Below are 57671 nucleotides of genomic sequence, written 5' to 3'. Positions count from 1 at the left end.
GCGCCTCTTCCACGAGGCCCAGGAGGCGAGCCGCGTGAAGGACGAGTTCCTCGGCGTCGTCTCGCACGAGCTGCGCACGCCGCTCAACGCCATCCTCGGCTGGGCGCGCATGCTCCGCACCGGCGCCGTCCGCGAGGGCAACCAGCCGCGCGCGCTCGAGTCGATCGAGCGCAACGCCGTGCATCAAGCGAAGCTCATCGACGACCTGCTCGACGCCTCGCGCATCACGGCCGGAAAGCTCCGCCTCGACCCGTCGATCCTGGAGCTCGCCCCCGTCGTCGAGGCCGCGGTCCACTCCGTCACGCCGGGCGCGACGAACCGCGAGATCACGCTGCATACGGCCTTCGATCCGGGCAGCGTCCCGGTCTTCGGCGACCCGAGCCGCCTCCAGCAGGTCGTGTGGAACCTGCTCTCGAACGCGATCAAGTTCACCCCCAAGGGCGGGCGTATCGACGTGCGGCTCGCGCGCGCGGGCGACGAGGCCGTGCTCGTGGTCCAGGACAGCGGCCGCGGCATTCGCGCCGAGCTCTTGCCGCACATCTTCGAGCGCTTCCGCCAGGGTGACGGCACGCTCACGCGCGCCTCGGGTGGCCTCGGGCTTGGCCTCTCGATCGTGCGTCACCTCGTCGAGGCGCACGGCGGCACGGTGCGCGCCGAGAGCGACGGCCCGGACACGGGCGCGAAGTTCACGGTCAAGCTCCCGATCGCCAAGCCGCGCCCGCTTGCCGTGCAGGGCCCGCCGGCCGACGAACGCCGCGCCGAGAAGCGCGCGCTCGCGGGTCTGTCGATCCTGGTCGTCGACGACGAACCCGACGCGCGGGAGATCCTCTCCGAGATCCTCGACATCGCGGGCGCGACCGTGAAGACCGCGGCCGACGCGGCCGAGGCCCTGCGCATCCTGTCCGACTTCGTGCCGGACGTGCTGGTCTCGGACCTCGCGATGCCGGGCGACGACGGCCTCTCGCTCATCCGCAAGATCCGAAGCCGCACGCCGGATCGGATCGCGACGGTGCCGGCCATCGCGCTCACGGCGTACACGCGGCCCGAGGATCGCGTGCGCGCGCTGAACGCGGGGTTCCAGATGCACGTGCCGAAGCCAGTGGATCCGACGGAGCTCGTGGTGACGATCGCGAGTTTGCGGACGCTCTTGGCCTGAGGGGGCGGGGCGAGCGCCGCTTCAGGACGGCCCGACCCCTCGCCTCCACGGACGGGGTCAAGCGGGGGCTCCAGTCCGCCTTTGGCGCTTCGCCGACGACCCCCCCGGCCGCTCCCACCTCCCGTCGGCGCTCCGCCGAAGGGCCCCCGGACCGCTCCAACCCCCTCTTGGCGCTTCGCCAAGCGTCACCCGGACCGCCCGGACCTCGCTTCGGCGCTTCATCGCTCCATTTTCGGAGCGATTGCTCACATTCTAGGCGATCGAGCCTCAGGGCCTCGGCGGCGGGCAGGTTTCCAGGATGGCCCGCCCTCACAGCGGCGGGCACCTCTCCAAGCAGGACCTGAGCCAGCTTCCACACGTGTTCTCATCGTACACTTCGAGGCACTCAACATACTCCGTCTCGCACTGGGTCGTGCAGTCGTCCTCCGCGGCAGGGGCCGCGGCAAAGGCGAAGAGAAGCGCGGAAAACAACGCGGTTTTCATGGGGACCACCTCCTCGCTTCGTTCGACCGCAACGGTCGTACCGCGCGTAGCCGGTGTCCGCGGTGCAAGCGTTGCTCGCTCGCGAGTCACCGCCGTGCACGCGTGCCGATGGGAAGGGATGACCTGGAGGGGGACGTGCGACGGGGGCTCAGGGCTTGCCCGCCTGCTCCTGCACGAACTTCGCGAGCAGCGCCCGATCCTTCTCGGACAGCTTCTCCTTGAAGCCAGCATGTGCCCTTCGAGCTTCGGATCCATCGCGCCCTTCGGGTAGGTCGCGCCGCTGCCCGGATCATCGATCTGCGCGAGGATCCACGGCACCGAGGCCCAACCGCGCAGCTCCGGCGCGAGCGAGTCCTCGTCGTCCGTCTTGCCGTCGAGCCTGTGGCAGCTCTCGTGGGGGTGTCGGCCTTCATATCGCTCCATTTTCGGAGCGATTGTTCACATTCTAGGCGATCGAGCCTCAGGGCCTCGGCGGCGGGCAGGTTTCCAGGATGGCCCGCCCTCACCGCGGCGGGCAATTCTCCAAGCAGAAGCTGTACTGGTATTTACACATCAAAAAATCCACCGGGTCGCGGGCCGATCCCCGGCACTCGGCAAACTTCGTCTCGCACTGGGTCGTGCAGCTCGGCGGCGGCTCGTCCTCCGCGGCAGGGGCCGCGGCAAAGGCGAAGAGAAGCGCGGAAAACAACGCGGTTTTCATGGGGACCACCTCCTCGCTTCGTTCGACCGCAACGGTCGTACCGCGCGTGGCCGGTGTCCGCGGTGCAAGCGTTGCTCGCTCGCGAGTCACCGCCGTGCACGCGTGCCGATGGGAAGGGATGACCTGGAGGGGGACATGCGACGGGGCCTCCCTTGCGAGGCCCTTCGGCGGGCTCAGGGCTTGCCCACTCATGGCGTACACGCGGCCCGCAGCACTCGCCCCGCGGTCGCGGCGTAGTTTCTCGCGTTTCACCTGTAAGGTTTTCCGTGGAACATGGGCCCCCCGCGCGATGTGCTAGACAGAGCCCCTCGTCGGATCCGGGGTGAAACCCCGGCGCTACGCACCGGAACACCCTCTCAGGGCTGCCAGCAATCCGCAGGGACCTTGCAGACGTCGGTCGCGCTATCGCAGCTCGCGTGCGCGCGCTCGAACTGCGCCGCTACCTCGGGGTCGTCGGTCTGCGCTCGGCAATCCGAGGGGCGCGGCTCGTCGGCCATGCAGAGCGTGACCACGTCCCCAGGATCGCTGATCTCTCCCTTCCGCTCGACGTTCTGGCACAGGCCGCCGGAGCACACGTACTCGACGTCCGAAAATTGCGGGCACTCGTCGTCCGCGTCGCACGCGACGAACCTGCACATCGACGGATCCGTGAACCACGCGCCGCTGTCCAACCCGACGGCCGAGCAGATCTCGATGAACCTATGCCAGAAATGCGAATAAAAAACCCTGCCGGGGCTCCCGCTGCCGCTGTTGCACGGCACCGGCGGCGGCGCATCGAGGGGCTTTATCGCGCAGCCCTCGTTGTAAGCGCACGTCAACGAGAACGTCGCGCCTGTCGTGTCCCGCAAAACCTCGGGGATGGAGTTCCCGCAGGAGATGTTCAGCGCGGCGGAGAGAGCGACCAGCAGCCACACCCCCCTGGTCAGACCGTATCGAGTCTTGCGCATCGACATGTTGCTGCTCATACGGCACGCGGCCGGATGCTGGGTCAAGTGTGAGCACGAATCCGCCCGCCGCTTGCCGCCTACGCTCCCGCGGTCGCCTCGACGCCCCGTTGGGGCTCGCCTCTCGCGCCCCGCAAGCCTCGCGGCCCTGACTCCCCGTTCCGGTCATTGAGGCTTTCCGATCGCCAGCCCGCAACTCGCACGCTCCACCTGCGATTCTTGGTTTCTACGCGTGCAGGATGAACCATCTCGCGCAGTCGGCGCTCCAATGGGTCGCGCAGCCGCCCAGACGTGGATCCACGCGCGCGCCGACGAACCCCTCGCCGGCCGAGTGTACCAACGGCCCGCGCTCCGACGCCCTCTCCCCTGCCGAGGCAATCACCCACCCACCCTCCGAAGCCCCCATCGGCTCCCCAGGCGCCCACCCGCCCACGCGCCGACATGCCTCTCGCCTGCCGAGGTGCCCGCCCGCCCGCCCTCCGCCTCCTCCTCGGCTCCCGGGTCCCCCACCTGCCCGCCCTCCGACGCCCCTCTCCCCTGCCGAGTTCGTGCTCCCCCTACGCTATCTCACTCTCCAGCCTTTTTCGTATGCCACGATGCCGATGTTCTGGACGGACATTCCCCCCCGTCCCGGGAGGAGACCTCATGGCCGACGATTACATCGACTACATGGAGTGCGCTGAGTATGCCGATCACCTCTACACCGAGGGCCAGAAGCTCGTCGGCGCCTCGCCGCTGGTGGATGTCTCGGCCCTCCTCTCTTACGTGAAAGGCGCAGCGGACGCCGTCAGCGCCGAGCTCTCGAAACAGACGCTCACCACGAGCGCCGCGCGTGGCGGCCGCGCGGACGTCGAGGCGCAGGCAGAAGCCGGGCGCAAGGAGGTCACGCGGTTCTTCAAATACCTCGGCACGCTCGCCGACGACGTCCCCCATGACAAACAGGCCTTCTTCCCGGGAGGCAAACAAGGCGACGTCAAAAAGCTGAAGCCCGCCGACGTGCAAAAGAAGCTCGCGAAGGTGCTCGCCGGCTTCGATGCGAACGCGAACGCGCTTCTCCCGGAAGCGGCCAAGTGGAAGGCACGGCTCGTGAAGGCCGAGGCGGATCTCGGCGCGGCGATCGGGCAAAAGACCTCGACGGTCGGGACGAAGATCATCCACACCGCGGAGCTCGTCGCCGCAAGGCAGGCCTTCCTCAAGGCGTACACGAACGTCGCCAAGCCCCTCGTCCGTGGCCTCCTGGCGAAGCTCGGGCGCGAGGACGAGTTCTCGGTTTACTTCAAGGACACGACGGTGGTGGAGCGGAGGCCCCGGAAGAAGGGAGCCGACGAAACCGTGGCCCCCTCCTGATTCGACTTGACATGAGCGCGGTGGTGTAAAACCGCCGCCACCTTCCCTACTTGCCCGCCTGTTCCTGCACGAACTTCGCGAGCAGCGCCCGGTCCTTCTCGGAGAGCTTCTCCTTGAACGCCGGCATGTGGCCTTCGAGCTTCGGATCCATCGCGCCCTTCGGGTAGGTCGCGCCGCTGCCCGGATCATCGATCTGCGCGAGGATCCACGGCACCGAGGCCCAGCCGCGCAGCTCCGGCGCGAGCGAGTCCTCGTCGTCGGTCTTGCCGTCGAACCTATGGCAGCTCGTGCATCGTTGCCCCACGAGCTTCTCGCCCGGCATGCCCTCGCCCTTCTTCCCTTGCGCTTGCGCCGCGAGGAAGTCCGCGATCGCGTCGAGGTCCGCCGGGTTCATCGCCGTGAACGCCTTCGCCGCCTCCGGATCCGCGGGCGGCTTCGTCATGCTCGGCATCTCGCCCTTGAACGCGGTCTTGCCGAACATCATGTCGTGATCCGGCTCCTCCATCACGCGCTTCGCCCACGCCTTCGTGCCGAAGCCCGAAAGGTCCGGCGCCGTGTCCTTGTCCTTCGGCGGCCCCAGATCGCCCATGCGATGGCAGCTCGCGCAGTGCTGCTCGAACAGCGCCACGCGCCGCGTCTCCGGATGGTTGCGCAGCATCGCGAGCGCGCCCTCCGGCGGCACGCCTTCTTCCGCCAGCTTGCGCGCCTTGTCGCCTTGCGCCCCGGCCTTCACCACGGCCTTCGCGAACTCCGCGTCGGCGGCGTCCGTGCGGATCGACGCGAACGTCAAGACGCCGAGCGCGGCCCCGAACAGACCCACCGGCACGAGCAGCGGCAGCCGCTTCATCACGCCGCGATCGGCCTTCTTGTCGATCAGCGGCAGGACGAACAGATAGCCCGCGACGAGCCCCGGGATCACCACCGTCGCGATCAGCTCGAGCTTGCCCGGGAAGGGCTTTCGCATCTCGTAGAGCGCGAGGAAGTACCACTCGGGCCGCGCCGGATAATCGCTCGTCGGATCCGCCGGCGCGTCGAGCGGCGCGCCGTGCCGCAGATACGTGAGCGCCCCGATCACGCCGAGCACCAGGACCGCCACGATCACGTCGCGCGCCGCCTGCGTCGGGAAGTACCGATCCGACTTCACCGCGTCCGCGGGCGTCGCGAGCGCCGGCCCGTGCTTGCGCGAGAGCCAGAAGTGCGTCGCCGCGATCGAGCCGAGCAGGAACGGCAAGACCACCGTGTGCAGCGTGAACAGACGCGACAGCGTCATGTGCCCCGGCGTGCCTCCGCCGAGGAGGAGCTGCTGGAGCACGCCGCCGACCACGGGCACCGTCCCGATGATCCCCGTCTCGACCCGGAGGCCCCAGAAGCCACGTTGATCCCAGCGCAAGGGATTGCCCGTCAGCGCCGCGACCACGACGAGCCCCACCATCGCGAGCGCGAGCCAGTACGTGATCTCGCGCGGCTTGCGATACGCCCCGCGCACGATCGCGTAGCCCACGTGGATCACCGCGAGCACGATCGCCGCCTGCGCGCCGAACTGGTGCAGCCCGCGCACGACCCAGCCCGCCGGCACCTTCTGCTGCAGGTACGCGACGCTCGCCCACGCCGTCGTCGCGCTCGGCGAATACACGGTCATGAGCAAGATGCCCGTCACCGCTTCGAGCAGGAGCACGATCCCGAGCGCCGCGCCCCACGCGTACGCGAAGCGCGCTCCGCCGGGGACGGTCGCTTCCACGAGCTTCCGGGTGAGCGCCCGGTAGCCCGTCCGTTCGTCGAGCCAATCGCCGAGCTTCACCCGACCTCCTTACGCTCCGCGATCCCCTGGCGGAAGAGCTTGAAGTCCACCTCGACGTGACCGTCCACCACGCGCACGGCGAGCGGATCCATCCCGCGCGGGCTCGGCCCTGCCTCCGCCGCGCCCACGAGCGAGAACCTCGACGTGTGGCACGGGCACGAAAAACTCTTCTTGTCGCCGTTCAGATCGATCGAGCAGCCGAGGTGCGGACAAACCGCGCTGAGCGCCGACACCGCATCGCCCTTCTTCGTCAGCCAGATCGAGCCGAGCTGTTGATCCTTCGTCACGGTGTACGCGTCACGCTCGTCGCCGACGACCACGACGCGCCGCGGCTCGCCCTCGGTCAGATCGGCGAGGCGACAAACGCGCAGAAAGCGCGCCGCGCCCACGCCGCCTTCGGACGACGGGGCCAGCATGGTCACGGCCGGAACGACGATCGCGCCCGCGTACGCCGCGCCGCCCAGCGCGACGAGTACCTTCAACGCGCCGCGACGACCGCCGTCCACGCGCGAAGGTTCCTCGGGACGCTCGGCCCGCGGCGGCTCGACGCCGAGGTCGTTTTGCATTGGCTCCGCCATCTCGTAGGCTCTCCCTCCGCCGCGACCGCGCGCGGCGGCTTGAGGATACCCGAGGGGGAGGTCACTTGACGCAGAACAGGAGCACGTCCCGCGTCGTCTTGCGCAGGCTTTTGCCCCTCGCCCTGCCCATCCTCACGTCCACGGCGTGCCGGACCACGCCCCCCAAAACCCCGACGTGTAACCCTCAAGACCTCTCCGGCTGCATCATCGAAGAGGTCGACGTCCTCGGCAACGACGAGATCCCCGACGCCGCGATCAAGGACAGCATCGCCACCGCGGAGAGCGCGCACCCCCTGGGCGGCGTCCTTCAAGGCATCCCGATCGCCGGCTTGAGCGACGTCCTCGCCGTCGAGTACGAGCGCTTCGACAGGTTCGTCCTCGAACGCGACCTCACCCGCATCGAGCGCTACTACCGCACCCGCGGGTTTTACGAGGCGCACGTCGAGGCCGGCCGGGTCATGCGCCGCAAGTCCGACGGCAAGATCCGCATCGAGATCGTCGTTCACGAGGGCAAACCCGTGAACATCCGGAAGGTCGATCTCGCCTGGGTCGACTGGCGCATGCCCGACGCCGCCGACGTCACGCGCCCCGTCACCGAAGCGAAAAACGAGCTCCCCCTCGGCAAACGTTTCGAGGAGAACAGCTACGAGGCCACGAAAAAGGCCATCACCCGCGTGCTCACCGACCGCGGCTTTCCCTACGCGAACGTCCGGGGCGACGCCAAGGTCGACCTCGTCGCCCACACCGCCGACGTCACGTACCACATCGAGCTCGGCCCCCGCGCCACGTTCGGCGACATCCGCATCGAGGGCCTCGGCGAGCTCCCCGAAAAACCGATCCGCGCCGCCCTCGGCTTCCACAAAGGCGAGCGCTTCTCCACCAAGACCCTCGCCTCCGCCGAACGCGCCCTCGCCGACTTCGGCATCTTCGGCGCCATCGACGTCCGCCCCGAGCTCCCGCCGCCCGACAAACCGCGCACGAGCGTCGTACCCATCACGATCGTCGTTCAGCCCGCCGCGCTCCGCGCCGTCAAGCTCGGCTTCGGCGCCGAGGCCGGCGGGCGCGTCGAGGCGCACGGCGTGGCGAGCTGGGAAGACAGAAACTTCCTCGGCGGCTTGCGCCGCTTCGCCATCGAGGCGCGCCCCGGCCTCGTGTTCTACCCGAACGCCCTCTACAACCTGTTCCTCGCGCGCCCGAGCTACATCCTCCCCGAGATCCGCCTGCGCTTCGAGCTCCGGCAGCCCGGCGTGTTCGAGCCGCGCACGCAGGCCGTCCTCCGCGGCGCGGGCAACGTCTACCGCCCGCTCAACATCATCACGGCGCCCGCCCCGGGCACACCCGAGGCCAAGGAGCCGGCCCTCGGCTACCGCGAAGCCGCCGTCACCCTCGGCCTCGAGCGTCGCTTCTCCGACTTCACCCACTACCTCGGGCAGTTCATCCACGTGCAGTACGACGACCCGTTCCTGTACTGGCACGACGCCGCGCCCGAGGGTTTTACCCGGCTCCTGTTCACGTACCTGGAGACCGTCGGCACGCTCGATTTCCGTCAAAACGACCGCGGCGAGACCGACCGCGTCGCCCCGCGTCGCGGCGTCTACCTGAACCTCAACGCCCAGCTCGCGGGGTATTTCCTGCCCGGCGCCGCCGACGACGTCCGCCTGCGGCCCGAGTTCCGGGCCTACGTGCCCGTCGCCAAGCGCGTCACGCTCGCCTTCCGCCTGGCCGGCGGCTTCCTCATCCCGCGCTCGGACGACTTCAAGCAGACCCTCGAGATCCTCGAACCCAAAGCCCGCGAGCGGAAACGCCCCGACGAGGACGACGACGGCATCGTCGACGGCACGAACGTCTCGCTCGACGACCTCCGCCGCTCCCTGCAGCTCCTGCAATTCCGCGGCTTCTACAGCGGCGGCCCCAACTCGAACCGGGGCTACATCTACAACGGCGTCGGCATGCACGCGAGCGTGCCCCTCCGCGACACCGCGCGCGGAGCCGTGCCGCCGTGGGCGCCGACGGGCGGCCTCACACTCTGGGAGTCCGCGCTCGAGGTGCGCCTCTCCTTCACCGACAACCTCGGCGCGATCCTCTTCCTCGACGCGAGCGACGTCCGTCCGGGCCTCGGGGAGCTCGCGCTCACCCGCCCGCACCTGTCCGCAGGCCTCGGCCTCCGGTACGCGACCCCGGTCGGCCCGGTCCGCGTGGACGTCGGCTACCGCGTCCCGTGCGCCCAGCAGATCGGTATCTGCGACGAGGCCAAGCTCGCCTACGACGTCGGTTTGTTCGGATATACGGGCGGATTCCCGATCGTGACGACGATCGCGATCGGCGAAGCTTTCTGACGGAAGCTGGGTCTCATCGCGAGGCGTCGCGCCGGGGCGCTGCCCCGGACCCCGCGGGGGCTATTCGCCCCTCGACCCGAACCAGGGCAAGCCCTGGACTCGGGGTGGAAGAACTGCGCGATGCGCAGTTCTTCCAACAGGCCGGTGGGACCGCCCCGCCCGTCGAGACGTCAGCGCGGCTGTCTTGGTTGGCGAGAGCGTCGCCCGTCTCGACCGGGCGTTTGCGATGAACTGCGCACCGCGCAGTTCATCGTCCTGGGTCCAGCCCCTGGCTGGTCCGGGTGCAGGGGCGGACAGCCCCTGCTGGGGCCTGGGGCAACGCCCCAGCGCAGCGGCGTGTTGGGGGGGAGGGTTTATCCCTCTTCTTCTTCGACGCTCCACGTGGCGAGCGCCGTGATCCCGATGGCCGTCGCGCATTGCGCGCAGAGCGGCGGCTCTTCGTAGCGGACCTCGTCTCCGCGGGTCCACACGTACAGCCCTCGACCGGCCGGCTCTCCTTCGATGAGCTCGGAGCAGGCGTCGCACCGGAGCTCGTCCGCGTCCTCCGGCGTCACGCGCGCTTTGAGCGCCACGTCGGCCAGCGAATCGATGGCCATGGAAAAAACCATGTTTCGCGGTTGCTCCATTTGCCTCCCTCGGTCCGGCGACCGCCCGAATCTAGCTCAGGCTCTCGTCGGACGCACGTGCTCCGGAACGAGGGGGGGTGGACCAGGCGATTCCTGGTGGGAATTGAGGGAATCGCAGAACTTGCGTGATCAGGCCTCGGCCTGTGCTTCCGTCTCGGGCGCAGCCTTCTTCGACTTTTCCTTCTTCGGCGCGCCTTCGAGGCAGCTCTCCAGCAGGATTTCCGAGACGTCGAGCTGACGCACGCTTTCTTCCTTCCCGTGCGCCTTGAGCCCGTCGGTGATCATCGTCTGGCAGAACGGGCACGCGGTCGCGATCGTCTTCGCCTCCGTCTGCAGGAGCTGGAGCGTGCGCTTCACGTTCACGCGATCCTTGTTTTGCTCCTCCATCCAGAACTGCGCGCCGCCGGCGCCGCAGCACAGGCCCTTGTTGCGGTTCCAGCCCTCCGCCTCGACGAGCTCCACGCCGGGGATGCTCTTCAGGATGTCGCGCGGCTGCTCGTACACGTCGTTGTAGCGGCCGAGGTAGCAGGAGTCGTGGAAGACGACCTTGCCCTTCACCGGGTTCTTCGGCGAGAGCTTCCGCTCCGCCACGAGCCCGAGCAGGAAGTCCGTGTGATGCACGACTTCGAACTTCGCGCCGAAGTCCGGGTATTCGTTCAGGATCGTGTTGAAGCAGTGCGGGCAGGCCGTGATGATCTTCTTCACGCCGCCCTGGTCCTTGTAGCCCTTCAGCGTGGCCACGTTCTGCTCGGCCAGCATCGCGAACAGGTACTCGTTGCCCGCGCGCCGCGCCGGATCGCCCGTGCAGGTCTCCTCCTGCCCGAGGATCGCGAAGTCCACGCCCGCCGCCTTGAGCAGCCGCGCCGTCGCCCGCGCGATCTTCTTCGCCCGGTCGTCATAGCTCGCCGCGCAGCCGACCCAGTAGAGGACCTCGGCCTTCGGATTGTCGGACATCATCGGCACGTCGAGCCCCTCGGCCCAGTTCGCGCGATCCATGCGGGCGAGGTTCCAGGGGTTGCCGTTCACCTCCATCGCCTGGAACGGACCGTTGAGCTGCGCCGGGAACTCGCCCTTCACGAGCACGAGGTGCCGCCGCATCTCCACGATCTTGTCGACGTAGCTGATCATCACGGGACACTGCTCCTCGCAGGCCCGGCACGTCGTGCAGGCCCAGAGCACGTCCGGGTGGATCACGTTCGCCACGAGATCCTTGCTCGCGTCGCCGGCCGCGCCGTTCGCCTGCGCCTGCGCGCCTTCCGGCTCGGAGCGGTAGGGGCCGACCTCGCCGTTGTCGTCGGTCGTCGCCTCGGGCCGCGGCAGCGCGGAGCCCACGCGATCGGCCTCGTGCTTCAGCGCGATGAGCTCGCTGTCGTGGTCGTACAGGTGGTCGCGCAGGTTGAGCGTGAGCTGCTTCGGCGAGAGCAGCTTGCCGGTCTTGTGGGCGGGGCAGTTGTCGGAGCAGCGCCCGCACTCCGTGCACGTGTAGAAGTCGAGGATCGCCTTCCAGGTGAAGTCCTGGATCTTGTTCACGCCGACGGGCTCGGCCTTCGCGGGCTCCTCGGCCATCTTCATGACCATCTCGCCGATCGCCTCCGCGCTCGGCGCCATGAGCGGCAGGCGCCCACGCGGCTCGACGCTGCGGAAGAAGACGTTGAAGACGGCCGTGATGACGTGGAAATGCTTCGAGTACGGAAGGATGTTCAAGAAGATCAGGACGAGCGACGCGTGCGTCCAGAACCCGATCTTGGCGATCACGAGCAGGGTGTCGCGCGGCACGCCGGCGAGCAGGGTCGCGAACAGCGAGCCGGCCGGCGAGGGGAACGGCGCCCACGCGAGCGGCTGCGTCGGCGCGGGCCCGAGCGGGGCCACGACCTTGCGGACGGCTTCGCAGTATTCGGGCTCGAGGTTTCTGCCCGTACAGCCCGCGAGGCCCTTGTGGTGCAGGACCATGCTGGCGCCGTCGTAGAGCATGTCCGCCAGCATCATCGTCATGATGATGCCGAGGATCAGGATCGCCTCGCCCGACTTGGTCATGCGGGGGTCGACCTTGATCACGCGGAAGTACAGGAAGACGAGCGCGCCGACGATGACGAGCGACGCGATGACGTCCTTCAGGAACTCGTAGGCGTGTCCGAGGGGCAGGCCGAGGAAGCCCTCGGGCCCCAGGATGAAGAGGTTGAACGACGGGTCGAAGCCACGCCCCCAGAGGATGATCGACCGGGCCAGGAGCACCACGAAGCCCAGGAAGATGAGCATGTGGGCCGCACCGGCGAGCCGGTAGTAATGCATCTTCTTCTGGGCGAGCGCGTAGATCGCCGTGCCTTTCACGCGCTCGGGGACGTCGTCGAAACGATCCTCCGGCCGCCCGACCTGGAGCAGCGACCACCGCCGGCCTGCGCTGTACGCGAAGGCCCCGGCCAGGCCGAAGATCATGAGAAACATCAGGAGCGGATTCATGGCGCGCGTTCTCCCAGGGAAACGGACCCTGTTGTAGGTGGCCAAATGGCCGCGCGTCAACCCGAGCGATGCCGCGCGTCAAACGAAATGCGGCGCGTGATCGCGCGCCCGCATCAAAGTGTGAACTCGAACGACTTCTCTTCCGTGCCCGCGCCCGGCGCGAGCTCGACGACCATGCTGAACGGCCGCTGCCCCACGCGCGCGCCGAGGCGCACCCGCACCGGCGCGGCCGCGCCGTTGAGCTTGTCGAGGCGGATCACCACGCGATACCGCCCGCGCTTCGGCTCTCCCTCGGACAGGTAGACGTTCTCCACGTTCTGGCCCTGGCACTCGTTCTCGGACTGCGGGCAATCGCGGTCCTTCACGAGGCCCGTCGAGGTCGGCTCCCCGACCCGCGCGAGCTCGCCGCCGACATCGTAGACGTTGAGGTCCACGTCCGCCTCGACGGCCTCCCACGCGATCGCGAACTGCAAGATCCCCGTGTGCAGCCCGCAGCCCTCGTCGATGACGCCGTTGCAGTTGTCGTCGCGGGCGTCGAAGCACGTCTCGATGCCCGTCGGCACGCACGCGGTCTCGAGGACCACGCCCTCGCTCGCCTTCACGTCGACGACCTTGAGCGCGTCCTTCGGCGGCGGCGGGGGCACCTCGATGCACGCCGGCGCCGCGAACAGAAGCGCGAGCGCGGCGAGGCCATGCCGGACGGTCAGAACGTGCCTGCGCATGAGACGCCGAAACCGCCGAGCGGACCGCAGGCGAACGAGCGGATGCCCGCGCCTTTTTGAGCTGTGGGCGGAGCTTCATCCTTGGGCTTCGCGGGCTCTTCCGGCACCGCGAAGATCGTCAGCACGATGCCTCCGGCGCCGAGCACGAGCGCGCTGATGCCGAGGCCCACGCTGAGATCACGCATCGTGTTCGCATCGCGCCCGTCCGCCGCGATGAGATCACGATCGAGCTGACAGAACGAGACGTCCCCGCGGCTGCAGTTCGTCCCGTACATCCGCTCGTGGATCTGGATGTCGCGCGCGACGTTGTTGCGCAGGTGGATCGACGCGAGGCTCGCGCCGAGCGTACCGAGCCCGAGCCCCGCGCCCACGCCCGTCGCCACAAGCCCGATCAGGCGTTGCTGCGGGATCCAGTTCTTCCGCGCGGGCGGAGGCGGCGGCGGAGGAGGTGGCGGCGGCGGCGCCTCTTTTTTGAGCTCCTTCGGATCGATCGAGAGCTCGAGGGGTTTGCCGCCTTCGAGCTCGATCTCCTGCACCTCGTCCTCGTGATCCGGCGCGCTCACGACGATCTTGTGCTTGCCGGGCGAGAGCCACACAGGCTTTGCGAGCGGCAGATTCGCGGCCGGCTGATCGTCGACCACGAGCTTCGCGCCGGGCACCTTCGACGTCACGTTGAGCACGCCGATGTGCGCCATCGCCTTCGCGAGCTGCTCCTTGACGTCGGTCTTGTCCTCGTCGGACAGGGGCGCGACGTCCGAGACGAGCGCGGCTTCCATGGCCTCGGCCGCGGGCATCCATTTCTCGAGCGCGAGCAGCGAGTAGCCGATCATGCGGACGATCTGCGCGCTCGGATAAAGCGCCTTCGCCTGCTCGAAGAGGTTCAGCGCCTTGTCGAACTGGCCCGCGCGATACGCGGCGAGCCCCTCCGACGCGGCCTGGCGCGCGAGCTGGATCTGGGCCTGCGACGTCTGCGCATCGGCCGCCCGCGAGAGCGAGGGCGCGGCGAGACCAACGAAGGCGACGAAGGCAAAGGCGAGTGAACGCCGGCAGAGCTCGTTCATCAGAACTTGATGTTACCGACCTTCGGCGCGACGGTACTAGAAGCCTTCGGTTTTACGGTGCCCGTCTTCGTCGTCGCCGTGGTGGCGGCCACCGCGCCGGCCGTGGACTTGGTCGTCGCCGTCGTCGTGGGCGCGGCCGTGGCCGCGGCCGAGGGTTCGGCCGTGGTCGCGGGTTCGATCTCCAGATCGTCGGGCTCGGCCGTCGGCGCAGGCTCGGCCGTTGGCGCGGCTGTGGCCGCTGGCTCGGTCGTGGGCGTGGGCGTGGGCGCGGGAGGCGGCGCGACCGGCGGCGGCGCGGGTTCAGCCGTTGGTGCCGCGGTCTGCGCCGCGGTCGCCTGCACGGCGGGAGCCGGGTTCTGCGCGCCTTTGCCGTTCAGCAAGAGGAAGAGCCCAACCGCGCCTGCGACGCCGAACGCGAGGAAGGCGCCCGCGACGATGGCGCCGAGCTTCGGCTTCGCGACCGGCGTCGCGGGGGCCTGCGTCGAGTAGAGCGGCGCGCCCGTCGTCCCCGGCGGGATCGTCATGCGCGGGATCGGCGCGCCCGACTGCGACATGCCCATCGCCGCGAGCTGCGCGGCCGTGGCGCCCGCGTGCGAGATCGCCGCGGGGTTCACGCCGGGCGGCAGCGGCATGCCCGCTTGCGAGAGACCGGCGGCCGGAATGCTCGTCCCCGGGATGGGCATGCCCGGCGGGATCGAGCCTCCCGCCACGCTCATGCCGTACATCGGCACGCCTTGCAGCGCTTGACGCACCTGCGCCGAGGCGGAGAGGTCCGCCGGGTTCGGCATGTCGAGGTTCGTCGGCTGCGCCGCGTAGTTCACCTGCAGCGCTTGCGCGAGCGCCAGGATCTGCTCGGTCGCGTTCGAATACCGCTGCTCGGCCTCACGCGCGCAGGCTCGGGAAAACCACGCGTCGAAGCGTGGCCCGAGGTGCGGCGACATCGTGCTCGGCGGGACCATCGGCTCGTAAAGGATCTGCCCGATGAGCGCGGCCATGCCCTCGGCGGACCAGTAGTTTTTCCCGGTGAGCAGGCGATACGCGATGAGCCCGAGCGCCCAGAGATCCGCGGCGGGGCCGACCTTCGAGGCGTGCCCGCGGGCCTGCTCGGGCGACATGTACCAGGGCGTGCCGAAGATCGCGCCGTCCTGCGTGAGCTCTTTCGCGTCGCTCTGATCGACGAGCTTCGCGATGCCGAAGTCGAGGATCTTCACGAGCGGCGTGCCGTCCTCGCGTTGCGTGACGATGAGGTTCGCCGGCTTGAGATCGCGGTGCACGATGCCGAGCGCGTGCGCCTTGTCGAGGACGCGCGCGACCTGCTTCAGGTACACGACGACCTCGCCCGCGGGCAGCGCGCCGCGTTGCTTGAGCTCCGAGCCGAGATCGCGGCCCTTGAGGAGCTCCATCACGATGAACGGCACGCCGCCGATCTCGGGCGCGACATCGGCGTCGATCACGCGCACGACGTGCTCGCTGCCGATGCTGACGGGCGCGCGCGCCTCGGTGCGGAAGCGCTCGACGGCGCCGGGGTTGTTCGCGACCGACGGATGCAGGAGCTTGAGCGCGCAGATCTCGCCCGTGTTGAGGTGACGAACCGCGTACACCGCGCCCATGCCGCCGCGACCGATGAGCTTCTCGATGCGATAGCGGCTCTGGATCACGAGGCCGGGCTGGAGATCACCTTGCTGCGGGTTCACCGCTTCGCCGACGCCTTCGGGCACGGCCGGCGCACCGGCGGCGGGACGCGGCGCGGGCGCACCGGCGGCAGGGCGCGGTTGCGGAGGCGCGGCGGGCGCGGCCGCGTCGATGGGGCTCGGGAACGGCACCGTCGCGACGGCGGAGGGCATGGGCGCGTCTGCGAACACGGGCGGCGACGGCGCGGGGTTTGCCGCGGGGCCGGGGTGCACGGGCATCGGCACCGTTCCGGCGGCCGGCCTGGGAGGCGGCGCGGAAGGGCGCGCGATCGCGCCGGGCGCAGGGGGAGCCGCGCGAGGCGGCGCAGGCGGTTTCGGCGGCGCAGGCGGAGCAGGCACGAGGACTCCCGGACGATCGAAAGCAGCCGACAATCGTCGTTCCGGAGAGGCTATCGACTTTCGCCGGAAGGGGCAAGCGAGGCGGAAATTTCCCGCGCGTCAGCCCGCCGCTTCTTCGAACCCGAGCGCGTCCTCTCCGAGTGAAATCCCGTTCGCGAGGAGGATCTCGGCGGCGTGGTCGATCGTGAGGATCATCGCGCGGGCCTGGAGCGCGCGTTGCTCGTCCTCGGAGAGATCGCCGGGCCGGCCCGAGGTCGCATGCTGGAGGAGGATCGCGCCGGTGACGCTCACGTTGAGGCTCTCGACGAAGCCACGCATGGGGACGCGGACGCTGCGCTTGCAGGCGGCGACGAGCTCCTGGTGGATGCCGTCGCGCTCGTTGCCGAGCACGAGGCAGACCTTCGGGATCGAACGAAGATCCTCGGGCGCGAGCTCACCTTGCGGATGCGTCGCGACGAGCTCGTGGCCGGAGACGGCGAGGACGTCGAGCGCCGCTTGGCTCGTCGGGTACGTGCGGACGTGGACCCACTGCTCGGAGCCACGCGCGACCTGGCGGGCCGCGAGGAACGAGATGCCGCCGCGCTCGACGACGTGGAGGCGCTGGACGCCGAACGCGTCACAGGACCGGAGGACGGCGGCGCCGTTGTGCGGGTCGTACGGCGCGTCCATCAGGACGGTGACGGAGCCGAGGCGCGAGGAGAAGACCGCGTCGAAGCGGGCCTGTCGTTCGGGCGTGAGGAAGGGGCCGAGCACGCGGACGATCGCGGCGTGATCGAGGCCGGCGAGCCGGGCGAGGAGCCGCTTCTGCGCGAGCTCGACCTGGATGGCATGAGGGGTCCTGCGACGCATCGCGGGGCGGGGATAGCACGGGGGACGAGGAGGCGGAAACGGGAGCGGGAGCGGGAGCGGAAGCGGGAGCGGGAGCGGGAGCGGAAGCGGGAGCGGGAGCGGAAGCGGAAGCGGAAGCGGGAGCGGGAGCGGGAGCGGGAGCGGGAGCGGGAGCGGGAGCGGGAGCGGGAGCGGGAGCGGGAGCGGAAGCGGAAGCGGAAGCGGGAGCGGAAGCGGGAGCGAGGGCGACGGGGACGCAGGGGAGCCCGCTCGGGGACGGCGAGCTTACCGTCGTGCTCGGTCTCTGCAAGACCAGGCCGTGCTCGCCATCCTCGCCACGCTTCGCGTGGCTGCGGGTGGCTCCGCGCGGTGCTTCGCAGTCTTGCAGAGACCTGCGCGCGACGGTGCGGGACCAGGGTCCCGGCGAACGGGTCGTCGGGAAGGAGGTTTCGTCGTGTTGCGAATCTACGAGGTCGTCTTGGCCATGGCCGGGGACGCGGCCGGTATTGCGGAGCAGATCGAACGGAGGGACTCGGACCTGGCTCGGCAACTGCGCAGGGCCATGCATAGCGTCGCCTTGAATCTCGCCGAGGGAATGGGCAATCACGCCGGTACGAAGCGGCAGCGCTACGCCTCCGCCCTCGGCTCGGCACGGGAGGTGCTGGCATGCGTCCAAGTCGCCCAGGCCATGCGTTATATCGGTAGCGTCGATGGACGCGCGCTCGACCGAATGGACCACGTCATCGCCACCCTCGGCCGCCTCGTCTACCGCCGCGCATCGTGAAACGAAGGGCGGGCCGTCCTCTCCACGGGCGGCCCGCCCGTTCCGCCGGGATCACAGCCCCCATTGCGGTGCTCCTCGTCCTATTCCCTATGGATCGCAGGTTCTCCCCCGACGAACCAATCTCCACCTTTCGTGATTGCCTTCCCCCACGATTCATGAGACAAAAGCAAGCGACGCCAGCCGGTGCAGGAACACCGACCGGCGTCTGACCCGCAAACCCCAACTCGACTGGAGTTCACAAGCTGTGACCAATCTAGAGGTCTGCCCTGAATCCGCCAAGAAACCGGTAACCTTTCCCTCCCCGGAGGCATCCTTCGCGCAGTTTTACCGCGAATGCTGGGGCTTCGTTCGTTCCGTCCTCCTCAAGCGTGGCGTCCCGGAGCGGGAAGCGGACGACCTCACGCAGGAGGTCTTCGTGGTCGCGTGGCGACGGCGTGACTCCATGGTTTGGGACAGGCAGGCGCGAGCGTGGCTCTACACGGTCGCCGGTTATATCGCCGCGAACCATTGCAAGCTCGCGCGGCACCGGACGGAGGCGTTCGTCGCCGAGCTGCCCGAGCCCGCGGTCCATCCGCAGGTGACGCAGGCCATGGACGCGACCCGCCTCCTCTGGAGGGCCCTCCCAAAGCTCGGGGCAAAGCTCGCCCCCGTGCTCGTCGCTTACGAAATCGAAGGCCGCTCGATGCCGGAGATTGCCCGCACGCTCGGGATCCGGCTGAAGACCGCCTACGCCCGCCTGCAACTGGCCCGGAACCGCCTCGCGCACTGCGCCCCCGTCTGACGCTCCCGCTCCCGCTCCCGCTCCCGCTCCCGCTCCCGCTCCCGCTCCCGCTCCCGCTCCCGCTCCCGCTCCCGCTTCCGCTCCCGCTCCCGCTCCTGCTTCCTCTCCCACTCCCCTCCCTACGTACGAATCCCGAGCAATCGCAGCGCATCCGACCAGAGTTGCCAGAGCGTCCGGAAGGGATGCGTCGCGAGGAGGACGCCTCCATTCGGGAGCCTGCGAACGTGGTAGGGGGCGTGCTGCTCGATGAAGCGCTCGTGTCTCTCGGTGACAGTGATCTCCCGCGTGGGCGCCCCCTCCGTCCTCGCATGGATCGCCTTCCGGGCGAGCGGCTCGGCCGCGCGCCATTCGTCGTCGCGCAAGGCTGCCGCCGACGCTTCGAGGGCCTCGAGCAGCGCACTCGGCGGCGTCGCAATGGCCCGCAAGACCTGCTCGCGGGTCAGCATCTCGTCACCGGGTCCGATGGGTCGCGCACCCTTGCGTGCCAGCGGGGAGAAGTGGCGTCGCCTGGGGTCGTCCAAGCTCGCTTCATCATCATCCTTGCCGTGCATCCGCACGCCGTCGACCAAGGTCGCGACCCCGATGCGCGCGCCTTCGGGGGCGGTTTCGACGCGCGCGGCGAGCTCGTCGAGGGAGAGCTCCGCGATATACCCAATCTTGTACCCGTCGTGGACGTGAACCCATGAGAGGGCGAGGTCGCGCGCGACGCCTGCGGCATTGGCGTGGTACGTCGCGTTGCTCTCCAACGGCGCCCGCCACGGCCACCAATCGCAGCACGCGCCGAACGTCACGAGCCCTGCGTCCGGCGCGCAGAGGCCGAGGAGAAGATCCTCCACGTCGCCTTCCGTGTCGATCGCCATGGCCGCCGCCTCGACCGACGCGGAATGCGGCCCCATTCCGAGGCGGTGGGGCTCGCGACGCAGAAAGAATTCATCGCGATCATCCCCCCATATGCTCATCGGGATGTGGTACACGGAGCCCTTATACGCCTCCCCGCGAACGTCGACGCTCAGGTTGCAGGTCCACCGCCCTACACGGAACGGCCTGCCGACATAAAACGACGCCTGCGCCATGTCTTTGCTGAGGTGGGCCCGCACGAGCCTCCGCGCCTCCTCGAGCGAAATATACTCGTGTGTCTCATCGACACCGCGCGCCTCCAGATACACCGCGAGTGCATCGCCACCGAGCGCGGCTAGGGCCGCCACGAAGGCGTCGACCCTGGCCGTTTGGTCGCACCACGCAAAGAAGTGCGGGCCGTCGCAGCTCATAGCTGGATCACCCGGATGATTTGGCCTTCGATGAGCTTCGGCTTGCCGGCCGCGTCGTCCAAGTAGCTCACGAGGACGTCATCGACGACCCCATAATTCGGATTGCTCATCTTCGCCCCCTTCTTCATGATGAGCTCGAGGTGCGTGACACTGCCGTCGAGGTTCAGCTCCTTCAGCTTCTTCATGGCGTTCGCCAGTTGACTGACCACCTCGTGGCCCTTCACGCCGCCGCCCTTCGCCTCGCTCACCACCAGCAGGTTCTCCTTCGTCACCGTGAGGAAGTCCGGTGCTTGGGCGACACCTTCGGGGACGCCGTTTCCTCCCTTCGGGATCCCGATCGCCGACCGCACCCCGTCATCGCCCACGCCAATCATCCCCCGTCCCTCGCTCTTCATCAAGTAGAGCCCCGCCATCTTCTCGAAGTCATCCATCGGCTGCTTCGTCACCGCATGGCGCAGACCCTTCCACACGTCGATCTTACTCGCCCGCAACGCCTGGGTAAACTCCTCCCCGAGGTTCAGCACGCCAGCCGCGACAATCTTCGCCCCCGGCTTGACCCCGGCCGCCTTGATCCCGGCCCAAGCCTTCATGATCTGCCCGAACCCGAAGCCCACCGCCGAGCCGACCCGCTCCTCCGTGGACAGATCCTTCCCCCCGGGCAAACACAAGAGCTTCCCCGTCACCGCCTCGCACAAATCGAGCGCCGGCCCTGCATACGGCACGAACCCGATCGCAATGCGGGACGACGCATGCACCAGCGTCTGCATCACCTCCGCATAAGCTGCGGCCCCTTCCCCGACGAACGACATCGCCCCCGCGAACGCCCGCACCGTCTCGATGAAGGAACCCTGCTCCGGCCCGAGCGCGATCGCCTCCCACACATTGAGGCTCTCCTTCATCTGCTCCGCCATCTCGGCGAAAGCATTCTTCAGAACGCCATCCACCTGCGCTCGGACATCCGCGGGGATCGGCGAATCCAGAAACCAATCCGACGCATCCATGTACTGCCGCACGAAACCCGTGACGCGAATCTGCGCCTGCAAGAACGCGCTCGTCTCCGCCTGCGAAACACTCACCCGCGCGGCCAGCGCCTTCTCGATCGCCGCCGTATTCGATCGCCACGCCCGCACGTTCGTCACGAAGTCCCCGCGCAGGATCACCTTCCCGCCCTGCACATCCTGCGACAGCGCTTCAATCACGGCGTCCGCATACCCCGCATAAGGATCCTTCCCCGGCTCGAACGCCCCCGCTGCGCCCGAGACGTCGGGCACCTCGACCCACGGCACCTCCGACGACGTCAGCGAATACTCGAACGGATCATCCGGCGAAAACCCGGCCGCCCGCGCCTCCCCCGTCACGAGGTCCGCCACCGCATCCGCCTGCGCGCCGAAATGTTCGAGCAGGCTCGCGAGCTCGTCCTTCAAATCCTGCACGCTCTTCTTCAGGTCCGCGAGAAGCTGCTCCAGCGCGGCCCGCGTGGCCTCGTCGACCACGTCTCCGTAGCGCTCCAAAATCGCGTCGAGGTCGATCTCGCTGATCTCGTCGAGCGGCCGGGACACGAGATCATGCAGCTCCGTATCGAGCTGCTGGAGCAGGTCGAGCCGTTCCGCGAGGTTCGCGGCCTTCGCCGCGTTCTCGATGAGCCACTTTCGCTCGGCCGCGATCTCGACCTCCAGGTTCGCGACGTCCCGCGCGAGCGGCGGATTGATCTCCGAAAGCGAGAGCCCGACCTGCGTACTGCCGCTGAAGGCCGTCCCGTCACGCCGGACGTTGAAGAGCGGCTTTTGGATCCCGAGCGGGATCGAGACGAGGGTCACGAAATTCTGCTGGTGAACGCAGGTATCGTTGCCCATGGCGTTCTGGACGCCGAAGGTGAATTCGTTCGTGCCCATGCGGAGGAGCACAGAGTCGAACGGAGCCTCCGCCACGTTGCTCTTCGGGCCGTTCGGGATCGACACGTAGGCGCCCGGGACCTCGAAGGTCGCGAGCGGCATCCGGTTCGCGTGGAAATATGCACCGCCGGGGGCGTTGAGCCGGGCATCCTCGCAAGAGTTGCTCTCCTGGAGCATCTCCCAGTGCACGCTGTACGGCGTGCCTGCCCGCGCATGCGCAGGCACGAGAAGCGCGAACACCACGATCCAGCAAACAAGCAAGCGACTCATGTCCCCTCCGCGCCGCGCAATGCGGCATCATGCAAAACGGCAGCCCCTTTCACATCCCCCGCGGCGAGCTTCGCCGCCGCCGCGTCGAGCAGCGTGCCGCCCACGCCTTGCGCCTTCATCGTCGAAAGCCCCGTCTGGACGAGCCCCGGCAACGTCGTCGCGCGGTACGTCGCCGCCGCCTTGAAATGCGGGCGCATCGCCGCGCAGCCGGCCTCACGCCACGATGACGAGGGCAACTCGCAGAGCGGGCGCATCTGCAAGAAGGCCGTGACCTCGTCGTATCGCTTCGCGAGGTACGGGAGCGATAGCTTCACGCCTAGGGGCGGCGCCTTCTCGAACGCGAGCACCTGCGCCTCCGCGCTCTCGTGAAACGTCGCCTCCGCCTTCGCGATCTTCGCCTCCGCCACCGTGTCCCGCACGGCTTGGCTCTCGTCGAGCAATTGCAGCGCTTGCCTGCGCATGGCGATCCCGAAGAGGAGCGCCATGGCTGCCCGATCGCTTCGGCGAATGCGCAGCTCGACGTACCCGAGCATCGCATTCATCGAGCGCTGCGCCCCGGAGGTCATGTCCGGATTCGCCGCGCCATGCGTGGTCATGAAGTCCGCATGCGGAGCAAGCGCCTCCTGCGACGTGACCTCGAATTGGGTGACCTCCGCCGAGAGCTTCATCGCCCGCAGCACCATCTCTTGCGGCGCCGCGCTCGCGTCATGCGCCGCTTCGAGGATCGCCGTCTCGATCGCGTCGAGCTCGGTCACGGTCGCCGTCGACGCCTTCGCCGCGAGCTTCGTGTACGTATCCATCTCCCCGGACTCCGTCTTCCGATACACCGCGAAGTCCGCCGCGAGATCCGCATAGGCTACCGAGAGCGGCCCGACATCGAGCGTCACCTGATCGAGCACCCCCTGCACGGCGCTCATGGAAAGCTTATCCGCGGCGATCTCCGCGACGAGCGGGTCCTTCTCGGCTGCGCCCTTCGACGCGAGGGCCTCCTTGAACCTCCCCACGGCGTCGATCGGCTCTTCCGCGAGGATTTCATTTTGCCGGATGCGCGCCGACCCGAGCGCATTCCTCAGCGGCCCCGGCGCCATGCTCGCTTTGTAGGACTCCGCGCACCGCTCCTCGGCGCGCACATACCCGAGGGCCTGATCGATATCCCCGAGCCACCGATCCATATCGCGCGGGCTCGTCACCAGCGTGTCGAGCGTCATCCCCTCCGGACGCCTGGCCCACATCTGGATGGGCCGGGATCCACGCGCCGCCGCTTGGTTCCACGCGCTCGCGGGCCCCTCGCCCGACGAGACGCAATACTCGCCGCCTTCCGCCGGCGCCGCGCAAATGCGGCCCTGTCCTTCGTCCTCCCCGAACGACCACAAACACCCAGGCAACACGACGCCCGGCGCCGCGACGACGAGCGCCGCGACGAGAAAATCCCCTCGCCTCATCTGGAAACCCCTCCTGCGATGAGCTGTGGCCTATCTATCAGCGGGACGAACGGGTCGGGCAAGACAAATCGCGGGTGCTCGGACGTTGTCTGTCCGGGGTCGAGCCTCGTGCCGCATGCCCCGGCCCCTACCTCCTCCCAGGTCGGACCCCCTCTGCCGACCCTCGCCCCCACCCCGTCCCCCGGTCGACCCCCCAGCCGAGACGCCCGCGCCCCCTGTCGCACCTCACCCGACCGCCGATCCGGGACCCCCGCGCCCTCGTCGTTTCGTTCTCGCTCGCGAACAAAGATGGTCCCGCACCTCGCCGTCTCGTTCTCACGCGCGAACTTCGAAGCCCTCGCCCCTCGAAAGCGCCGATCCGAACCCGGCGAGCGCCGCTCTCGGTCCGAAAGACGCGCGACGTGAGCCTCGACCTTGGAGGTCGCGCTCCTCTTCGTCTCGCGCGTCGACGCGGACGCACGAGGGCGGAGGGCTCTTTCATCGCGACCCGCATGACGAGTGAGGAGGTCCAAAGGCTCTTGCATCGCGACCCGCATGACGAGTGAGGAGGTCCAAAGCCTCATCGATCGGCGCTCGCGTCGCGATCGTCGAGGTCGCATACCTCCTCGCGCGCGGGCCGAGCGTGACGCGGAGACCCCCGCGGTTACTTTCCTTCGCGCGCGTGTTCCAAACGAAGACCCCCGCGGCCACTTTCCCCCGCGCGCGTGTTCCAAACGAAAACCCCTTCGCCCTCCTTCACCGGGGCCCACGTCACGCCCCGCGAGCCCCGCCTCCTTCCGCGCTCACGCCCAGGTCCCGCTCGACGAACGCCCTTGCCTTCCTCGTCGCGCCTCGGGCAGCATGCGCGGTGTCGCACGACCTCCCGCGCCGAGGCTCGACTCTCGAAAGGACCGCCCGCATGGATCCCGTCCTCGCGTCCCTCTTCAACTTCTACACCTTCTCGACCGGCCGCCGCCTCTTCGCCCTCTTCCAGGTGCGAAAGGCCGCCGTCGCCGCATCGCTCGTGGATATCGCCAAGCACGTGGACGCGGCGATCACGCACGACATGGAGACGCGCGCTCTGGAGGCGAAGTGGGTGGCTCGCAAGCCCACGACCTATTCGCCGGAGGCCAAGCAGATCGATATCTACGTGGACGCCGCGATCACCGCGTTCCGCGACGGCACCGATGCGCAGATCCGGGCCTCCGCGGAGGGCGATCCGCTCGCGGAGGCGGCGCAAAAGATGCTCGCGGTCCTGCTCCCGAAGGGCGCGGGCGCCGTCACGTCCCTCCCGTTCGTGGAGGAGCTGGCCGAGGTCCAGCGCATTCTGTCGCGCGTCGACGAGCCCGATTACAAGGCGCTCGTGACCGAGCTCGGCCTCACGCGACAGGTAGCGCGGCTCAAGGACCTCGAGGCGAAGTACCGCGCCGCCATCGAGGGGCCCGGGCAGTTGACGTTCGCCCAGGTGAAGGACGCGCGCACGAAGGGGCAATCCCTCATGCTTCAGGCCGTGGCCATAATCCTCGGCAAGTATCCCTCGGACAGCGAGGCGGATCGGAAGGCGCGCGGCGCGCTCCTTTCGCCCATTCTCGTTCAGAACGAGGCGATCCGGCGCTACCTACGCGACCGCAAGCCCATCGAGGACGTGAACCCGGAGACTGGCGAGATCGAGCAAACGCCGCCGGTGGAGGGCGAGTCGCAAACCCCTTGACAGCCCTTTCCCGACCCGTACGAACGCTACCGCGCGCTCGTCCGCGGCCTCGCGAACCCCGTTCCGGGTTCTGTCGCCCGCCTTGCCAGTTCGAACGCGCCCGATCGACCGCAGCGCCGCGATCACGGCATCAGTACGACGCGGCCATCGCGAAGGCGATCCCGCTCTGGACCGTGCTGCGTGTGACGATGCCGCCGAGGTCGGCCTGGATCTCGACCAGCGTCTGCGCGACGTCTCGGCGGACGCCGGTGAGGATCACCTTCGCGCCGAGGAGCTGCACCGCGCGGGCGGCCCGGACGAACGCGTCGGCCACCTGCGTGTCGACCACCGAGATGCCGGTGATGTCGAGGATGGCCGTGCGCGCGCTCCGCTCGGTGACGCCTCGGAGCAGCGTCTCCATGACCTGCTGCACGCGCTGCGCGTCGAGCACGCCGATGAGCGGCATCACCACGATCTCGTCGGTGACGGGGATGAGCGGCGTCGACAACGCGGACAGCGCCACCTCCTGCGCGTCGATCACCGCCTGCCGGCGCATCCCCTCGGCGAGGGCTTGCTCGGCGCGCTTGCGATCGGTGATGTCGCGCGCCACGACGATCACCACGTCGTCCGACATCGGCGTGATGTTGGCGCTGAAGAAGACCTCCCGATCGCCGATCGGCAAGCTGTACTCCATCGTGACGAGGGCGTTCTGCGCAAGCGACGCGCTGACGTGCGACAGGAAGAAGGCCGCCATCTCCGGCGGCATCACCTCGTCGAGCGTCCTGCCGAGGAGATCGTCGCTCGGCTTGTAGAGGAGATCCGGCCCGGTGGGCGCGATCTTCAGGTACCGCCCCTCCGCGTTCATGACGATCACCACGTCCGTCATGGCCGTGAACATGGCCCGGAGCTCCGTCTCGGCGGCGCGCACGGCGGTGAGCTCCCTCTCGGCTGCCGCAAGCCGCGCGCGTAGCCGCTCTACCTCCTCCCGCAGCGATACCTGTTCGTCCTGGCCGCACCGCTCCGACATGATTTCGTACATCTCGCAGGCGGTACACGTTGTCCAGCCCCACGCGGATCGAGCGGGTAGCGCAGGACCCATCGCGGGTCTGATGGCCCCCTCCGAGCGAGTCCCAACTCACCCAATCGAACGCAGCGCCGCGACGACCCCTCCCAGCGACGCCCGGTCATCCCGGTCGAGCGCGCTCGTCCCGCGCGACAGCGCCTCCACCAGCACCCGCAGATCCCCGTCGCGCACCGGCGGCTCGATCGACGACACCCGCTCGGCCCGCGCGACGTCGTCCAGCAAGAGGCCGAGCTCCCGCTCGTCGAGCCCGAACGCCTGCACCTGCTTCGACACCACGCCCGCCGCGCTCGCCACGGCGGCGAGGCCCTTCTGCGCTTGCAGCCCGAGCCGCGTCAGCTCCGCGCGCTCCCGCAGCGATCGATACGCCGACTCGATCACCTCGAGATCCGCCCGCGCGTGGGCCAGCGGATCCTTCGGGCGCCCGTCGTCGTCCTCGTCATCCTCGTCCGCGTCCGGGGCCGTCGGCGGGACCGTGGGCCGCCGCGTCGCGACCTCTTCGAGCTCGGCGCGCGCCTCGGCGATCGCCACGAGATACCCATCGATCCCCGCCGTCGCCGCCGCGAGCCGCGCCTCCGGATCCCCCGACGCGGCCGGATCGAGCCCCGCGATCTCCGCGGGCCGCTTGCGCACGAGCTTCTTGATCGGCATCGCGCACGCGAGCCGGAACGCCGCGGCCTCCGCCGCCGCGAGCACACGTTCCCCGAGCTCGATCCGCAACGTGAGCTCGTCCCGGAGCCGCGCGACCTCCGGCGCGAGCCGCGTCTCGCCCGTGCCGTTCACCGTCTGAAGCTTCTGCCCGAGCGCCGCGCGTGTATCCACGAGCGTCCCGAGCGCCTCGCGTAGCCTCGTGAGCGCGTCGTCCGCGGCCGAAAGCTCCGCGCGCAGATCCTCGCCGGCGAGCCGCTTCTTCGCCGTCGCTTCGAGCTTCGCCGTCTCCCGCGCCCGCGCCGCCGCGAGCGCCTTCGCTTGCACGACGCGCGCGCCTTCGCGCTTCGCGGCCGTTCGCATCGCGAGCATCGACAGCGCGAGCGCCCCTCCTCGCGAGAGCGCGCCGAGCGCCACGGCGAACGTGATCGTCCCGAGCGTGCCTCCGACGGTCGACGTCGCGATCACGAAGGCGAACGTGATCACGCCGAGGATCGTGGCGATCGCACGCAGAACACGCGCGCGGCCCGCGACGACCTCGGGCAGCACCCCGCGCGGCGCGGCGAGCCCTTCGAGCCCCTGCGCGGCCGCCGCGAACACGTACGCACTCGCCGCGAGCACGAAGAGCAGCGAGACGAACGCCACCACGCCCGCGAGCGTCGCGACGAGCTGCCCGAGAAAGGTGATCTCGATCATGCGCCTCTCCTCAGAGCGTGACCTCCGTGTCCTTCGCGCCGAGCTTCGCCTTCCGGATCGTCACACGAAACGCCTTCCCGTCCCACGCGATCGCGTGCAGCGTGACGGGCACGTCGCGCCCCGGGCTCGCCTTGCGGAAGCGCGCCAGAAACGCGAGACGCGCCTCGTCGCCAAGCGGCAGCTCCACCGCCGAGATCCCGATCGACGCCGCGTCCGAGACCTCCGTCAGCGTCGCCTCGACCGCGCCGTCTTTCCCGACGAGCCCGAGCTCCGTATCGAGATCCTCCCACGTGAGGATCGCGAGCGCGCTCGGGCCGCTGAAGAGCGACAGCTCCTTGAGCTTCCGCGACAACCCATCGGCGAGACCCGGCTCCACGGGTTTGCCCTCGCCTTCGAGGAGCCGCCCGAGATGCGCCGCGGCCCAGAGTCGCGCCCAGAGCCGCGGATCCCGCGGCCCCGGCGTCCCCTCGGCCGACGCGACCTGCCGCTCCAGACGCAGCGCCTCGTCCACGCGCCCGCTGCCCGAGGCGGCCAGCGCCAGGCGCAAGAAGCTCGGCGCGTCCGCGGCCGGCAGATCCGTGAGCGTCTTGTATTGCCGGTACGCCGCGCCGTACCAGCCGTGCCGCAGGAACACATCACCGAGCAGCCGCCGCGACTCGGCGCTCTGCGGGTCGAACTCCACGATCTCCGAGTACGTGCGGAGCGCCTCGTCCTGAAACCCCTGCGCCGCGAGCACGTCGCCGAGCGCGAGCGCGAGGTCGGGGCTCATGAAGCCGCGGTCGCGCAGACGCCTTCCTTGCGCGAGCGCGTCGTCCTTCTTGCCCGCCTCCGCGAGCAGCCGCACGACCCGCAGATCGCCCTCGGGATCCCCCGGCGCGACCAGCATCCGCTCGCGCAACTTCGCGAGCTTCGCGTCCACACCGTCGATCGCGGCGAGCTCCGCGTCCACCTGCTCCCAGGCGATCTTCTCGCCGAACAACGTGCGCCGTACGGACGCGGCGATCCTCGGATCGACCGAGCGACGCAGGATCGCCTGCGCCACGTACGCGCGCGTGTCGGGCGCCGACTCGAAGTGCGCGAGCAGCGTGGTCACGGCATCCTCGGTGCGGGCCTTGCGCTGGAGCAGGTCGAGCAGCGCTTGCTCGGCGCGCCAGTCCGGGATCTCGCACGCGCCGCGCGCGGCCTGGTACCGCGACACGAGCGTCTTGCCATCGATCTCGCCGCGCAGCCGCTTCGACCACATCACGATGCGATCCGCGAGTGGCCTCCGCGCGACGTCGCTGCACGGCGTGGGCGGCAGGATGTGACTCACACGCGGGCTCGGCGCTGCCGGGAGTTTTTTCGTCGCGTCGAACGTGGACGTCGCCGTGGGCGTCGGGGGCGGCGGCGGCGCCTCGGGCGCGTGAACCTTCTCCTTGAGCGCCGGCAGATCCCCGTTCGCCGGTCCGATCACCGCCGACCGCGTGACCGTCTTCTCCAGCGCTTCGATCCCCTCCTGCTCCGCCGCCCCGCGGAACGCCCCGCCTCCCCCGCCCGGCGCAGGCTTCGCAGGCGAGAGCGCGTTGCCGGCGACCGCGGGCTCGGGCTCCGCGGGCTCCGCGGTCGCCATCGCCGTCGCCGGGGGCGTCTCGTTCTGCTGGTCCGCCGGTTTGTCTTCGACCACCAGCGGCGCGGGCGCGGCCGCCACGCTCTCCGATGCCGGCGCCTCCTCCTTGCTGCGAAGGCTGCACCCCATCGCGACCGCGGGCGCCGGATTCAGCGCCGCATCCATCAGCGCCCGCTCCGTGCGCGCATCGAGCGCCGAAAGCCGCACGCCACGCAGCGGCGAATACCTCCGCCGGATCCCTTGCCGCGCATACGCCGCCTCGCTCTCCAGCGCGAGGATGCTCGTGAACGGCGTCATCAGCCCGTATTCGAGCCCGATCTCCACGATCTTGCCGCGCTGCTCCTCTGGATCCGTCACCTCGCCGAGCAGCCGCCGCACCTTCTCCGCCGCCCACAGCCGCGGCACGAGCGACGTGCTCGTCCCTTGCGCGAGCGTGATCGGATAACTCTTCGCAAAATCCTTCCCGCCCACGCGACCTTTCACCGTCGCCTCGGCCGGCAGCGCGTGGTGCGTCCGGGCAAACAGAAGCACCTCCTCCCCGCGCGACACCTTCCCGCTCGCCGTCAGCATCGCCTCGTCGAGCCCGGCCCCGAGATCGATCGCGAGCTCCGTGATCGTCGGCGTCTTGATCGCGCTCGCGAGCCGCAAGACCTCGCTCGTCGCCGTCTCCATCCGATCGATGCGGAAGCTCTGCCCGCCACCCTGCCGCGCAAGCTCGCGCAAGAGCCCCACGTTGCTTTGTGTCCCAACGGCCACCGTGAACAGCCGCGCCCGCGACGTGGACAAACTCCGCCGCAGCCGCTCCGACAGCCGATCGCCGCTCACCTCGCCCGACGTGGGCAAACCGTCGCCGATGTACACCACCGCCGGCTGCTCGGTCCCGTGCAGCCGCCCGAGCGCCGCGTCGAACAGCGCGCCGAGATCCGTCGCGCCGCCCGACGCGTGCTCCGCGAGCCGCGCGAGGGCCGCCGCGATCTCCTTGTCCGTCGCCTCGGCAAGCCCGTCCTTCGGCCAGAGCACCGTCGGCGCCGAATCGATCGCGATGAGCACGAACCGATCCTTCTGCGACAGCGCCCGCAGGATCGCCTCCGCCGCGGCCGCCTTCTGCTGCCGCACCGCCTCGTCCCCCGACGCCGACGTATCGACCACGACCGCCACGTCCCCCGGCGGCTCGGGCACCGTGGCCCAGTCGATGTCCGGCACGTAGCGCGCCATCACATAATCGGCCCGATCCGCGCCCGCGGCGAACCGCCCGACCGTCAGCGCGACCCGCTTTTCAGGCTGGATCGGCGCCGCTTCGAGCTGAAAGTCCGCGCGCGGAAGATACCCGCTCCGACGCATCGTCACGCGCCGCCCGCCGTCCTCGACCACCGCGTCCGCGAGGCTCGCGATCCGCATCTTCGAGCCCGCCACGCCGAGATCCACCTCGAGGGAAAACTCCCCGATCCGCGCCGGATCCTCGCCGCGCATCGGGTAGAGGTACTCGAGCTTCCCGCCCTGCGAAGGCAACACCTCGAGGTACCTGAGCACCACGCGGCGCGAGCCCGACGCCGGGATCGGGTAGATCCGCGAGCGATACGTCCGCCCGTCGATCCATTCGAGCAGCGCGGGCGAATTCCCCGTCGCCACGGCCGTCGCGTACTTCGCGGCGGCCTCCTTGCGCTCGGTCACCTCGCCCTCGACGAGCACGCCGTTCGTCTCGACCGCGAACGACGTCACGATCGCCCGCTCCGGCACGCTGAACCAGTACCAGCCCTCGAGCACGCCGCCGCCCGGATTGCCGAACGTCTGATCGACCTCCGTCTCGGCGAGCCCCTCGCGGATCACCGCCCGCACCGACTGGCGGCTGACCTCGAGCACCTTCGCCTTCTCGCCGGCAAGCCCCGGACTCACCCCGTAAATCCGCCCCGCGCCGCTGCCCGCGCCCGCGAGCGGCCGACCGTCGCCCATGCCGCCGGTCCAGTCGTCCCAGAAGAGCACCGGGCTCACCTTGGGTTTGTCATTCCCGGACGCCTGCGCCTGCTCCCCGGCGTTCACCTCCACGCGCCCGCCCGGCGCCGTCAGCACCGCGAGCCCACGCGTCACCACGACCACGACCTCGGCGCCCGCGCGCCGGATCGAAAGCCCCGCGTCCGCCGCGGCGATCGTCGCGTCCCCGGCCTTGTGCTTGAGGCCGCCGCGCTCGGACGGCGGCGCGTCGAGCCACACCTCGCCGGCCACGATCTCGGCGCCGTCCGGCTGGAGACGCACGGTCGCGTCGCCCCGCAAAAACAGGGACGATCCATCCGACAACCGCACGAGCGCCCGCGCCCCGGTCCCGGTCGCGAGCTCCGCGCCCGCGGGCAGCGGCGCGCCCGAGATCACCGTGCTCCCCTTGCCGGCCTCGACGAGCCGCACCTCGCCCGCAGCGAGCTCGAGCCGCGCGTCGACGACGCCCGGGCGCACCGGCGGCACGCGCTGCGACTTGATGAACACGACAAGGCTCGCGACGAGCACGAGCAGACCGATCGCCGCGCGCAGCGGCAGGGGGTGATTCTTCGCGAGCGCCCTGATTCGATCCAGCGAGCGGGTCATGGTCCTCCGGAGCCGACGAAGGCCGAACGGCCTGGGGGCTCGGAGCTGACACCCCGCTCGATGATCCCCCGACCGCGTCGTCCATGTTCGCGCCGTCCGCGCGGCGGCGGGAAGATTTCTCGCGTGACGCCGATTGCGACGGCGCCTTGGCGATCACACCCCCGGCTTTTTTTCGGGCGGCGGCACGGCGGAGAGGCGCCCCGTCGGCGTTCGTGTGACATCCGGCACCATCGACGACCGCCCCGGCGAGGACGGCGGGATCGTGGCGCGCCCGATCCGGGCAAACACCCGCTCCGGCGTCTCCCCGTCGGACGATTCCATACCCATCGTCTCGCGAACGAGGATCCCGATTTGGTAACAAATCGTCCCGCCGTCCCGCACGCCGCGCTTCAAAAGCGCCGGGGGCAGCGTCTTTTCGAGCACCACGATCATGGAGCGAGGCGTCACGTTCTTCGGCAAAAACCCTGCTTCCCGGAGCGCGAGCCGCAACGTCCCCCGCGCCTCCAGCCGGCTCAGCTTCGTAAGCCGCTCGAGCTCCTCGGCGACCCGCTCGAAGACCCGCGACCCCTCGCTCATGACGCAGCCCCTGCGCCGAGGCGGCGCTCGACGTATCGCACGTACGCGACCGGCGGGAAAAAGCTCAATCCGAACGCCAGCATGGCCGGTACCCCGAATGCCGCGCCGCCCACGAGGAAAACGTCGGCGAAGCGTGATTGTTGCACGTGCAGCGCGCCGCCCGCGGTCAGGCCGTCGAGCATCAGCGCCGCGCAAAGATACCCGAAGCCCCAGAGGCCGAACCGATCGGCCACGATCGGCTCCGCGAGCCCAAAACGCACGCGTTTTCGCATGAGCACCGCATACCGGAGCGCCTCCACGGCGGCCCAGCCATAACAAAGCGTCCGCAAGACCGCGCGTGGCCAGAGCGCCGAAGGCAATCCATTGGACCAGGGGACGACGTGGTTCACGACGGGCATCGCGAGCCCCACGGCCCCGAGCAAGAGCGCGAACCCCTGGGCCCAGGCTTCTTCCCGGCGGAAGACGAGCCACACGAAGCCCGCGACGACCAAAAATCCCGCATCGACCACGAGCCCGCCGATCTCCACGGCCATCGGCGCGGGCACGCCGCCTCGGGTCACCGCGCTCGTCACCTGGATCGAATACCCCACGAGTGGAAGCAACATCGACAGACCGAGCAAAAACTCGGGAGCTTTGTGCGTACGCGCCGCAAGCCCGAGCAACCTCGCCGCGACCGCCGCCACGACGAGCCCGAACACCACCAGTACCATGAGGGTGAACGGTTTCAAACCAGCTAGGAGACGCTACCACGATACGCGGCTCGACGTCGAGCCCCGCGCGCCGGGGCAGGAAAACGCCATGGGCCACGCCTTCCTGTCTCGAAAAGCGCGGCCCATGTTTTTCCTATCGGCACATTTTTAGTTGCTCTGGACGATGATCCCCCCGTACGCGGGCACCTCGAACGACGTGCCCGTGAGGCCGGAGATGAGCTCCGTCCCCGCGGCGGCCAGCGTGACCGTCTGCGGCGTCGACTTGCGGCTCAGGACGACCGTGATCGTCTCCGTGGCGTTCTGGAGCTTGTATTCGTAGACGTCAGCCGTGTTCTTCACGAGCGTGATCGTCGCGGCGAGGTCCGTGAACACCGCGTGCTGCTTGCGGATCGCGGTGATCTGCCGGTAGTGGTTCAAGAGGCTCGACGGGTCGGTATCCTGCGCGGCCCACGAGGCCGGCTCCTGCTCCGACATGAACTTCACGAACGGATAATCCGGGTTCGGCGCGACCGTGATGCCGAGGCCCGGGAACGGCAGCGCGTCCTTGTTCGCCTCGTTCGTGGCCGCCACGTCGATGTTCCAGCCCGTCGTCTTGTCGCCGACGAACACGTTCGTCTCGAACCAGCTCATCGGCTCGCGGATGAACTCGTCGCGGTCCCACTCCTCGTTCCCGACGTACTTGTCGCGCTTGCCCTTCTTGCCGAATTCCTCGCCGTAATAGATGACCGGCATGCCGGGCAGCGTGAGCACGACCGTCGCGGCCTGCTTCAGCTTCGCGTCGAGCGCCGCGCCCGCGCCCTCGAACTGCGTCGCCGGCCGCTCGAGGTCGTGGTTCGACAGGAACCGTTGCAGGTAATGGTGCGGGCTGCCGCCATTGCCGCCAGCTGCGAGGTCCGCCTGGACCTTTTTCACGTACCCCACGAAATCGACCGCGTCGCCCGTCTGCCCGTTCACGAAATTGCCGACGATGCTGCGGAACGGGAAGTCGAACTGCGAATCCATGTCGCTGCCGTACGGCAGCATCTTTCCGTACTGCGCCGGATCGTCCCAGCGATTCTCACCCGTCAGAAGCACCGCGGCCGAGCCCGCGGGCCGCACGACGTCTTTCTTGACGAAATAGTTGAATTCCTTCCACCACACGTGCGTGCCGTGCTTGTCGAGCGAGATGTTCGCGTTGTCGTCGAACTGGTCGATGTGCTTCGACGCGTCGAGCCGGTACCCGTCCGCCCCGAGGTGGATCCAGTGCTCCGAGATCTTCTTCATCTCGGCGCGCACCTCGGGGTTGCGGTAATTGAGCTCCGGCATCGGGCCGCCGAAGATCTGGTGGTAGCACTGGTAATTCTTGCATGCCCACATCACGGCCGAGCCGTCCCACGGGTGCCCGTCCGCCAGCATGTTCGAATACTGATCGGACCAGACGAACCAGTCGTGGTACTTGTCGTATTCGGCGTGCTTCGGATCCGAGCCCGCGATGAACCAGGGGTTCACGTCGGCCACGTGATTCTGCACGAGATCGAGGATGATCTTGATCCCCGCGTCGTGCGCCGCCTGCGTGAGATCGGTGAAATCCTTCATCGTACCGACCGACGGATCGATGTCGTAGAAATCCGTCGTATCGTAGCCGTGGTAGCTCTTCGCCTTGAACACCGGCGTCATCCAGATCGCTTCGACGCCGAGGCTCCCCAGGTACGGCAGCGCCTTGCGCAGACCGACGAGATCCCCGATGCCGTCCCGCTTCGTGTCGTCGATGCCGCTCTCCGTCTCGGAATCGGCCACCGCCTTCGTCGCGCCGCCGTCCGCGAACGTGCGCACGATGAGCTGGTACATGATCCCCTTGCTGCCCCACGACGCAAAGGAGGCCGCGTCCGTGATCGTCGAATAGGAGATCGGCGTCAGATCGAGCACGTCCGACGTGTCCTCGAGCTTCTGCCCATTCGCGTCGAGCGCCGTCGAGATCTTGTAATACACGGCCTGGCCCGGCGTCAGCCCCGTGATCACGAGGCCATTCTTGTTGATGTCGTCCGCGGCCGTCCACGTCGCCTTCTTGTCGAGCGTCCCCGCGGCCGCGCCGTACTCGACCGTACCCGTCGAGCCCTTCGCCACGCGGAACATCATCCGCACGCTGCCATTGCCGAGGTCGATGAAATCCTTCGGCCGCGAGATCTCGTACGCCGGCCCTCCCGCCGCCGGCGGCGTCGTGGAGACCGCCTGGCCCTGCGTGATCCAGCACTCGGCGATGTTCGGATCCTGCGCGTTCTTCGTGAGGTCGGTGAAACGAACCCCCGTCTCGACGTCCTTCTTGCAATTGCCGTTCGAGCATTGCACGGGAATGAGCCCGAGCCAGGCGTCGTCCGCCTCGCCGGTCACGGTCACCCGCACGTCGGTGTACACGCCGAACTCGTCGGTCCCGTCGAACACCTGCGGCGATCCCCACGCCGGCGACGTCGAGCCCGCGCCCCAGAAATGCACGCCCCATGACTTCGGATCACCGCCGTCCTGCAGCCGGTAGTGGATCCGCACGAAGCTCTCTTGCATGCTCCCGCCCGCGCCGCCCGTGCCGCCGCCCGCGCCGCCGTTGCTCGTATTCGTGCTGAGCCCCGATCCGCCCGTGCCGCCGGTGTTGAGATCCTCGCCTTCGCACCCCGCAGCAATCGCGAGGAGGCAAGCGAACGAACCGAGGACCGAATAACCAAGAAATCGTCTCATCGTGATCTCCCGTTCTGTCGAAGCCGTCCCGGACCCGCGAATACACCTTCGCACCGCATTCACGGACGGTCGCTCATGATGCGATCCACGACCTGGATGTCAAGCGAGGAATCGGACGCTCGTGTTATGGCGAATTCCTGCGCGAACCGCGCCGACTTCGGGTCACCGCCAATACCACGCCGATCGTACCGAAGAGCCCCGCGCCCGCGCCGAGCCCGAAGCCGAGCAAGAATCGCTTTCCCCCGCCCCCGTCCGGGCGCGGCTTCGATACGATCCCGGCAGCAGGCACGGAATCGCGCAACATCGCTGAAAGATAGACCTTCCCCCGCACCACCTCGGACGACGGCGCGGCCGGCCGCACGCTCACGAGGTCCGCGCTCGGCGGCCCGCCCCAGATGTCGAAATCGGGGCTCGGGCACGTCACCGGGCCCTGCCAGCGATGGCGAAGAACGTAGCGCCCCTGAAATGTGCTGACCTCCGCGGGCACCGACGCCTGCCCCTCGCCGCCGCGCCCGCCCTGGATCGGCGGCGCGCCCCGCAAAACGAGGTCCTCCCCGAGCGCCTCCTTGCGATAACGCGCATGAAGCCGCGTATGCACGACCATCCCCGACGGCGCGCCCAGCAATCGCTTTTCCTCGGGCGAAAGCATGGGCCCCGGACACGGATCACACGACCCCGCGTCCCACGCGTATTCGGTCACGAACGCACCGGGATTCTTGTCGAGCGTCGCGTCGAAGAGCGACGCATAGAACTCGCCGAAGCGCGCGCGGGCCGACCCGTCGACCTCCACGTTCGTCGGAATCGTGAAATTCGGGTGATTCGCGGCCTCGTATCTGTCCTCCGCGAGCACGTGCACCACGACGTCCTGCGTGCCCGCTGAGCTCAGGAGCCCGACGCGCAAGGGCAGCCGCACCGTCTCTTCGTCGTATTCGAACTGGATGGGCGGAAGCACGACGCGGCCGTTCCGCATTTCGTCCTTCCGGGGATCGATGGACACCACGAAGAATTTCCACCCGGCCTCCTTGTACGAGCGCAGCACGGGCGCGACGTTCTCCGGGATGTGATGCCCCCATCGCGGGATCCAAGACTCCAGCTCGGAGGCCTCGACGACCTCGACATAGGAGCCGCGCCATTGCGCGTCGATCTGAACCCGGGAGGTCTCCTGGCCGCGCGGCCGCGTGGAGCCCTCGTCCGGCAGCGCGCTCGGGCTGCCCTCCTTGTCGCGGGCCGCGATCGAGGCGATGTCCGCGTAGGTGCAGGGATCCTGCTGCCAGGATTCGACGAGCCGCGGCGCGCTGATCACGTCGAGCCGCTCGAAGACGTCCTTCGGGAGCCACTTCACCGTGTCGGGCTTGAACGTGGCCGGCACGGGCACGATCATCGCGACGTTGCGCATGTCGGCCGACTCGATGTAGTCCATTTGCATCGAGACGACGGTGCGCGTCCCGCGCCGCGCGATCACCAAGGTCGTCGCGCTGTTCGTGATCGGCGCGTCCTCCTCCCTCCGGGAGTCGTTGTAGAAGTAGTAGCCCGAGAATGCTTCGGCCGACGCGGCCGCCGCCGTCAAGATGGCCCACGCGAAGACGCCCGCCGCGCGCATGCCGTGCAGGGTATCGACGGCCGCGGCGCGTTGTCACGGTTTTTCCCTCGCGGCGCGGGGCCTGGTCCGGATACCCTGCGCGACGTGGCTGACAAGGACGCCTCGGGGAGCCCCGAAGAGCGAGCCCGCCGCGCGTCCCGACGCACGCGGCAAAACCTCGCCGTCGCGACGATCACGCTCGTCGTGCCGATCGCCGTCGCGCTCGCCCTGCTCGCCGAGTCCGAGGCGGGGCTCGTGCGGATCGCCTTCTTCAACCTGCACCTCGCCGAGCCCCGCGGCGCGCTCGCCGTGGGCTTCGGCTTCGGATGCGCGCTCGCCGCGACCGTCGCCCTCACCCGTTTCGTCTCGCAGCGGCGCGCCTCGGCGTCCCTCCTCTGCCTCCCGCCCGCCTTCCTCGCGGCCACGACCCTCGCCGCCTCGATCGCGTGGATGCCGGATCCGCTGGCGAAGATGCCCGATCTCGCGTTCGGCGACCGCGCGCGCGCCGCGGCCTCCGCGCTGATGCTCCGCGCCTCCCTCTTCGATGCGGGCCTGCTCGTCGCTTCGATCTCGCTCGGCGTCGCCGCGCTCTCGCTCCGGCCCGCGCGCGCCACGGCGTCGATCAACAAGGACAAACGCCCCCTCGTCGCGCTCGTCGTCGCCACGCTCTCGCTCCTTTCGGCGGCGCTTGTTGCGCGCCTCCTCGGCAAGGACGACCTCGGCCGCGACGCGGTCGGGAGCTGGGTCGCGGCGCTGCCCGCGGGCATGGGCCTCGTCGCCGTGGTGCTCGGCGCCTCGCGGACGAACCGCGGCGACGGGTATGCCGCCACGCGCCTCCTCGCCTCCGCGTGCGCCGGCATCGGCGGCGTCCTCCTCGCCGCGCTCGCGCCTGCGATGGGCGAGATCATCGCCATCTCGACGCCGGGCGCCCCCCTCGCCGACCTCGGCCGCGCCGCGCGTGGACTCCGCCGCACGACCGTCGAGCTTGCGGCCGCGGGCGCGCTCTTCGCCGTTCCGATCGTCCTCACGACGCTCGTCGCGATGCCGCCGCGTGGCCTCTCGGGCGCCCTCTCCCGCGCGCGCCCCGCGTTGCTCGTGACGTTCCTCCTCGCGCTCGCGCCCGCCCTCTTCGTCCTCCCCACGAACGCCGGGCTCCGCCACATCGAATCACTCGTCGCCGACCAGACCCGCCTCTCCGCGAACCCCGGCGTCACGCTCGCGGACCCGTCCTTGCCCGCGGGCGCGCTCGTCGTGGATCTCGTGAGCCCCTTCCCGACCGAGCTCCCGCCCACGACCGCCGCATCCGTCGTGCTCAGCTGGCAGTTTGCCCCGGCGCGTCGGGAGGATGGCCTGTCCGTGCGCTTCGACGGCCTCGACGAGAGCACGTACGACCTCGTCCTCCACGGCCCCTACCTCAGCGCGCCCCTGCGCGTCTCGCTTCCCGATCCGCGCGTCGGCGCCCGCATCCTCATGCCCGCCCTCCCGCTCGCGCCGCCGCTGCTCGAGCTTGCCGAGCCCCTCCATGTCGATCCCGAGACGGCGGCCCTCTCGCCGCGGATCGGGTACCTCGAGATCGACGCGACGTCGTCCGACACATTCGTCCTCCAGTGGCGTATCGCCGACATCGCCAAGGTGCAGCGCCGCGTGCCCCGCGAGGACGCGATCGCGGGCGGCTTGCGGTATCCGACGCTCACCGCGGCGGCGCACGAGATGTGGACGGCCCACGGCGGCCACCGCGACCCGCAGGACCGGAAGCGTGACCGCGTGATGATCCGTTTGTCGCGGGGCACGTCGCTCGAAAAGGCGCGCGCCGTCGTCGCCGCGGTGCTCTCCCTCGAACGCACGAGGAAGACGCCCCACGGCGAGGAGCGCTCGATCCCGGTGTTCGAAGTGACGGTGGCCGAGCCCCTCGTGCCGCGCGAGCCGATGCAGCTCCCGAGCCCCGCCGCCCCCGAGGATCCGGGGACGGAGACGGAGACGGAGACGACGGAGGCGCCCGAGGTGCTCACGTTCTTCGGCAAACTCGCGCGCGAGGACGCCGACGCCCGGCTCGCCGTCCTCCGCGCCTCGGTCGAGGATTGCTACCGGGACCATGTCGAAGTGCACGGCCCGGAGAGGCTCGAACCGGTGGTCCGGTTCGTCGTGGGAGCGGACGGGTTCATCGGCCAGGTGAACGTCAACGAGCCTCGCCATGGGCTCACCGCGAACGACGAAGAACGCATCGCGCCCTTCACCCGATGCGTGCATCACGCCACGCACCGGCTCACCTTTCCCGAGCCGGAAGACGGCTCTTACGGAGGAATCGTCGTGAAGTTCTCTCTGGGGCCTCTGCCGACGGCCTCGGGCTTTCCCGCGGGCCCGCCCTGATCGGCCCAAGCCGAGGGAATGGTTTCCCTGGAAAAACCTATCCCCCCGCCCCCTGATCCTCCACATTCGGCGGCAGCGCGAATCGTTTCTCCTCGCAACCATACGCCGTCGGGGTCAACTGGATCACCGTGTGCAGCGGCACGCTGATCGACGGACACTCGCTCGGCGGCCGGTCCATCAGGTACGCATAAATCGCCCTGAGCACCGCCTGGTGCGCGATCACCAGCGTCGGCGAGCGCTGCCGTTCGAGCTGGATGATCACCGGATCGAGCCGCTGGATCACGTCCTCGTACGACTCGCCGCGTGGATATCGATATCGGAATTTGTCGGCGCTCCGCGCGGCCCACACGTCCGGCATCTCGATCCGCACCTGGTCGTACGTCATCCCGTCGCACACGCCCGCGTCGATCTCGTCGAGCGCGCGCCACGTCCGCGGCGACCGCGTGATCTTCGTCGCCGTCGAGATCGTCCGCCGCAGCGTGCTCGTCCACACGGCGACCTCCTGATCCCGCGGCGCGTTTTTCCGGACGAACTCCGCCAGATGCTTCGCGTATTCCTCGCCCGCGGGGGACAGCTCTGGATCGCCGCCGATGCGGCCGTGCCGGTTGTAGTCGCTTTGCCCGTGCCGTGTCAGCCAGATCGGGCGCGGCGAGACGTGCAGGTCGATGAGCAGCGGCGCGAGGCGCGCGGGCAGGTAGCCGTGGATCCGGTTCAGGATCACCTGGCGACCGACGTCGATGATCTTGATGTAGCTCTGGTTCGGATCGTCGAGCGTCTCGTACATCGACTCGTAGTGGGCGATGCGCCGCAGGAAATCCTGCGCCGCCGCGTCCGGGTCCATGTCGACGTAGTCCGGCGACTTGAGCTTCGTGTCGCGGACGTTCGCCTCGATCACCGACGAGTCGTTGCAGAACGACTCGATGAAGACGACCGGCAGGCCCTCCTTGCGGCACCGCTCCTCGACGAGGCGCCTGCGCTCCTTCGTGCTGTTCGTCGCGTCGAAGATGCCGACCTCGCCGCCCTCGCGCAGCCACGCGAGCATGTCGTCGAGCGCCGTCATGGCGAGGTCGTGCAGCACCTGCCGGCCTTCTTTGTTCGTCGGCGCGAAGAAATCCGCTGGCTGGCTCGCGCCGATCTGCCGGCGCCGGTAGCTGCCCACGTTGAAGACGCGGGTCGGATGACCGAGCCAGCTCAGGTAACGCGCCACGCGGCGCCCGATGTACGTTTTTCCCCGCGCGGGGAGGCCGACCATGGATAGGACGGTCGTGGCCTTGTCTCGCTCGCCCGGCACCCTTTTGCTCCGTACCCCCGACACGGCACGCTCCATACCGCCCTACGAGGATGAGGGGAAGCACGAACCGCCCATGCCTCTTGCGCGCGCCGTCGCCCACGGCGAACAATGCGCTCCTCCCATGAGCCCCCGCGCCGGCACGACCGACACGAGCCTCCTGCTCGCCGAGGGCTGCAACCTCGCCTGCCCCGTCTGCGACTGCCGCGCCAAGCCAGCGGACGAAGGGACGCGGCAGCGAGAGCTCCGGCGCGGCGGCGGCGTGCTCGAGCTACGCGGAGAAGCTTCACGTCTGAAGGATCTCCGCGCGATCGTGCAGGACGCGCGCGACGCAGGCTGGGGCGCGGTCTACGCGCGGACGAACGGCGTGGCCTACGCCGCGGAGGGCCGCGCCGAGGAGCTCCGCGCGGCGGGCCTCTCGGGGGTCGTGTTTTTCCTCGCGAGCGACCGGCCGGCCGTGCACGACGCGATCGCCCGCGTGCGAGGCGCGTTTTCCGCGGTGCTCGCAGGCCTCCGCGCGATCGCGGCCACGGGGCTCGACCTCGTCTTCGAGATCCCGGTGCTCGATCCATCGATCCAGGACCTCCGCGCGGCGATCGCGCTCCTCGCGAGCGCGGCCCCGAGCGCGCGTCGCGTCCGACTCTACACGCCCTCCGCGCTCCGGCCCGTGGATGGGCGCGCGCCGCGCGAGCTTTCGCCGCCGCGCTGGGATCGGGCGCGGGACGGGCTCCTCGCGGCGATCGGGTTTGCCCGGGAAAAAGGGCTCGAAATCACGCTGACAGAGCGGGACGGGATCCCGCTCTGCGCCGTGGCCACGAAAACCGCCGACGGCGGCGTCGAGGTCCCCGAACGCTTGCTCGCCGATCGCGGCGGCCGCCCGATCCCGCGCCACGCGACCTCCTCGCTCGCCCCTGGCTGCGACGCTTGCGGCGCCTCCCGCGCCTGCCCGGGCACGACGACACTTTACCTCAACACGCACGGCGCCGCGGGTTTGTCCCCCTTGCCCCGCGCCCCGCTCCAGCGGCCACGCGAGCGCTGGGACGAGACCCGAAAAAGCGCGGCGCGCGCGGCGTTTTTCACGGTCCTCCGCCCGACGGTTCATTGCAATCAGGATTGCTGGTTCTGCAGCGCGAACGAGACCTCCCACAACGTCGAGGAGGATCCGGGCCGGATGATGCGGCGGATCGCGCGCCTCGGCCGCACGGGGGTCGAGCAGATCTCCTTCAGCGGCGGCGAACCCACGCTCTCGCGCCACCTCGTCGATTACGTCTCCGTCGCCAAGCGGACCGGCGTGCGCAGCATCGAGCTCGTCACGAACGCGGTGCTCCTCGACAAACCGGAGAAGGTCGACACCCTCGTCCGGGCGGGCCTCACGAACGTCTTCGTCTCGCTGCACGCGCACGACGAGGCGCTCGCGCGGCTGCAGACCCGCAAAATGGGCGACCACGCGCGCACCGTGCGGGCCTTGCACCTCTTCGCGCGCCACGAAGAGCTCCGGCTCGACGTGAACCACGTCGTCTCCGCCCAGAATTACCGGCACCTCGTGCGATTCGTCGAATGGATGCACGCCGAGTTCGGCACGCGCATCGGCATCTCGTTCGCGTACGTCACGCCGCAATACAAGGCCCTCGAACGGCTCGCCGACCACGTGCCACGATTCTCGGACGTCATGCCGTACCTGAAGCGCGCGATCGCGCGGGCGAACGAGCTCGGCGTCGAGGTCGTGGTGGGCTCGCGCCAGGGCGTGCCGCCGTGCCAGCTCGAAGAAATGGCGCCGTGGAGCGACGTGCTCGTCGCCCTGAGCGGCGCGCTGACCGAAGACGCCCCGCAAAAACAAAAAGGCCCGGCCTGCGCCGATTGCCGCTTCGACCTCGTCTGCACGGGCGTCTGGAAGCCGTATGCGGCGCTCTTCGGCACGGGCGAGCTCCTGGCTGTCCCCGGCGAGAAAATCACGCCGGAGAAATGCCTCTCCGAGCCCCGCATCGCGCGTTTCCGGCCCGGCATCGATCGCCTCGACGAGCTCCGTTTCGGCGACGGCCGCATCCCGCGCAGCGACGAGATCCCGCTTCCGGAAGCGCCGCGCGAGCGTGTCCACCTGCCCGTGGCCCCCGCCTCCACGCCGCGCGCCCTCCGTGTCGCGATCCTCGGCACGGGCCGGCGGGGCCTCGCCTTCGCGGAGGCGCTCGCGCAAGCAGGTGGGTTCGTCCTTTCCGGCATCGCCTCCCCGCACGCGCCGGACAAAGATCTGCCGGAGATCGCGGCCGACGTACCCCGCGCGCGCTCGCTCGCCGAGCTCTGCGAGCGTACTGCGATCGACGCGGTGATCGTCGCCACGAGCACGCGGCAGCACGCGGAGATCACGCGCGACGCGATCACGCGGGGACTCCCTTGCCTCGTGGAAAAACCGCTCGGCGCGACGCTCGCCGAGGCCGAGGCGCTCGCTTCCGAGGCGAGCGAGCGCATCACGGTCGCGCAGCAACTCCGCACGGCCGGCGGGCTCGAAGAGATTCTTTCCGTGCTCGGGGATCGAAAAGGGCCCGATCGTCCCGTCGACATCGAGGTCGTTCACCGGGCCACGCCGACCTCGCCCGCGAGCTTGCACGCGTGGTCCCGCACGGCGCTTTACGAGCTCCTGATCCACCTCGGCGACGTCGCGCAGGCCGTGGCAGGCGAGGATCTCCACATCCGAAAAGCCACGGCCAAGGGCGGCGGAAGGCCCGAACGCGTGACCTTGCGCGCGCGCGGCAGTGGTCCTTCGCAGCCCGACGTGACCATCGAGCTCTTGCTCGCCGAGGCCGCGGACGCCCTCGAAGTGCGGGCGCGCCTCGGCGATGGAAGGCGTTTGTCCTGGATACGCTCGGAAGGGCGTGACCTCGTGGAGGTGAGCGACGCCGGCGGCAAACGGACCCGCACGCCGCCGCGCGGAGGCGACCTCGCGCGCCTGCTCGTCGCGTTCCGCGAGAGCGTCGTCCGGGGCGATCGGCCGAAGGTCACGGCGGAGGACGGCGTGCGGGCGATGCGGCTTGCGGCGGAGGCGGTCACGGCGCTGGAAGCCGCGGGCGCGCCGTTCGATCGGGCCGCGGAACCGAAACGTGTGGCCTCGGTTCCGCTCCGGGATCGGGTGGGCTGAGCCCCTTCAAGGCGTGGTCATGCACCGATCCAGCAGTCGATAGCCATTCACGTGCGTCGCCGCCGGCAGCGTGCGCGACACCGTATTCCCGCTCGACCCCCAGCCCCGCCGATAGAGCACGTCATACGTGCCCGACGGCACCTTGCCACCGTAGGTGTTCGGGCTCAGCACGTAGACCCCGGGCGACTGATACTGGTAGCTGTAGCCGCCGATCGCATGCGCGGCCTCCGTGTCCTTCGCCACGAGGAAAATGTCCGCGCCGTCGTAATCGTTGTTCGTCCCCGGCAGCGCCGCGCCCGCGAGCGTGATCGTCCCGCCGACGAGCGACACCGGGATATCGACGTGCAGCGTATTCGCGCCCGCCGAGAGCGTGACATTCGTTGCCAGCAGCCGATAACCATTCACGTGCGTCGCCGCCGGAAGCGTACGCGACACCGTATTCCCGGCTGACCCCCAGCCTCGCCGATAGAGCACGTCGTACACGCCCGCAGGCACCTTCCCGCCGTACGTGTTCGCGCTGAGCACGTACACGCCCGGCGACTGATACTGGTAGCTGTAGCCGCCGATCGCATGCGCGGCCCCCGTGTCCTTCGCCACGAGGAAGATGTCCGCGCCGTCGTAATCGTTGTTCGTCGCCGGCAGCGCCGCGCCCGCGAGCGTGATCGTCCCGCTCACGCTCGCCACCGGGATGTTCACGTCGAGCGTGTTCGTCCCCTCGGTGAGCGTGATGTTCGTCGCGAGCAGCCGATAGCCATTCACGTGCGTGGCCGCCGGAAGCGTCCGCGACACCGAATTCCCGGCTGACCCCCAGCCCCGCCGGTAGAGCACGTCGTACACGCCCGCAGGCACCTTCCCGCCATACGTGTTCGCGCTGAGCACGTACACGCCCGGCGACTGATACTGGTAGCTGTAGCCGCCGATCGCATGCGCGGCCTTCGTGTCTTTCGCCACGAGGAAGATGTCCGCGCCGTCGTAATCGTTGTTCGTCGCCGGCAGCGCCGCGCCCGCGAGGGTGATCGTCCCGCTCACGCTCGCCACCGGGATGTTCACGTCGAGCGTATTCGCCCCCGCCGAGAGCGTGACGTCCGTGGCCAGGACCCGGTAGCCATTCACGTGCGTCGCCGCCGGAAGCGTACGCGACACCGAATTCCCGGCTGACCCCCAGCCCCGCCGGTAGAGCACGTCGTACGTGCCCGCAGGCACCTTGCCGCCATACGTGTTCGCGCTGAGCACGTACACGCCCGGCGACTGATACTGATAGCTGTAACCGCCGATCGCATGCGCGGCCTTCGTGTCCTTCGCCACGAGGAAGATGTCCGCGCCGTCGTAATCGTTGTTCGTCGCCGGCAGCGCCGCGCCCGCGAGGGTGATCGTCCCGCTCACGCTCGCCACCGGAATGTCCACGTTCAGCGTGTTCGCGCCCGCCGAGAGCGTGACATTCGTTGCCAGCAGCCGGTAGCCATTCACGTGCGTCGCCGCCGGAAGCGTACGCGACACCGAATTCCCGGCTGACCCCCAGCCCCGCCGGTAGAGCACGTCATACACGCCCGCGACCACCTTACCCCCATACGTATTCGCGCTGAGCACGTACACGCCTGCCGACTGGTACTGGTAGCTGTAGCCGCCGAGGGCATGCGCGGCTCCCGTGTCTTTCGCCACGAGAAAGATGTCCGCGCCGTCGTAATCGTTGTTCGTCCCCGGCAGCGGCGCGCCCGCGAGCGTGATCGTCCCGCTCACGTTCGCCACCGGGATGTTCACGTCCAGCGTGCTTTGCCCCGTGCCCACGACGACGCCCGTCGCGAGCATCCGGTAGCCATTCACGTGCGTGGCCGCCGGAAGCGTACGCGACACCGTATTCCCGGCTGACCCCCAGCCCCGACGGTAGAGCACGTCATACACGCCCGCGACCACCTTGCCGCCATACGTATTCGCGCTGAGCACGTACACGCCCGGCGATTGATACTGGTAGCTGTAGCCGCCGATCGCATGCGCGGCCTTCGTGTCCCGCGCGACGAGGAAGATGTCCGCGCCATCGTAATCGTTGTTCGTCGCCGGCAGCGGCGCGCCGCCGAGCGTGATCTTTCCGCTCACCACACCCACCGGGATGTCGACGTTGCCCGTACCGGGATGCGTGGTCGCGCAAGCCCCGCCGTCGCATCCGGCCGAGGGCGTGCCCTTGCAGGCGCCCTGCACGTCGCACACATCGCCGCTCGTGCACGAGATGCCGTCATTGCAGGAGGACCCCGGCGACGCGAGCACCATCGGGAACGACTGCGTGGCCTCGTCACAAGCGCCGTAGCTCACGCACGGACTGATGCTCACGGGCTTTTGCGGCACGTTCACGTGCACGCATCCCTCCGCGTCCGCGCCCGACTGAAGCGGCGCGCAGACCTCCGCGCCCGTGCACCACGCCCCGTCGTCGCAGGCCGCATTGCTCGTCGTGTGCGACGCAAGCCCGCCCGCGCACGCGTCGACCGTGCACGCGAACCCGTCGTCCGGCACGTTCGTATCGTCGTTCGTCGCGACGCACCCCGCCGAGAGGTCACACGCGTCGTCCGTGCACACATTGCCGTCGTCGCACACCCGCGGGCTGCCGCCGGCGCAGACGCCCGCCTGGCAGGCCTGGTCCACGATGCAAAGCGACGTCTGGCACGCCGTCCCGTTGGCGAGCGGCGTGTGCTGGCAGCTCCCGCCCACGACCGTATCGACCGTGCACGGGTTCTGATCGTCGCACATGGGCGTGTAGCATTGCGGCATCCCGCCCACGACCTCGCAGGCCTGGTTCATCACGAGGCAGAAATTCGGCGTGCACGGGTCGTCGGTGCACCCGCCGCTCCCGTCGTCGTGATACCCCGGATCGCACGAGCACACGTACGAAGCGCCTTCTCCCGCGCAGACCGTCTTGTTCGGCATGACGCAGGGATTCGGCAAACACGGGTCCGCCGTGCAGCCGCCGTTTCCATCGTCGTGATAGCCGCCCGCCGTATCGCACGTATCGCAGGAAGCCCCGGCAAAGCCATCATCACACGTGCAAACCACGTGGCCACCTTCGACCGCGCACGTGCCATGGCCCGAGCAAGTCGACGGCGTGCAAACCTCGTCGATCACGCAGGCGCCATTCTCTTCGTGATACCCGGGATCACAGCCGCAGACGGGCGACCCTGCTTCGACGGTGCACACGCTCGCGTGCGGGGCCACGCAGGGATTCGGCAAGCAAGGGTCCGTCGTGCAGCCCCCGTTCCCGTCGCTGTGATAGCCCCCCGCGTCGTCGCACGCGTCGCACGCGCTGCCGCTCCAGCCGACGTCGCACGTGCACACGGGCTCGCCCCCCTCGTCGTCGCAGCTCCCGTGACCGCTGCACGTCGTCGGCAGGCACGTCTTATCCTCGACGCAAACGCCGCGCTCTTCGTGCGTGCCGGGCTTGCACACGCACTTCGCGGTGCCCGAGCTCCCGTCGCACACGCGATCGGGCGACATGCACGGATCCGGCACACACGGGTCGGTCGTACAGCCGCCGGCCCCGTCGTCGTGGTAGCCGCCCGCGGCATCACACGACGCGCACGTCGCGCCCGCCCAGCCCTCCGCGCACGTGCAGACGGCCGATCCGCTCGAATCGTCACACGTCCCGTGTTCGCCGCAGGGATTGTTTTGACAGCTCCCCTCGAGCACGCACACACCGCCGTCGGGGTACGATCCCGGCGGACAGCCCGCGTCCGGCTCCGAGGCATCGGGCTCCGTGACGTCGGTCTCTGTGGCGTCGCGCCCGGCGTCGACCGGGCCCGGCGGTATGCCGCCGTCATCGCCGCAGCCGAGGGCCACGAGCGCGAGAAACACGAAGAGCGTGGGGAGCCAACCCGTCGGGGGGCGCTTGCGCATGGCGCGCATCCTATCGGCGTTTTCCCCGGCCCGGAAGAGCGTGCTCGTTCGTTTTCCGAGGAGTCCGCGTCAGGACAGCGTCACGGCGTCGAGCAGCCGGAGGTCGCTCAGGACCAGATTCGCGAGCTTTTGGATCGCCTCGGCATCCTTTCGATCGAAGCTGTCACGCACCCGGCGCACGACGTCGTCCACGGTGCGCTCGCCGTTGCACGAGGAAAGCGTCCGCTCGACGATCTGCAGCGTCCGCTGAATCCCGCGCTCCTCGCGCCCTTCGAGCGGGACCGGGGGACGATAGACCCGCTCGCCGAATGCTCCGAAAAACCGCAGCTCCGGGAGCCGCCAGAACCGGTCCGAGTCCACGTCCGTCGCCACGTAAGCGCTCACCTCGGCGCGCTCCACGCGCGAGTGCGGCCGAAGCGAACGATCGAGCAGCTCGCGCCGCAACGGATCCCCCGCGGCCGATCGATTCTCCAGCCCGTCGAGGGAAATCGCGAGCCCCCGATCCCCGAACGCACACCCGAGGTGCACGAAACGAAAATCCGTCAGAAACCCTGCGGCGAACGTCATGAAGGCGGAGACGTCGTCCCGGTTGATCTCGCGCGCGCCCCGCGCCGAGCTGCCGAGCTCCGCCGCCGTGCGTAGCCATTCGTCGATGCCGGCGACGCCGCGACGGTGGTACCACCAGCGCGCCATCGCGAGAAACCCGCCATAGAGGTCACGGTAAAACGTGGCGTATCCCGCATGGAGATCCTCGACGGAGATATCGGGGTGATGCCACTCCGTGTTGATGGCATTCGACACCGAGAGTCCCGAGTGGTGCGCGAGCAGGATCCCCGACGAGAGGATCGGATCGACGAACGCCGCCGCGTCCCCCGCGAGATACCACCCGGGCCCGGCCGGATTCGCGTGGCTGTACGACCAATCCGCGATCGTGTGCGTGCGCGGCGGCTCCGTCTCGCCCGGCGCGCTCGTTTGCGCCGCCTCGGCCAGCATGTCCTGCATTTCCGGCACGGTCGCGAGCTCCCGGTCGAAGAGCGCAGACGGCTCGTGGGATTGCAGAAACGGCCTTCGCGTGACGAGCCCGACGCTCACGAGGCGCGACGAGAGCGGGATGAACCACATCCAACCCGCCGGCGTCGCGCTGAAAAAGATCTTGGAGCGATCCTCCGCGCCGATGAGGTCTTCGCGCCAGCGAAAACCTTCGTAATAACGGTAAATGGCAAGGTCCCCGAGCGCGTGCACGTCCTTCGACAAACCGAGCCACCGCGAGAGAACACGCGCCTGCCCGGACGCGTCGACGACGAAGTGGCTCTCCCAGGTCGTCTCCGTTCCTTCGTGGGATACCCTGAGGCCGGTGACCCGGTCGCCTTCACGCAGCACCGAATCGACGCTCGCCGGCTGACGAATCTCGACGCCCTGGGCGCGCGCGTGTTCGAGGAGGATGTGATCGTAACGGCTGCGATCGATCTGCCACGCGTAATCGGGCAGCCCCTCGCCGCCGTCACGCACGAGGGAATCGAGCACGCCGGTCGAGAAGACCTCGCTGAAGACGGGCTTGTCGTGCGCCCATTTGTACGTGATTCCCCGCTTCCGCACGAACCCGGCAGCGTCGATGGTGCGGAGCACGCCGAGCCGACGGAGGATCGGGTTCATGTCCGGCAAGGTCGATTCGCCGACGTGGTGCCGCGGGAACGGGGTGCGCTCGAAGAGGACGACCCTTCGATCGGGGTTCGTTCGCTTCAGCATCGTCGCGGCGGTGGTCCCCGCGGGGCCGCCACCGATGACGAGGACGTCGGCGCTCTCTCGGCTCATGGGCGCACGATACGCGGCGTCCTCGCCCCGGCGCAAGCGGGCGATGCGGCGCGTGGACGGGATGCGGAATGCCTTCCTGAACGCGCCGTGAGTGAAGGCCGTCGCCCGAGAACAACCCCCGTCAAGGCGCTCCTAAGGCGCAGCGATTTCCCTCGCAACCTGAGTCCATTCGAGCGTCCGCGCGTTCAGTTCGAATCGGCGCCAGTCAAAGTTTGATGTGTGGACGCGAATGCTGACAGACGGCTCCCATCGGATCACGGGGTTGACAAAGTGTACGTCGGTGCCTTCGGGGGACGGGGTCGTCAAGCATCCAACGATCGGGCTTGTCGCGCGCACGCCGGTTGGGCCGACCCGAAGGAGCCAGTACCCGTAGGTGCCGCACTCGGGGCTCCCTTGGAATAAGGCGGCGAACAGCAAATCCAGTCGCTGTCCGCGGACATGTGTCCCCACGTGCATGAGGTCCTTCCTTAGATGAAGCTCGAGATGGCTACGCGAACACAGCCCACTGGCGGGAGGGGTAGGCGCGTCGCATTGCGGAGGGTACACAATCTCGCTGTCCACGACGATTGTTTCGACGAACTGAGAACCGTGAAAACCTGCGCGAAAGCGAAGGATCACTCGCTTGTCGCCGACAGCAAACTCGATTGGGGGTGCCGGGTCCCCTTTACCGTAGAACCTTCGCGCGACGTCGACAGAATCGGGGCTCCCTCGACGGGGCGGAGCTGATTCATTCGAGGGCACGGAACTGCTCACGGGTTGCGGAGTCGGGTCGGTGCCTTTCGTCGAGGCCACCGGCGGGGCCGGCGCCGACAGCGACCCGGGCGCGGAGCTGCCGCCGCATGCCGTGAGCCCGATCAGAGCAGCCCAGAGCGCCCCGACCCGCCGCGCGCCCGGCGAATCATCCGAACGACGAGACGACGAGCTTGACATGCCCACGAAGATACTCACTCCCGCCCCCGCCCTAAAACTTTTCCTCCCGGAAGACGCTCCCAAGCCCCTCCCGAGGAAACCCCTTCCCCGTCCCCTCCCCTCCCCGAGCCCCACCTGGAAAATTTTTCCTCCTGAAGCCCCCTCCCCCACCCCGAACCCCGCAACCTTTTCCTCGCCCCCTTCACTTCACGAACCGTTTTGCATAACCGTTCCCTCCCGCCCCTCCCTCCCCGAAGCCCCTGTGCAAAACGTTTCCTTCTCCTGTACAGTCCCCCACCTTCCATCCCTACAAACCAACGGAAAGAAACCATGTCAGCCCCCATCGACCCCAAGAAGGCTTACGAAAAGCACCTCCCCGCGGCGCAAGCCCTGCAAGCCGACCAGATCTTGCCCTTCCGCCTCGACCTCGACCTCGCGCTCACGAACGTCACCACCGGCATGCACGTCGCCGCGGCGCACGAGCACGACATCCCCATTCACCTGCCCAAGCTCGACCTCGCCGCGCTCTTCGCCCTCCCCGAGCTCGCAATCGCCACCAAATTCGCCGCGCTCCGCGCCGAGCAGGAGGCGCCCGGCGAATCACTCCTCCAGGCGAAGCTCTCCACCGCCGCCCGCCTGCGCGCACAGCTCCTCTCGTCCGCCAAGGCCCTCGCCTCCAATGGCACGATTCCCCAGGCCGAGGTCGACGCCATCATCGCGGGCCGCGGCGCGCGCGACCGCGCCGAGGATTGTATGTCGCTCGCGGACCTCTTCCGGAGACACGCCCAAGCCATCGCCGGAAAACACCCCGTCACCTCGGCGCAAATCGACGAGGCCGCGGAAATCGGCGCTTTCCTCGTCACCCACCTCAAGCCCGCGGACGCGCCGAAAGCTGCCCCCGCCGCCCCCACCCCCGCCGTGGACATCCGCAATCGATTGGCCACCCTGCTCGTCCGCGCGCACGCCCGCCTCCAGGCCGTCGCCCATTACTTTCATCCCGACAACTGGGAAGAGCTCGCGCCCCCGCTCGGCGCGCGTTCCGTCAAGCGGCCAAAGCCCACGGAGCCCTGATTACGGGCGCGCCCCGCCGCCCCGCCGCCCCGCCCCGACCCCGAGCAAAAGCACGTACACCACCGTCTCCTTCACCTCGTCGAGCTCGCTCTCGAACGCAGACAGGGCGAGCCCGAATACCACCGTGCACACGGCCACGAGCCCCGCCGCCATCGTCTGATCCCGCGTCGGTATCAGATCCCCGAACGCGGCCCGCCATGCGCCGAGCCACCCCGAAGACGACCGTTTCGGGGCAAAATGCGCGAAAAACCCCGCGCCGAACAAAGCTAGCAGCGGGAGTGCAAACAGGTGGTACGACATCCCCCACCAGTAATTGTGCACATTGGTCCGACCGATCGCGCGCCGCAGCGGGTCGGACACGGCCGTGATCCCGACGACCTCCCCCCAGTTGAGCTCCTCGCCGAGCACGAACATCAAAAAAATCGCAATCGCAAGGGCCCAGCCGCGCCCCTTCGCCGCGCGAAAGGCGGCGACGATCCAGGCGCCGATCCCCGCGACGAGCAGCACATGCTGCACATGCTCCAGCGGCCCTTCCTTGGCCGCGAATTCACGCGTGAAGCCCGGCGCGACGAACGTCATCACCATGAAAAGCAGATAGGTGATGCCGACGATCCACGTCACGAGGCGTGAGACCGTATTGGACGAGCCCGCCCGTGTCAACGGCCCGCCACACGAACGAGCCCCCACACCCGCACGTCCACCCGTGGTACACATCGACCCGCCGAACGGCCGCTCCGATGAACCCCGCCGCTCCGTCACGCCCGCCGCGCTCGCATCTCGCCGCCCTCGCCGCGACCGCCGCTCTCTTCCTCGCGCTCGCCTGGCCCGGCGCCGGGTCGCGCGGCGTGGTCGCCGAGGAGGTCCAGCCTTACCTCGAACGATACCATTTCGTCCTCGAGCTCGGCCCCGACCGCCGCCCGAGGCCCCTGCCGCCCTTCGAACAAGGCGCGCCGCCCCGGCCTCGCTGGGTCTCGACCTTTCAATGGCCCGTCGTCGCCTACGACGGCGAGAGCCGCGTCTGGCCCGTGTTCATCCGGGGACATCAGACCGCGCTCGGCAATTATTTCGGAATCCTGCTCGGTCCGCTCCTCGGCGGCGGGATCGCAGGCGTGCAAAGGGCGAGCGTCCTGCTCTGCCTGCCCCTCGTCCTTTTCGCGTACGTCGTCGCGCGCCGCTCGTCCTCGTTCCAGAAAGGCGCTTCCGCCGTCACGCTCCTCGCGCCTGCGCTCGTCGCGCTCACGTTTGGAATCCTCTTTTTCGCGCGCACGGGGTATGCCTTCGAGATTGCGAGCCGGGTGGCGATGCTCGGCGCGGTCACGATCGCCGCGAAACACGCGCCGCTCTCCCGCGGCCGCGCCGTCGCAATCGGGCTCGTCGCCGCGCTCGCCGTGCTCTGCCGCGCCACCATTGCCGTCACGCTCGCGCCCGTCTTGCTCGCTCTTTTCGCGCGCCCCGAGCGGCGAGGCGATTGGCGACGCGCCGCGCTCGTCCCCGCGCTCATGGCGGCCGTGCCCCTCCTCGTCGTGGCGCTCCTGTCGCAGCTCGCGCCTTTCCGCCCGGGAACGGAGCCGCTCGCGGATTTTCGCGTCGGGCGTATCCTCTCGCATCTCGCCGAGATACCGGCGTGCCTGCTCGTGCAAATCGCGTGGCTCGGCGACGCATTGTCGATCTTGGGCCCGCTCCGCACGGGCGCGCCCTTGCCGCTGTCGATCACGAAAGGCATCGTGCTCGGCCTCGCCCCGCTCGTCATCGCCCTCGTGCGGCTGCGGCGCGGCACCGCGGGGGACGGGGAGCGAATGCTGCTCGCGGGGCTCCTGGGGAATGCCGTGCTCGGCGCATTGCTGTACGGCGATCCCATGCAATTCCAGCTCGCGATGGCGCTCGATCCGCTGCTCGCCGTCGCCGTCGCCGAGCAGATCGCGTCCGTGCCTTTCCGGCGGCTCGTCCCGCTCGCCGGCCTCGCGCTCGCGTGGCGCGCGCAGAGCATGGCGATCGGGCTGTGGCAGGATACACGCGTCTCGAATCCGATGTTCAGCGGCCACGCCCAGCGCGCGGTGATCACGAAGCTCGAATCCCTCGGCGCGAAAGGCCCCGATCTCGTGACGACCACCTACAACCAGGCGGGGGTGATCGAGGCCTGGACGAACGGCGCAATCGCCCCGGTGCACGCCTGGCCGGTCTTGATGTTGAATCGCATCATCCAGGACAGGACCACCGCCGAGCGGTTCGGCGACGTGCTGTCGCAATACAGGCCCCGATGGGTGCTGCTCACCGAGGGGGCCAACCTGTACGAGGGGCCGTTCGCCGACAACGAGGAAATCGCCGCGGCGCTGCGGACGGCCGCGGAGAAGAAGGGCGCGCAGATCGATGCGGAATGGACGTTCCCCACGGAGTCCGGCGCGCCCGGCTACCGGCTCGTGTCGCTCGTCTATCCGCGCGAATGAGCGCGGGGGCCGGGCGTCCTCGAAAAACGCTCGACGGCCGCGGCGATGGCGCGCGCGTCGAGGTGGAAGATGAGATCGGACTCCTGGTAGGGGCTGATCGCGCAGCCAGGGCCGCGGGTGGGATGCGGCATTTCGAGGAACGCCCGAACGAACCCGATCTCGCGGCCGTTCGGGTAGGTGGCTTCCTTCGACACGAGGTGGCACGGCACGACGACGCCGTCGGGCAGGACGGTGCCGAAATAACGGCCGGCATGGCAATCGCCGCAATCGCCGAAGGCGGGCCCGCGGCCCAGACGTTCGAGGAACCCCGGCGAAGCCGCGACGGGCAAGCCAGCCGCCCGGGCCCGCCCGAGGTCACGCGCGAGCGCTGCGAGCACGTCGGCCGAGAGCGCGGGATCGAGGCCCCGCGCATGCTCGAAGCAATCCGCGTACGCCGGCTGGAAATACGCCCAGAACCCGTGTTTCTCCGCGAGCGCGAGCACGTCGTCGACGACGGAGAGGTTTTGCCGCGAGAGCACGGTGATGGTGGCGACCGCAATGCCACGGCTCCGCGCGAGATCGATCGCGCCGAGGACCCGCTTGTAGGAGCCACGCTTGCGGCGGACGAGGTCGTGCTGATTCTCCGGCCCGTCGATGGAGACGACCATCATGTCGAGCGAGGAGGCGAGGGCGTCGATGTGCCGGCCGACGAGCCATCCATTCGTGTTGAGCGACGTGAAGAGGCCACGCGATTTCGCGTGCCCGAGGATCGCGAGCGCATCCGGCCGGAGGAGCACCTCGCCGCCGGAAAAACTCGCCCGCGCCATTCCCGCCCCGGCGAGCTCGTCGATGGCGGCGCAGAATTCGTCCTTCGACATCTCGTCGCCGGCCGCCGCGGGGATGTCGCAATAATCGCACTGGAAGTTGCAGCGGTGCGTCAGGATGAACGTCACCGAATACGGGAGCCTCCTCCGCGTGGCGAGCGCAAACCCGAGCCGAGCCGAGCGCTCGATCATCGGGAGGGCTTTTCGGACGGCGCGCGTGATCATGTCGTTTGTCCGAGCCAATAAAGGATCGCGCCGCCCGCGGCGGCCACGCCCCGATGACGTTTCCGCGCCGCGGCAGGATCGCCTCGCCAAAGCGCCGCCGCGGCGCCCGCAGCGAGCACGAGGCTGGCCGCGCGGGCGAGACCGGGCGTCGGCGCGACAGCACGCGCGATCACGGCGAAGGGCACGGCCACGGCCGCGGCCGCGAAACGCGCGCGCTCGGGCCCGAGCCAGCGGGCCGTCGTGAACGCGCCGCCCGCCGCGTCCTCCGTCGCATCGGCAATCTCGTGCAAGAGCTGGTTCTGCACGAGCAGCCCCACGAACGTCGCCGCGAGCAGCTCATACGCGGGCGGCTCCTCGCCCTCGATGACGCAAAGGCCAAGGAGCGGCGCGAAGATCGCCGTGTTCGCGACGAGCCCGAGCACGGGGCGATCCTTGAGCCGCGGCGGCGCGCTGTAGAGCGTCCCCGCCGCGAGGGACACGAGCGTCCGCAAGGAAGCACGCGCGCCGAGCGGCACGCTCACGCCGAGCGCGAGCGCAGCCGAGGCGCCGAGCGCTGCGATCATGAACGATGGCAAGGGCGCGTCGCCCGTGAGGGGGTTTTTCTCGGCCGAAGCATCACTCGCGCGATCGTGGACCGCGTTGAGGCCGTACGCATACGCGAGCGAAAAGGAGGCGGCCGCGAGGCCGAGCGCGCCGCGGGTAAGGCCGCTCTTCGAGCCGAGCGCCGCGCGTGACAGACCGGCGAGGGGCAACACCACGAAATGGGCCCACTGCGGGGCACGGAGCGCGGAGAGCGCGCGGAGAAGCTCCCCGAACCCGTCTGCCCTTGCGTGGGTTTCCATCGCTTGGCGCGGGAGTATACACGGAACGCGGCCCTGGCACATCACCTCCGCCCGGCGTAGTCTCCGCCCCCATGCGTACCCTCCCGGCTCTCGCCCTCGCGGGCCTCTGCTTGCTCCTCGCCCCCCGCGCGCTCGCGGACGGCGATCCCGCGCGCGGCAAGCAGCTCCTTTTCGAGCGCGGATGCGCGGCCTGCCATTCCTTCGACGGCTCCGCGCGCCCCGGGCCAACGTATCTCGGCCTCGTCGGCAAGACACGCAAGGTCACGACGCAGGAAAAACCCCGCGAGATCGTGGCGGACGAGGCCTACATCCGCCGCAGCATCCTCGAGCCGAACCACGACGTCGTCGAGGGATACATGCCCGGCGCCATGCCCGGGCTCGCGATGCGCGAAGGGGACGTCGATCACCTCGTCGCCGCGATCGTCGAGATCGGCGGCGCCCCGAAGCCGGGGCCCGCGAAGGGCGAAAAAGACGGGAGTCTCGGCGTGCTCGCGGCCGCGACGCTCTCCTTCGTGCTCGGCCACATCGGCCTGTCGAGCCTGACCCTCCGCCGCCCGCTCATCCAGAGGCTCAGCGAGAAGGGTTTTCAGGGTGTCTATTCGATCCTCGTCCTCGCGGCGTTCGTCTGGATGATCTTCGCCTATCGCGCGGCGCCCTACGAGGAGCTCTGGCGTGCCCCGGCGTGGACGCGCTTCATCCCGGTCGTGGTCATGCCGATCGCGTTTTTCTTCATGGTCTGCGGGTATTCCACGCAAAACCCGACCCAGATGATGCAGGAAAAGGCGGTGGGCGCGGAGCCGCGGGGGATCGTGCGAATCACGCGCCACCCGGCGTTGTGGTCGTTCGCGCTCTGGGGGCTGGCCCATATCCCGCCGAACGGGGACGTGGCGTCGATCTGCCTGTTCGGCGGAATCGCGTCCCTGGCGATCGCGGGGATGCTGCACATCGACAGCCGCCGCAAGATCGCGCTCGGCGAGGCGTGGGAGCCGTTCGCCGCGAAGACCTCGCTCGTGCCGTTCGCCCGCGGCGGCGTGGGCAAGGCATTCGCTGAAATCGGTATCGTGCGGTTCGTCGTGGCGATTCTGCTCTACGTGGGCATGCTGCACGGACACCGCATGGTGATCGGCGTCTCGGCGATGCCGTAATGGGTCTCTTCTGGGAGGCGCTTCGCTGGGGCGTTGCCCCAGGCCCCACCGGGGCTATCCGCCCCTGGACCCGGGACCAGCGCAAGCGCTGGACCCAGGGTCGATGAACTGCGCATCGCGCAGTTCATCGAACAGGCCGAGTCAAGACCAGGAGCGACCCTGCCGAGCAAGACTGCCGCGCTGCGATTTCGACCGGCAATGCTGTCCCTGGTCTTGCCACCGGCCGGTGGAAGAACTGCGCATCGCGCAGTTCTTCCACAAAAGGTCCAGGGCTTGCCCTGGTTCTGAGCATTGGTCTCATCTTGGGATGCGCTGCGCTGGGGCTTTGCCCCAGGCCCCACCGGGGCTGTCCGCCCCTGGACCCGGACCAGCGCAAGCGCTGGACCCGGGGTCGATGAACTGCGCGATGCG

38 protein-coding genes (1 of these 38 running past the window's edge) are annotated in these 57671 nt (G+C 69.1%); 11 read left to right on the top strand and 27 right to left on the bottom strand.

The genetic code is table 11. The features are described 5' to 3' along the window. Window positions 1-1156, top strand: the 3' portion of a protein-coding gene (locus KEG57_RS39475) for a GAF domain-containing protein (RefSeq protein ID WP_272425805.1). The gene continues 2168 nt to the left of window position 1, outside the view; 1156 of the gene's 3324 nt are visible here — the last part of the coding sequence; the start codon falls outside the window, past its left edge; the stop codon is at window positions 1154-1156. A gap of 309 nt (window positions 1157-1465) precedes the next feature. Here the strand turns inward: KEG57_RS39475 and KEG57_RS39470 are convergent, their stop codons facing one another. From KEG57_RS39470 to KEG57_RS39460, 3 genes are all read right to left on the bottom strand, one after another. Continuing rightward, the gene (locus KEG57_RS39470) at window positions 1466-1639 is read right to left on the bottom strand and encodes a hypothetical protein (RefSeq protein WP_272425804.1); all 174 of its coding nucleotides are present in this window, start codon (window positions 1637-1639) and stop codon (window positions 1466-1468) included. A 502-nt stretch (window positions 1640-2141) separates the two neighbouring features. Continuing rightward, a complete protein-coding gene (locus KEG57_RS39465; protein ID WP_272425803.1) occupies window positions 2142-2339 on the bottom strand; it encodes a hypothetical protein in 198 nt (65 codons plus the stop codon). 356 nt (window positions 2340-2695) lie between these two features. After that, complete coding sequence (locus KEG57_RS39460; RefSeq protein ID WP_272425802.1) at window positions 2696-3292, bottom strand: hypothetical protein; 597 nt, start codon at window positions 3290-3292, stop codon at window positions 2696-2698. A 636-nt stretch (window positions 3293-3928) separates the two neighbouring features. Here KEG57_RS39460 and KEG57_RS39455 point away from each other — a divergent pair. Continuing rightward, complete coding sequence (locus tag KEG57_RS39455; RefSeq protein ID WP_272425801.1) at window positions 3929-4630, top strand: hypothetical protein; 702 nt, start codon at window positions 3929-3931, stop codon at window positions 4628-4630. A gap of 46 nt (window positions 4631-4676) precedes the next feature. Here the strand turns inward: KEG57_RS39455 and KEG57_RS39450 are convergent, their stop codons facing one another. Both KEG57_RS39450 and KEG57_RS39445 read right to left on the bottom strand, forming a co-directional pair. Next, window positions 4677-6428 (bottom strand): cytochrome b N-terminal domain-containing protein, encoded by a 1752-nt coding sequence (locus KEG57_RS39450; RefSeq protein ID WP_272425800.1) that lies wholly within the window; start codon window positions 6426-6428, stop codon window positions 4677-4679. After that, on the bottom strand, window positions 6425-6994 hold the full coding sequence (locus KEG57_RS39445; protein ID WP_272459471.1) for a QcrA and Rieske domain-containing protein: 570 nt from the start codon (window positions 6992-6994) through the stop codon (window positions 6425-6427). The genes KEG57_RS39450 and KEG57_RS39445 overlap by 4 nt, the downstream gene beginning before the upstream one ends. 77 nt (window positions 6995-7071) lie before the next feature. Between KEG57_RS39445 and KEG57_RS39440 the strand changes: the two genes are divergently transcribed. Then, window positions 7072-9342, top strand: coding sequence for an autotransporter assembly complex protein TamA (locus KEG57_RS39440; protein ID WP_272459470.1), 2271 nt, complete (start codon window positions 7072-7074; stop codon window positions 9340-9342). 353 nt (window positions 9343-9695) lie between these two features. Here KEG57_RS39440 and KEG57_RS39435 read toward each other — a convergent pair whose 3' ends face one another. The 6 genes from KEG57_RS39435 to KEG57_RS39410 form a co-directional block, all read right to left on the bottom strand. Further along, entirely contained in the window at window positions 9696-9938 is a 243-nt protein-coding gene (locus KEG57_RS39435; protein WP_272459469.1) for a hypothetical protein, read from the bottom strand. A gap of 159 nt (window positions 9939-10097) precedes the next feature. Continuing rightward, window positions 10098-12425, bottom strand: a complete 2328-nt coding sequence (locus KEG57_RS39430; protein ID WP_272459468.1) for a (Fe-S)-binding protein — start codon at window positions 12423-12425, stop codon at window positions 10098-10100. Window positions 12426-12538: 113 nt separating this feature from the next. Then, window positions 12539-13147: a hypothetical protein gene (locus KEG57_RS39425; protein WP_272459467.1), complete on the bottom strand. Its 609-nt coding sequence runs from the start codon at window positions 13145-13147 to the stop codon at window positions 12539-12541. Further along, entirely contained in the window at window positions 13129-14208 is a 1080-nt protein-coding gene (locus KEG57_RS39420) for a PEGA domain-containing protein (RefSeq protein WP_272459466.1), read from the bottom strand. The genes KEG57_RS39425 and KEG57_RS39420 overlap by 19 nt, the downstream gene beginning before the upstream one ends. Next, window positions 14208-16238: a serine/threonine protein kinase gene (locus tag KEG57_RS39415; protein ID WP_272459465.1), complete on the bottom strand. Its 2031-nt coding sequence runs from the start codon at window positions 16236-16238 to the stop codon at window positions 14208-14210. The genes KEG57_RS39420 and KEG57_RS39415 overlap by 1 nt, the downstream gene beginning before the upstream one ends. A gap of 99 nt (window positions 16239-16337) precedes the next feature. Then, window positions 16338-17087: a TrmH family RNA methyltransferase gene (locus tag KEG57_RS39410; protein WP_272459464.1), complete on the bottom strand. Its 750-nt coding sequence runs from the start codon at window positions 17085-17087 to the stop codon at window positions 16338-16340. Between the two features lie 433 nt (window positions 17088-17520). Here KEG57_RS39410 and KEG57_RS39405 point away from each other — a divergent pair, with 433 nt between their 5' ends. Continuing rightward, window positions 17521-17850 carry a four helix bundle protein gene (locus tag KEG57_RS39405; RefSeq protein ID WP_272425791.1) on the top strand — a complete coding sequence of 110 codons (330 nt, stop codon included), beginning with the start codon at window positions 17521-17523 and terminating at the stop codon, window positions 17848-17850. A gap of 244 nt (window positions 17851-18094) precedes the next feature. Further along, entirely contained in the window at window positions 18095-18631 is a 537-nt protein-coding gene (locus tag KEG57_RS39400) for an RNA polymerase sigma factor (RefSeq protein ID WP_272425790.1), read from the top strand. A 119-nt stretch (window positions 18632-18750) separates the two neighbouring features. Here the strand turns inward: KEG57_RS39400 and KEG57_RS39395 are convergent, their stop codons facing one another. Genes KEG57_RS39395 through KEG57_RS39385 form a run of 3 tightly spaced genes read right to left on the bottom strand, consistent with a single transcriptional unit; the run spans window position 18751 to window position 23503 of the window. After that, window positions 18751-19836: a hypothetical protein gene (locus tag KEG57_RS39395; RefSeq protein ID WP_272425789.1), complete on the bottom strand. Its 1086-nt coding sequence runs from the start codon at window positions 19834-19836 to the stop codon at window positions 18751-18753. Window positions 19837-19895: 59 nt separating this feature from the next. Continuing rightward, on the bottom strand, window positions 19896-22061 hold the full coding sequence (locus tag KEG57_RS39390; protein WP_272425788.1) for a hypothetical protein: 2166 nt from the start codon (window positions 22059-22061) through the stop codon (window positions 19896-19898). After that, window positions 22058-23503 carry a hypothetical protein gene (locus KEG57_RS39385; RefSeq protein WP_272425787.1) on the bottom strand — a complete coding sequence of 482 codons (1446 nt, stop codon included), beginning with the start codon at window positions 23501-23503 and terminating at the stop codon, window positions 22058-22060. The genes KEG57_RS39390 and KEG57_RS39385 overlap by 4 nt, the downstream gene beginning before the upstream one ends. An 898-nt stretch (window positions 23504-24401) precedes the next feature. Here KEG57_RS39385 and KEG57_RS39380 point away from each other — a divergent pair. Next, on the top strand, window positions 24402-25193 hold the full coding sequence (locus KEG57_RS39380) for a DUF6261 family protein (protein ID WP_272459462.1): 792 nt from the start codon (window positions 24402-24404) through the stop codon (window positions 25191-25193). A gap of 130 nt (window positions 25194-25323) precedes the next feature. On the opposite strand, the gene KEG57_RS39375 is transcribed toward KEG57_RS39380, so the two are convergent. From KEG57_RS39375 to KEG57_RS39345, 7 genes are all read right to left on the bottom strand, one after another. Then, on the bottom strand, window positions 25324-26211 hold the full coding sequence (locus tag KEG57_RS39375) for a PAS domain-containing protein (protein ID WP_272459461.1): 888 nt from the start codon (window positions 26209-26211) through the stop codon (window positions 25324-25326). Window positions 26212-26307: 96 nt separating this feature from the next. After that, window positions 26308-27597, bottom strand: coding sequence for a hypothetical protein (locus KEG57_RS39370; protein ID WP_272459460.1), 1290 nt, complete (start codon window positions 27595-27597; stop codon window positions 26308-26310). A 10-nt stretch (window positions 27598-27607) separates the two neighbouring features. Then, window positions 27608-31777: a VIT domain-containing protein gene (locus KEG57_RS39365; RefSeq protein WP_272425783.1), complete on the bottom strand. Its 4170-nt coding sequence runs from the start codon at window positions 31775-31777 to the stop codon at window positions 27608-27610. A gap of 153 nt (window positions 31778-31930) precedes the next feature. Further along, window positions 31931-32353, bottom strand: coding sequence for a hypothetical protein (locus KEG57_RS39360; RefSeq protein ID WP_272425782.1), 423 nt, complete (start codon window positions 32351-32353; stop codon window positions 31931-31933). After that, on the bottom strand, window positions 32350-33063 hold the full coding sequence (locus KEG57_RS39355; RefSeq protein ID WP_272425781.1) for a hypothetical protein: 714 nt from the start codon (window positions 33061-33063) through the stop codon (window positions 32350-32352). The genes KEG57_RS39360 and KEG57_RS39355 overlap by 4 nt, the downstream gene beginning before the upstream one ends. A 147-nt stretch (window positions 33064-33210) precedes the next feature. Beyond that, window positions 33211-35769 (bottom strand): alpha-amylase family glycosyl hydrolase, encoded by a 2559-nt coding sequence (locus KEG57_RS39350; protein ID WP_272459459.1) that lies wholly within the window; start codon window positions 35767-35769, stop codon window positions 33211-33213. Window positions 35770-35893: 124 nt separating this feature from the next. Then, entirely contained in the window at window positions 35894-37369 is a 1476-nt protein-coding gene (locus KEG57_RS39345) for a DUF2330 domain-containing protein (protein ID WP_272459458.1), read from the bottom strand. 84 nt (window positions 37370-37453) lie between these two features. Between KEG57_RS39345 and KEG57_RS39340 the strand changes: the two genes are divergently transcribed. After that, window positions 37454-39715: a GumC domain-containing protein gene (locus tag KEG57_RS39340; RefSeq protein WP_272425778.1), complete on the top strand. Its 2262-nt coding sequence runs from the start codon at window positions 37454-37456 to the stop codon at window positions 39713-39715. 37 nt (window positions 39716-39752) lie between these two features. Here the strand turns inward: KEG57_RS39340 and KEG57_RS39335 are convergent, their stop codons facing one another. Next, entirely contained in the window at window positions 39753-41042 is a 1290-nt protein-coding gene (locus KEG57_RS39335; RefSeq protein ID WP_272459457.1) for a 6-phosphofructo-2-kinase/fructose-2,6-bisphosphatase, read from the bottom strand. Between the two features lie 85 nt (window positions 41043-41127). Here KEG57_RS39335 and KEG57_RS39330 point away from each other — a divergent pair, with 85 nt between their 5' ends. Next, window positions 41128-44133 (top strand): radical SAM protein, encoded by a 3006-nt coding sequence (locus KEG57_RS39330; protein ID WP_272425776.1) that lies wholly within the window; start codon window positions 41128-41130, stop codon window positions 44131-44133. Between the two features lie 6 nt (window positions 44134-44139). Here the strand turns inward: KEG57_RS39330 and KEG57_RS39325 are convergent, their stop codons facing one another. Then, the gene (locus KEG57_RS39325) at window positions 44140-48009 is read right to left on the bottom strand and encodes a calcium-binding EGF-like domain-containing protein (protein WP_272425775.1); all 3870 of its coding nucleotides are present in this window, start codon (window positions 48007-48009) and stop codon (window positions 44140-44142) included. A gap of 69 nt (window positions 48010-48078) precedes the next feature. Then, entirely contained in the window at window positions 48079-49821 is a 1743-nt protein-coding gene (locus KEG57_RS39320; protein WP_272425774.1) for an NAD(P)/FAD-dependent oxidoreductase, read from the bottom strand. A 1239-nt stretch (window positions 49822-51060) separates the two neighbouring features. Here KEG57_RS39320 and KEG57_RS39315 point away from each other — a divergent pair. Continuing rightward, a complete protein-coding gene (locus KEG57_RS39315) occupies window positions 51061-51801 on the top strand; it encodes a hypothetical protein (protein ID WP_272425773.1) in 741 nt (246 codons plus the stop codon). Here KEG57_RS39315 and KEG57_RS39310 read toward each other — a convergent pair whose 3' ends face one another. Next, window positions 51802-52422, bottom strand: coding sequence for a hypothetical protein (locus KEG57_RS39310; RefSeq protein ID WP_272425772.1), 621 nt, complete (start codon window positions 52420-52422; stop codon window positions 51802-51804). A 116-nt stretch (window positions 52423-52538) separates the two neighbouring features. Here KEG57_RS39310 and KEG57_RS39305 point away from each other — a divergent pair, with 116 nt between their 5' ends. Continuing rightward, window positions 52539-54245 carry a hypothetical protein gene (locus KEG57_RS39305; protein ID WP_272425771.1) on the top strand — a complete coding sequence of 569 codons (1707 nt, stop codon included), beginning with the start codon at window positions 52539-52541 and terminating at the stop codon, window positions 54243-54245. On the opposite strand, the gene KEG57_RS39300 is transcribed toward KEG57_RS39305, so the two are convergent. Beyond that, on the bottom strand, window positions 54230-55273 hold the full coding sequence (locus tag KEG57_RS39300) for a radical SAM protein (RefSeq protein ID WP_272425770.1): 1044 nt from the start codon (window positions 55271-55273) through the stop codon (window positions 54230-54232). The two genes, KEG57_RS39305 and KEG57_RS39300, sit on opposite strands and share 16 nt — an antisense overlap. Next, entirely contained in the window at window positions 55270-56115 is an 846-nt protein-coding gene (locus KEG57_RS39295; protein ID WP_272425769.1) for a UbiA family prenyltransferase, read from the bottom strand. Before KEG57_RS39295 ends, KEG57_RS39300 begins: the two co-directional genes overlap by 4 nt. A gap of 71 nt (window positions 56116-56186) precedes the next feature. Here KEG57_RS39295 and KEG57_RS39290 point away from each other — a divergent pair, with 71 nt between their 5' ends. Further along, window positions 56187-57260 (top strand): NnrU family protein, encoded by a 1074-nt coding sequence (locus KEG57_RS39290; protein WP_272425768.1) that lies wholly within the window; start codon window positions 56187-56189, stop codon window positions 57258-57260. Window positions 57261-57671 lie beyond the last annotated feature (411 nt).

It is taken from the genome of Polyangium jinanense (genome assembly GCF_028435365.1).
Note: the sequence above shows the minus strand (reverse complement) of the source record. Positions and strands in the feature narration are given on the sequence as shown.

Bases quoted from the DNA above. Each gene is read 5' to 3' on its own strand.
- KEG57_RS39470 (WP_272425804.1), bottom strand. From the start codon at position 1,639: ATGAAAACCGCGTTGTTTTCCGCGCTTCTCTTCGCCTTTGCCGCGGCC.
- KEG57_RS39465 (WP_272425803.1), bottom strand. From the start codon at position 2,339: ATGAAAACCGCGTTGTTTTCCGCGCTTCTCTTCGCCTTTGCCGCGGCC.
- KEG57_RS39460 (WP_272425802.1), bottom strand. From the start codon at position 3,292: ATGTCGATGCGCAAGACTCGATACGGTCTGACCAGGGGGGTGTGGCTG.
- KEG57_RS39455 (WP_272425801.1), top strand. From the start codon at position 3,929: ATGGCCGACGATTACATCGACTACATGGAGTGCGCTGAGTATGCCGAT.
- KEG57_RS39445 (WP_272459471.1), bottom strand. From the start codon at position 6,994: ATGCAAAACGACCTCGGCGTCGAGCCGCCGCGGGCCGAGCGTCCCGAG.
- KEG57_RS39435 (WP_272459469.1), bottom strand. From the start codon at position 9,938: ATGGCCATCGATTCGCTGGCCGACGTGGCGCTCAAAGCGCGCGTGACG.
- KEG57_RS39430 (WP_272459468.1), bottom strand. From the start codon at position 12,425: ATGAATCCGCTCCTGATGTTTCTCATGATCTTCGGCCTGGCCGGGGCC.
- KEG57_RS39425 (WP_272459467.1), bottom strand. From the start codon at position 13,147: ATGCGCAGGCACGTTCTGACCGTCCGGCATGGCCTCGCCGCGCTCGCG.
- KEG57_RS39420 (WP_272459466.1), bottom strand. From the start codon at position 14,208: ATGAACGAGCTCTGCCGGCGTTCACTCGCCTTTGCCTTCGTCGCCTTC.
- KEG57_RS39410 (WP_272459464.1), bottom strand. From the start codon at position 17,087: ATGCGTCGCAGGACCCCTCATGCCATCCAGGTCGAGCTCGCGCAGAAG.
- KEG57_RS39390 (WP_272425788.1), bottom strand. From the start codon at position 22,061: ATGAGTCGCTTGCTTGTTTGCTGGATCGTGGTGTTCGCGCTTCTCGTG.
- KEG57_RS39385 (WP_272425787.1), bottom strand. From the start codon at position 23,503: ATGAGGCGAGGGGATTTTCTCGTCGCGGCGCTCGTCGTCGCGGCGCCG.
- KEG57_RS39380 (WP_272459462.1), top strand. From the start codon at position 24,402: ATGGATCCCGTCCTCGCGTCCCTCTTCAACTTCTACACCTTCTCGACC.
- KEG57_RS39375 (WP_272459461.1), bottom strand. From the start codon at position 26,211: ATGTACGAAATCATGTCGGAGCGGTGCGGCCAGGACGAACAGGTATCG.
- KEG57_RS39370 (WP_272459460.1), bottom strand. From the start codon at position 27,597: ATGATCGAGATCACCTTTCTCGGGCAGCTCGTCGCGACGCTCGCGGGC.
- KEG57_RS39365 (WP_272425783.1), bottom strand. From the start codon at position 31,777: ATGACCCGCTCGCTGGATCGAATCAGGGCGCTCGCGAAGAATCACCCC.
- KEG57_RS39360 (WP_272425782.1), bottom strand. From the start codon at position 32,353: ATGAGCGAGGGGTCGCGGGTCTTCGAGCGGGTCGCCGAGGAGCTCGAG.
- KEG57_RS39355 (WP_272425781.1), bottom strand. From the start codon at position 33,063: ATGGTACTGGTGGTGTTCGGGCTCGTCGTGGCGGCGGTCGCGGCGAGG.
- KEG57_RS39350 (WP_272459459.1), bottom strand. From the start codon at position 35,769: ATGAGACGATTTCTTGGTTATTCGGTCCTCGGTTCGTTCGCTTGCCTC.
- KEG57_RS39345 (WP_272459458.1), bottom strand. From the start codon at position 37,369: ATGCGCGCGGCGGGCGTCTTCGCGTGGGCCATCTTGACGGCGGCGGCC.
- KEG57_RS39335 (WP_272459457.1), bottom strand. From the start codon at position 41,042: ATGGAGCGTGCCGTGTCGGGGGTACGGAGCAAAAGGGTGCCGGGCGAG.
- KEG57_RS39330 (WP_272425776.1), top strand. From the start codon at position 41,128: ATGAGCCCCCGCGCCGGCACGACCGACACGAGCCTCCTGCTCGCCGAG.
- KEG57_RS39325 (WP_272425775.1), bottom strand. From the start codon at position 48,009: ATGCGCAAGCGCCCCCCGACGGGTTGGCTCCCCACGCTCTTCGTGTTT.
- KEG57_RS39320 (WP_272425774.1), bottom strand. From the start codon at position 49,821: ATGAGCCGAGAGAGCGCCGACGTCCTCGTCATCGGTGGCGGCCCCGCG.
- KEG57_RS39315 (WP_272425773.1), top strand. From the start codon at position 51,061: ATGTCAGCCCCCATCGACCCCAAGAAGGCTTACGAAAAGCACCTCCCC.
- KEG57_RS39305 (WP_272425771.1), top strand. From the start codon at position 52,539: ATGAACCCCGCCGCTCCGTCACGCCCGCCGCGCTCGCATCTCGCCGCC.
- KEG57_RS39300 (WP_272425770.1), bottom strand. From the start codon at position 55,273: ATGATCACGCGCGCCGTCCGAAAAGCCCTCCCGATGATCGAGCGCTCG.
- KEG57_RS39295 (WP_272425769.1), bottom strand. From the start codon at position 56,115: ATGGAAACCCACGCAAGGGCAGACGGGTTCGGGGAGCTTCTCCGCGCG.
- KEG57_RS39290 (WP_272425768.1), top strand. From the start codon at position 56,187: ATGCGTACCCTCCCGGCTCTCGCCCTCGCGGGCCTCTGCTTGCTCCTC.